At 67.6% G+C, this 56,015-nt stretch carries 55 protein-coding genes; 35 read left to right on the plus strand and 20 right to left on the minus strand.

Going from position 1 to position 56,015, the window contains the following annotated elements; genetic code table 11:
- Positions 1-17 precede the first annotated feature (17 nt).
- From F627_RS0108665 to F627_RS0108700, 8 genes are all read right to left on the minus strand, one after another.
- A protein-coding gene (locus F627_RS0108665; RefSeq protein WP_155987096.1) for an IS3 family transposase occupies positions 18-1,126 on the minus strand; the annotation gives its coding sequence in 2 pieces (ribosomal slippage) (positions 18-874 and positions 874-1,126; 1,110 coding nt in all).
- A gap of 17 nt (positions 1,127-1,143) precedes the next feature.
- Entirely contained in the window at positions 1,144-1,785 is a 642-nt protein-coding gene (locus F627_RS0108675; RefSeq protein WP_019583854.1) for a hypothetical protein, read from the minus strand.
- 201 nt (positions 1,786-1,986) lie between these two features.
- Complete coding sequence (locus F627_RS0108680; protein ID WP_019583855.1) at positions 1,987-2,631, minus strand: class I SAM-dependent methyltransferase; 645 nt, start codon at positions 2,629-2,631, stop codon at positions 1,987-1,989.
- Positions 2,632-2,703: 72 nt separating this feature from the next.
- Entirely contained in the window at positions 2,704-3,501 is a 798-nt protein-coding gene (locus tag F627_RS16445; protein ID WP_081630746.1) for a PDZ domain-containing protein, read from the minus strand.
- A 112-nt stretch (positions 3,502-3,613) separates the two neighbouring features.
- Positions 3,614-4,300: a zinc metallopeptidase gene (locus F627_RS0108685; RefSeq protein ID WP_018867080.1), complete on the minus strand. Its 687-nt coding sequence runs from the start codon at positions 4,298-4,300 to the stop codon at positions 3,614-3,616.
- Positions 4,301-4,407: 107 nt separating this feature from the next.
- On the minus strand, positions 4,408-6,720 hold the full coding sequence (locus F627_RS0108690; RefSeq protein WP_019583856.1) for a mechanosensitive ion channel domain-containing protein: 2,313 nt from the start codon (positions 6,718-6,720) through the stop codon (positions 4,408-4,410).
- 271 nt (positions 6,721-6,991) lie between these two features.
- Entirely contained in the window at positions 6,992-7,714 is a 723-nt protein-coding gene (gene mtgA / locus F627_RS0108695) for a monofunctional biosynthetic peptidoglycan transglycosylase (RefSeq protein ID WP_018867078.1), read from the minus strand.
- Positions 7,714-7,956, minus strand: coding sequence for a hypothetical protein (locus F627_RS0108700; RefSeq protein ID WP_018867077.1), 243 nt, complete (start codon positions 7,954-7,956; stop codon positions 7,714-7,716). The genes mtgA and F627_RS0108700 overlap by 1 nt, the downstream gene beginning before the upstream one ends.
- Between F627_RS0108700 and F627_RS0108705 the strand changes: the two genes are divergently transcribed.
- Genes F627_RS0108705 through F627_RS0108715 form a run of 4 tightly spaced genes read left to right on the plus strand, consistent with a single transcriptional unit; the run spans position 7,955 to position 9,426 of the window.
- Positions 7,955-8,284 carry a hypothetical protein gene (locus F627_RS0108705; RefSeq protein ID WP_018867076.1) on the plus strand — a complete coding sequence of 110 codons (330 nt, stop codon included), beginning with the start codon at positions 7,955-7,957 and terminating at the stop codon, positions 8,282-8,284. The genes F627_RS0108700 and F627_RS0108705 overlap by 2 nt on opposite strands.
- Positions 8,277-8,690, plus strand: coding sequence for a thiol-disulfide oxidoreductase DCC family protein (locus tag F627_RS0108710; RefSeq protein ID WP_038032689.1), 414 nt, complete (start codon positions 8,277-8,279; stop codon positions 8,688-8,690). The genes F627_RS0108705 and F627_RS0108710 overlap by 8 nt, the downstream gene beginning before the upstream one ends.
- Before the next feature lie 50 nt (positions 8,691-8,740).
- Positions 8,741-8,851, plus strand: a complete 111-nt coding sequence (locus F627_RS16450) for a DUF2256 domain-containing protein (protein WP_231366574.1) — start codon at positions 8,741-8,743, stop codon at positions 8,849-8,851.
- On the plus strand, positions 8,848-9,426 hold the full coding sequence (locus tag F627_RS0108715; protein ID WP_018875653.1) for a histidine phosphatase family protein: 579 nt from the start codon (positions 8,848-8,850) through the stop codon (positions 9,424-9,426). The genes F627_RS16450 and F627_RS0108715 overlap by 4 nt, the downstream gene beginning before the upstream one ends.
- Before the next feature lie 42 nt (positions 9,427-9,468).
- Here the strand turns inward: F627_RS0108715 and F627_RS0108720 are convergent, their stop codons facing one another.
- From F627_RS0108720 to F627_RS0108730, 3 genes are read right to left on the minus strand one after another with little or no spacing between them, the layout of a single operon-like run.
- Positions 9,469-11,046: a TolC family protein gene (locus F627_RS0108720; RefSeq protein WP_019583857.1), complete on the minus strand. Its 1,578-nt coding sequence runs from the start codon at positions 11,044-11,046 to the stop codon at positions 9,469-9,471.
- Positions 11,039-14,113, minus strand: coding sequence for an efflux RND transporter permease subunit (locus F627_RS0108725; RefSeq protein ID WP_019583858.1), 3,075 nt, complete (start codon positions 14,111-14,113; stop codon positions 11,039-11,041). The genes F627_RS0108720 and F627_RS0108725 overlap by 8 nt, the downstream gene beginning before the upstream one ends.
- Positions 14,110-15,330 (minus strand): efflux RND transporter periplasmic adaptor subunit, encoded by a 1,221-nt coding sequence (locus tag F627_RS0108730; protein ID WP_019583859.1) that lies wholly within the window; start codon positions 15,328-15,330, stop codon positions 14,110-14,112. Before F627_RS0108730 ends, F627_RS0108725 begins: the two co-directional genes overlap by 4 nt.
- Positions 15,331-15,466: 136 nt before the next feature.
- Here F627_RS0108730 and F627_RS0108735 point away from each other — a divergent pair, with 136 nt between their 5' ends.
- From F627_RS0108735 to F627_RS17335, 5 genes are all read left to right on the plus strand, one after another.
- Positions 15,467-15,982 (plus strand): TspO/MBR family protein, encoded by a 516-nt coding sequence (locus F627_RS0108735; RefSeq protein ID WP_018867070.1) that lies wholly within the window; start codon positions 15,467-15,469, stop codon positions 15,980-15,982.
- 349 nt (positions 15,983-16,331) lie between these two features.
- A complete protein-coding gene (locus tag F627_RS0108745; protein WP_019583860.1) occupies positions 16,332-17,345 on the plus strand; it encodes an ArsJ-associated glyceraldehyde-3-phosphate dehydrogenase in 1,014 nt (337 codons plus the stop codon).
- Positions 17,346-17,350: 5 nt separating this feature from the next.
- Positions 17,351-18,580: an organoarsenical effux MFS transporter ArsJ gene (gene arsJ, locus F627_RS0108750; protein ID WP_019583861.1), complete on the plus strand. Its 1,230-nt coding sequence runs from the start codon at positions 17,351-17,353 to the stop codon at positions 18,578-18,580.
- Between the two features lie 153 nt (positions 18,581-18,733).
- Entirely contained in the window at positions 18,734-19,015 is a 282-nt protein-coding gene (locus tag F627_RS0108755; protein WP_018875646.1) for a type II toxin-antitoxin system ParD family antitoxin, read from the plus strand.
- Positions 19,016-19,018: 3 nt separating this feature from the next.
- Positions 19,019-19,375 (plus strand): type II toxin-antitoxin system RelE/ParE family toxin, encoded by a 357-nt coding sequence (locus F627_RS17335; protein ID WP_081630747.1) that lies wholly within the window; start codon positions 19,019-19,021, stop codon positions 19,373-19,375.
- Here the strand turns inward: F627_RS17335 and F627_RS0108760 are convergent.
- Entirely contained in the window at positions 19,356-20,273 is a 918-nt protein-coding gene (locus F627_RS0108760) for a LysR family transcriptional regulator (RefSeq protein WP_019583862.1), read from the minus strand. The genes F627_RS17335 and F627_RS0108760 overlap by 20 nt on opposite strands.
- Before the next feature lie 282 nt (positions 20,274-20,555).
- Between F627_RS0108760 and leuC the strand changes: the two genes are divergently transcribed.
- From leuC to iscR, 17 genes are all read left to right on the plus strand, one after another.
- Positions 20,556-21,968 carry a 3-isopropylmalate dehydratase large subunit gene (leuC, locus tag F627_RS0108765; RefSeq protein WP_019583863.1) on the plus strand — a complete coding sequence of 471 codons (1,413 nt, stop codon included), beginning with the start codon at positions 20,556-20,558 and terminating at the stop codon, positions 21,966-21,968.
- Positions 21,969-21,971: 3 nt separating this feature from the next.
- A complete protein-coding gene (gene leuD, locus F627_RS0108770) occupies positions 21,972-22,622 on the plus strand; it encodes a 3-isopropylmalate dehydratase small subunit (RefSeq protein WP_019583864.1) in 651 nt (216 codons plus the stop codon).
- Between the two features lie 126 nt (positions 22,623-22,748).
- A complete protein-coding gene (gene leuB / locus F627_RS0108775) occupies positions 22,749-23,822 on the plus strand; it encodes a 3-isopropylmalate dehydrogenase (protein WP_196801163.1) in 1,074 nt (357 codons plus the stop codon).
- Between the two features lie 46 nt (positions 23,823-23,868).
- Positions 23,869-24,894, plus strand: a complete 1,026-nt coding sequence (locus F627_RS0108780; protein ID WP_018867062.1) for an aspartate-semialdehyde dehydrogenase — start codon at positions 23,869-23,871, stop codon at positions 24,892-24,894.
- A gap of 108 nt (positions 24,895-25,002) precedes the next feature.
- Positions 25,003-27,498 carry a FimV/HubP family polar landmark protein gene (locus F627_RS0108785; RefSeq protein WP_019583866.1) on the plus strand — a complete coding sequence of 832 codons (2,496 nt, stop codon included), beginning with the start codon at positions 25,003-25,005 and terminating at the stop codon, positions 27,496-27,498.
- 176 nt (positions 27,499-27,674) lie between these two features.
- Positions 27,675-28,337: a hypothetical protein gene (locus tag F627_RS0108790; RefSeq protein ID WP_019583867.1), complete on the plus strand. Its 663-nt coding sequence runs from the start codon at positions 27,675-27,677 to the stop codon at positions 28,335-28,337.
- 55 nt (positions 28,338-28,392) lie between these two features.
- Positions 28,393-29,202 carry a tRNA pseudouridine(38-40) synthase TruA gene (gene truA / locus F627_RS0108795; protein WP_019583868.1) on the plus strand — a complete coding sequence of 270 codons (810 nt, stop codon included), beginning with the start codon at positions 28,393-28,395 and terminating at the stop codon, positions 29,200-29,202.
- Between the two features lie 68 nt (positions 29,203-29,270).
- Positions 29,271-29,912 (plus strand): phosphoribosylanthranilate isomerase, encoded by a 642-nt coding sequence (locus tag F627_RS0108800; RefSeq protein WP_018880287.1) that lies wholly within the window; start codon positions 29,271-29,273, stop codon positions 29,910-29,912.
- Positions 29,899-31,107 carry a tryptophan synthase subunit beta gene (trpB, locus tag F627_RS0108805; protein WP_018875636.1) on the plus strand — a complete coding sequence of 403 codons (1,209 nt, stop codon included), beginning with the start codon at positions 29,899-29,901 and terminating at the stop codon, positions 31,105-31,107. The genes F627_RS0108800 and trpB overlap by 14 nt, the downstream gene beginning before the upstream one ends.
- Positions 31,104-31,937 carry a tryptophan synthase subunit alpha gene (gene trpA / locus F627_RS0108810; RefSeq protein ID WP_018877511.1) on the plus strand — a complete coding sequence of 278 codons (834 nt, stop codon included), beginning with the start codon at positions 31,104-31,106 and terminating at the stop codon, positions 31,935-31,937. The genes trpB and trpA overlap by 4 nt, the downstream gene beginning before the upstream one ends.
- A 36-nt stretch (positions 31,938-31,973) precedes the next feature.
- Positions 31,974-32,933 (plus strand): acetyl-CoA carboxylase, carboxyltransferase subunit beta, encoded by a 960-nt coding sequence (gene accD / locus F627_RS0108815; protein ID WP_018877510.1) that lies wholly within the window; start codon positions 31,974-31,976, stop codon positions 32,931-32,933.
- An 8-nt stretch (positions 32,934-32,941) separates the two neighbouring features.
- Entirely contained in the window at positions 32,942-34,279 is a 1,338-nt protein-coding gene (gene folC / locus F627_RS0108820) for a bifunctional tetrahydrofolate synthase/dihydrofolate synthase (protein ID WP_019583870.1), read from the plus strand.
- 117 nt (positions 34,280-34,396) lie between these two features.
- Entirely contained in the window at positions 34,397-34,978 is a 582-nt protein-coding gene (locus F627_RS0108825; RefSeq protein ID WP_019583871.1) for an SPOR domain-containing protein, read from the plus strand.
- A gap of 79 nt (positions 34,979-35,057) precedes the next feature.
- Positions 35,058-35,603, plus strand: coding sequence for a CvpA family protein (locus F627_RS0108830; protein ID WP_018880546.1), 546 nt, complete (start codon positions 35,058-35,060; stop codon positions 35,601-35,603).
- 19 nt (positions 35,604-35,622) lie between these two features.
- Positions 35,623-37,131 (plus strand): amidophosphoribosyltransferase, encoded by a 1,509-nt coding sequence (gene purF / locus F627_RS0108835; protein WP_019583872.1) that lies wholly within the window; start codon positions 35,623-35,625, stop codon positions 37,129-37,131.
- 13 nt (positions 37,132-37,144) lie between these two features.
- The gene (locus F627_RS0108840; protein ID WP_018875632.1) at positions 37,145-37,720 is read left to right on the plus strand and encodes a L,D-transpeptidase; all 576 of its coding nucleotides are present in this window, start codon (positions 37,145-37,147) and stop codon (positions 37,718-37,720) included.
- A gap of 340 nt (positions 37,721-38,060) precedes the next feature.
- Entirely contained in the window at positions 38,061-38,540 is a 480-nt protein-coding gene (iscR, locus tag F627_RS0108845; protein ID WP_018145846.1) for a Fe-S cluster assembly transcriptional regulator IscR, read from the plus strand.
- A 117-nt stretch (positions 38,541-38,657) separates the two neighbouring features.
- Here iscR and F627_RS0108850 read toward each other — a convergent pair whose 3' ends face one another.
- The 3 genes from F627_RS0108850 to F627_RS0108860 are packed head-to-tail and all read right to left on the minus strand — an operon-like array spanning position 38,658 to position 42,651.
- Positions 38,658-40,712 (minus strand): DUF3488 and transglutaminase-like domain-containing protein, encoded by a 2,055-nt coding sequence (locus F627_RS0108850; RefSeq protein ID WP_019583873.1) that lies wholly within the window; start codon positions 40,710-40,712, stop codon positions 38,658-38,660.
- Positions 40,709-41,731 (minus strand): DUF58 domain-containing protein, encoded by a 1,023-nt coding sequence (locus F627_RS0108855; protein ID WP_038035057.1) that lies wholly within the window; start codon positions 41,729-41,731, stop codon positions 40,709-40,711. Before F627_RS0108855 ends, F627_RS0108850 begins: the two co-directional genes overlap by 4 nt.
- Positions 41,713-42,651: a MoxR family ATPase gene (locus F627_RS0108860; RefSeq protein ID WP_019583874.1), complete on the minus strand. Its 939-nt coding sequence runs from the start codon at positions 42,649-42,651 to the stop codon at positions 41,713-41,715. The genes F627_RS0108855 and F627_RS0108860 overlap by 19 nt, the downstream gene beginning before the upstream one ends.
- A 113-nt stretch (positions 42,652-42,764) precedes the next feature.
- Between F627_RS0108860 and F627_RS0108865 the strand changes: the two genes are divergently transcribed.
- From F627_RS0108865 to tadA, 6 genes are read left to right on the plus strand one after another with little or no spacing between them, the layout of a single operon-like run.
- The gene (locus tag F627_RS0108865) at positions 42,765-43,916 is read left to right on the plus strand and encodes an MlaE family lipid ABC transporter permease subunit (protein ID WP_018877502.1); all 1,152 of its coding nucleotides are present in this window, start codon (positions 42,765-42,767) and stop codon (positions 43,914-43,916) included.
- An 18-nt stretch (positions 43,917-43,934) separates the two neighbouring features.
- Positions 43,935-44,723 carry an ABC transporter ATP-binding protein gene (locus tag F627_RS0108870; RefSeq protein WP_018882175.1) on the plus strand — a complete coding sequence of 263 codons (789 nt, stop codon included), beginning with the start codon at positions 43,935-43,937 and terminating at the stop codon, positions 44,721-44,723.
- Complete coding sequence (locus F627_RS0108875) at positions 44,720-45,733, plus strand: MlaD family protein (protein WP_019583875.1); 1,014 nt, start codon at positions 44,720-44,722, stop codon at positions 45,731-45,733. The genes F627_RS0108870 and F627_RS0108875 overlap by 4 nt, the downstream gene beginning before the upstream one ends.
- Before the next feature lie 4 nt (positions 45,734-45,737).
- A complete protein-coding gene (locus F627_RS0108880) occupies positions 45,738-46,409 on the plus strand; it encodes a membrane integrity-associated transporter subunit PqiC (protein WP_019583876.1) in 672 nt (223 codons plus the stop codon).
- Positions 46,406-46,915: a glutathione peroxidase gene (locus tag F627_RS0108885; protein ID WP_018880553.1), complete on the plus strand. Its 510-nt coding sequence runs from the start codon at positions 46,406-46,408 to the stop codon at positions 46,913-46,915. Before F627_RS0108880 ends, F627_RS0108885 begins: the two co-directional genes overlap by 4 nt.
- Positions 46,905-47,405, plus strand: coding sequence for a tRNA adenosine(34) deaminase TadA (gene tadA / locus F627_RS0108890; RefSeq protein WP_018875623.1), 501 nt, complete (start codon positions 46,905-46,907; stop codon positions 47,403-47,405). The genes F627_RS0108885 and tadA overlap by 11 nt, the downstream gene beginning before the upstream one ends.
- 66 nt (positions 47,406-47,471) lie before the next feature.
- On the opposite strand, the gene F627_RS0108895 is transcribed toward tadA, so the two are convergent.
- The 4 genes from F627_RS0108895 to F627_RS0108910 form a co-directional block, all read right to left on the minus strand.
- A complete protein-coding gene (locus F627_RS0108895; protein WP_018867031.1) occupies positions 47,472-48,776 on the minus strand; it encodes a citrate synthase in 1,305 nt (434 codons plus the stop codon).
- 204 nt (positions 48,777-48,980) lie between these two features.
- On the minus strand, positions 48,981-49,946 hold the full coding sequence (locus F627_RS0108900) for a sensor domain-containing diguanylate cyclase (protein WP_019583877.1): 966 nt from the start codon (positions 49,944-49,946) through the stop codon (positions 48,981-48,983).
- Between the two features lie 41 nt (positions 49,947-49,987).
- Positions 49,988-50,938, minus strand: a complete 951-nt coding sequence (locus tag F627_RS0108905) for a diguanylate cyclase domain-containing protein (protein WP_018880305.1) — start codon at positions 50,936-50,938, stop codon at positions 49,988-49,990.
- A 37-nt stretch (positions 50,939-50,975) separates the two neighbouring features.
- Complete coding sequence (locus F627_RS0108910) at positions 50,976-52,472, minus strand: FAD-linked oxidase C-terminal domain-containing protein (protein ID WP_018877491.1); 1,497 nt, start codon at positions 52,470-52,472, stop codon at positions 50,976-50,978.
- 224 nt (positions 52,473-52,696) lie between these two features.
- On the opposite strand from F627_RS0108910, the gene serS reads away from it, so the two are divergent.
- From serS to F627_RS0108925, 3 genes are all read left to right on the plus strand, one after another.
- Positions 52,697-53,983 (plus strand): serine--tRNA ligase, encoded by a 1,287-nt coding sequence (serS, locus tag F627_RS0108915; RefSeq protein WP_018880307.1) that lies wholly within the window; start codon positions 52,697-52,699, stop codon positions 53,981-53,983.
- Positions 53,984-54,065: 82 nt separating this feature from the next.
- Positions 54,066-55,079 (plus strand): thioredoxin fold domain-containing protein, encoded by a 1,014-nt coding sequence (locus F627_RS0108920; protein ID WP_026280681.1) that lies wholly within the window; start codon positions 54,066-54,068, stop codon positions 55,077-55,079.
- 28 nt (positions 55,080-55,107) lie between these two features.
- Positions 55,108-55,542, plus strand: coding sequence for a hypothetical protein (locus tag F627_RS0108925; protein ID WP_018867025.1), 435 nt, complete (start codon positions 55,108-55,110; stop codon positions 55,540-55,542).
- Between the two features lie 34 nt (positions 55,543-55,576).
- On the opposite strand, the gene cyaY is transcribed toward F627_RS0108925, so the two are convergent.
- Positions 55,577-55,900 carry an iron donor protein CyaY gene (cyaY, locus tag F627_RS0108930; protein ID WP_018867024.1) on the minus strand — a complete coding sequence of 108 codons (324 nt, stop codon included), beginning with the start codon at positions 55,898-55,900 and terminating at the stop codon, positions 55,577-55,579.
- Positions 55,901-56,015: the final 115 nt, after the last annotated feature.

Genomic DNA, 56,015 nt, shown 5'->3' on the forward strand with positions numbered 1-56,015 from the left:
GTGTCCACTTCCCCGGATTAGGTCCACGCATAACTAGAGGTTTCCGGGTGGTGTAGCTGCCGGTATTCGACCGGCGTCAGGTCCCCCAGCGACTCGTGAGGGATGGTTTCGTTGTAGTCCTGCAGCCACTGCTCGGTGTGTTCCCGGACTTCGGTCAGCGTTCGGAAGACGTAGAGATCCAGGACCCCACGGCGGTAGCTGCCGTTGAACCGTTCGATGAAGCCGTTCTGCATCGGTTTGCCCGGCTGGATGAAGCTCAGTTCCACGCCGCGCTGTTCGGCCCAGTCGGCGATCGCGGCCGAGACGAACTCGGGGCCATTGTCCAGCCGGAGCTGCTGCGGATAGCCCCGCCAGGCGGCAATACGCTCCAGCACCCGGATCACACGGGGTGCGGGCAGGTTCAGATCGATCTCCACGGCCAGCGCTTCCCGGTTGAAGTCATCCACGACGTTGAAGGTGCGGAAGCGCCGTCCGTCCCATAGCGCATCCGACATGAAGTCCGCTGACCATCCCACGTTCGGGGCTTCGGTCGACGCCAGGGGCCGTGGCTCCCGTGGTGGCAAACGGCGCTTGCCCTTGCGCCGCAGGTTCAGCTTCAGGGCGCAGTACACGCGCCAGACCCGCTTGTGGTTCCAGGGCATGCCCCGACGCCGGATCAGCTTGAACAGCTTGCCAAAGCCCCGCTCCGGATAGCGCTCCACCAGCTCCTGCAGAAGCGCGATCACCGCATCGTCCCGGTCCGGTTGCTTGCGATACCGCACCACCGACCGCGCAGCCCCTGCCGCCTGACAGGCCCGGCGCTGACTCAGCCCGTGTTCCTGCGTCAACGCAGTGACCACACGGCGCTTCTCGTCCGGGCTCAGAGCTTTTTTGTGATCACGTCCTTCAGGGCCGTGTTCTCCAGGGCCAGCTCGGCATACATCCGTTTGAGCCGGTTGTTCTCGTCCTCCAGCTCCTTCAACCGTCGGACGTCGGCTGCCTCCATGCCGCCGTATTTCGACTTCCACTGGTAGTAGGTCGCTTCAGAGACCCCGATCTCCCGACACACGTCCTTCACCTTCCGGCCGCCTTCGACCTGCTTCAGCGTCTGAACAATCTGGCTTTCCGTAAACCGACTCTTGCGCATCTCGGCCTCCTTTGGCTCTAGTGTGCCCGGAGACCTCCAGTTTTCAATGGACCGAATTTACGGGAAGGCGACAAGCGCATCATGCCGCCCTGACCACCCTGTTGCTGCTGCATCTGCTGCTGCAGGCTCTGCATGCGCTGGATGACGTCGTCGATATCGGCGTTCTCCTGGCGCATGGCGGCCATCAGGTCGTCACGCAGGGATTGCTGGGCCTCGCGGATCTCCTGATCCTGCGCGACCGCCTGCTGCGCCTCCTGCAGGTTCATCTGCGCCTGCTGAACGTCCTCGGACTGAATGACTTCCTGGCGCTGTTCGGCGCTGAGATCCGGATCCTGCATGCGTTCCTCGGCGGACTCGAGGGTTTCCAGGTCACGACGCGGCTGATAACCGGCGGACTCCATCTTGTCGAGTATCAGATTTTCGATATCTTCAAGTTTTTGTTCTAACTGTGGATTGTTCTCGACGGCCTGCTGCTGGGTCTCGGCGAGCGTCTGCTGTAGCTGCTGCATCTCCATTTGCAGGTTGCCACTCTGACCGCCCTGCATGCCCATGCCGCCCTGGCCCTGCTGGCCCATACCCTGCGCCATGGCGAGCGGGCTGGCCAGCGCAAGGGCGGCCGCGGCGATCAGTCCGGCGACGGACCGGGAACGAATCTTCATAGAATCTCTCCTGCGTAAGTAGTAACGGTAGCCTAGACAAGCGCACTTAACCCCAGCTTAACAAGCGTGGCGACTTCATGCCGGACCGGGGGCGTCCAGCCGGGCGAATGGCACCTGGCGAAGACGATCCGCGGGTGGAGGAGTTCCCCGGGGCCGCGTGGCGGGCGGATCCGTGTGATGCCCGTCGAGGTTTCGGGTTGATCAGGGCGGATCGCTGCGCGTGAACAGCGCTATGTCGCGCGCGGGCAGCGCGAGGGCGCCACCCAGCCGGTCGGCGATCCAGTGCAGGGTGTCGGGACCGTAGAACGCGACGTGGGTGGGGTCGCGGCGATAGTGCCAGCGGCGGAAGCCGTCCGCCTCGGGCGGCCATTCGGTCATTACGGCAAGAACGCCGCCCGGGCGCAGGTGGGTGCGCAGCGTTTGCAGTGCGTGCAGGGGACTGTGCAGGTGCTCCAGCACCTCGGTGCAGGTGATGAAATCCCAGCCGGAGTCGGGTGCGTCGGGCCAGACGGGTGCAAAGGCGGGGTCCCAGGTATCCATGGTGTAGCCGCGTGTCCGCAGCAGGGCCGCGAGAACGGGTTGGGGGCCGCAGCCCCAGTCGAGGCCGCGGGCAGGTGGTGGCAGGGCCTCCAGCAGCGGCTCGATCAGCCGCTGCAGATGCGTCTGGTAACCGGGATCATCCGGCCGATTCTCGTGGGTGCGGTAGTACGCACGTTCCATCTCGCGGTCGGGCCAGACCCCGGGGTCGAGGTGGATCAGGCGGCAGTGGTGGCAGCGGCGATAGTCGCCGGGTGAGGGATCGCCGAGCCCGCGGTGATGGAACGGGCGTGTGGATGAGCCGCACAATAGACAATCATGAAGAACCCTCGAAGACATTTAGAAGTATATAGACGGGCCACCTGCATCTTTTCGGGAAAATTAATCGGTGGATAAATCAACGATTGTGTTTTTCTTTATCCGATCTCTATAAAAAGTTACTTGGACTGGTCCGGATTCTGTCTGATCTATGAATTGAATGTACTCTTCGACGCTGGTTATTTCCCGATCTTCTATGGAAACGAGAATGTCGCCACGCATGAGGTCGGCATGGAATGCAGGAGAATCATTTACGACTGCAAATACGAGAACACCAGTATTGCTTCCGATCATTCTTCGGTGTTCATGATCTAGTTCGTCTACAAGGGCGCCAAAGATCGGTGGCGGCATCTTAACCCAATAAGTCGCGAGATGATTGTATCTCTGAATGGAGTAGGGAATATGCGTTGTCGTAGTGCCATGAGTGGTCGTTGTTCCGGTCCCAGAGAAGGATCCATAACCGCCCGGTCCTTGGATACTCCCATATGTGTGTGTGGTAGATGTCTGGGTATTCGGCAAGGTTATGGGCGTAGACCCAGTTACCGTTTCTAGGTATTCCGAGTAGAGGAGTACTTTCTCTGCCTTCACGGATTGAGCGTGAATTTCTGCTTGTTTAGTAGTTGCGTTCCCCGCAGTGAAGGATGAATACCCCAAGAGGGCATACCCCCGCTCCATCATACGTTGATTGTCGGTGGGCACGTCGGTTCCGCGGATTATTTGTGGACTTTCAGAAGGTTTTTTGGAACCCGCAAGGGCTGGGAGTTCGTCCGGTTCAATGTAGGACTCGTAAAACTCCGAATAGGGGTTAGTGGCGCACCCCGAAAGAAATGTGATCAAAGCTATGGCTAGATAAAGTTTCATTTATGAGCCTATTTTTGGATGCTGGCTAAATGTGCATCTGTATGGTAATTGATGTGAGAAAGCGCATATAGTGTTCGTGTTTGGGCGTGATTGTCAGGTTTGGGAGCGTACATTACCTTCGCAGGTAGCGGAACCACGAGGCGATATTCAGCAGGCTCATCAGGGATTGCGAGAGGTAGGTATAGGCGGCGGCCTTCAGGATGCGCTCCGCATGCGGGTAGTCGGGCGGGTGCAGGTAACGCCCGTCACGCAGCATCGGCATGGCCCGGCGGAAGCTGGCGTCGAACTCCGTGGGGAGGGTGACCAGGTGGGCCAGCGTGGCGAGCCCCATGGAGAGGACTCCGGCCAGCAGGAACAGGAACGCGGGCGCGGGATGCCGGGCGAGCAGGGTGACAAAGGGAATGGCGACCAGCAGCCAGGCACCGATCTGCTGACCGTATCCCGCGACGCAAACCAGGTAGCTGCGCATGCGCAGCGGGGCGTAGCCCTCGGCATGCTGGATGGCGTGTCCGACCTCGTGGGCGGCCACGGTGACCGCCGTGAGGGAGTGTCCCTCGTGGTTTTCGGGCGACAGCCGTACGGTGCGGGCGTTGGGGTCGTAGTGATCTCCGTGCGTGGTGGTCTCCACCCGGACCTTGTGCAGCCCGTGACGGTCCAGCAGATCGCGGGCCAGTTCCGCGCCGGTGCCGTCGTAGCGGTCCCCCGGCTGGTGGTACTTCTTCATGACGTGACGGACCCAGAGGCCCGGGGCCCAGGCGAGGAACAACAGCAACGGCGCGAGCAGGATCAACAGTCGCATGCGGCTATATTGACCCAAATCCCGCCCTGGCGGAAAGGGTAAGCCGGCTCGAGATGACCGCGCGTGGCGGCAGGCCCCTCAGCCGGCCGTTCGCCCCGCTGGTTGCGTCAGTCCTCGGACTCGTCGTAGTCGCCTTTGTGTTTCGGGTTCGGGCGGGCGCGGCGGTCGCGCGAATAGTCCCGGTCGCCGGCGTTGCCCTCCGGCGCGGCCTCGATCATGCGCAGGTTGGCTGCGGGGGCCGACCCGTCCTTCTCCTGACCGAAGTAGATGGTCTGGTGCGGGAACGGGATCTCGATGCCGGCGGCGTCGAAGTGCTTCTTGACCAGGCGGTTGAACGCGCGGCCCAGGCCGAACTGGGTGCCCGGCAGCGTCTTGATGCGGATACGCACGTTGACCGAGCTGTCGGCCAGGGCGGTGACGCCGTGCACCTCCATTTCGTCGAGGATGTTCGGACCCTGGTCGGGGTCTTCCTTGAGTTCCTCGAAGGCCTCGCGCAGGCGCACGATGACCTCGTCGATGTCCTCGCGGTAGGCGACGCCGTACTCGCCCACGTGGTAGGCGAATTCACGCATGTAGTTGGACACCGCGTCGACCGAGGAGAACGGGATCAGGTGGTAGGTCCCGGACAGGTCGCGCAGACCCAGCGAGCGGATGGTCAGGCGTTCGACCACGCCGGTCGTTCCGGCGACGGTGACTACGTCACCGACGTTGATGGCGTTCTCGAGCTGGATGAAGACCCCGGTGATCACGTCCTGGACCAGTTTCTGGGCGCCGAAGCCGACGGCCAGGCCGAGGACGCCCGCGCCGGCCAGCAGCGGCCCAATGTTCACGCCGATCTCGGCCAGCACGATCATGGTGGTCATCACGATCAGCACGATGGCGACCGCATTGCGGAAGATGGTCAGCAGCGTGGCCTCGCGGGCCGTCGGACCGCCGTCGCCGGTGTTGGGGTTCATGCGGTGTTCGATCCAGCTGGCGAATACCAGCCAGATGGCGAGCACGCCCAGCAGGATCAGGGCGACCGAGATCGCGGTGCCCAGTACCGCCATGCCGGTGTCGGAGGCGAGCCAGGTGGTCAGGCTGAAGGCACCCCAGGCATCCGCGATCACCGCCAGCACGATCAGCAGGATCACCAGGCGCATGACCTTCAGCGCCTTCGGGATGTATGAGTTCAGGCGCAGTTCCAGCGACGGGAACTTCTCCCGGGTCTCGTCGGGCACGCGGATCTGCCGGCCGATCAGCTGCGTCAGCAGGTTGGCGACGAACACGCCCACGAAGGCCGCGAGCAAGGTCTGACCGGTGGCCTTGGCCATGAAGGGCAGGGCGTCTTCCGGACGGGTGACGCTGACCACGGCCAGCGCCAGGAAGTAGAGCAGCGCGATCCAGTGCCAGAAATTCGCCAGCAGCGAGATCACGATCCGGGTGAAGGCGAACTCGGCCCGGTTGGCCATCGCGATCAGGCGGTCATGCACCCGGCTGCGGTTCTGCAGGATGATCACGGCGGCGTACAGGAACGCCGTCAGCATCACGATCAGCCCCAGCGAGCGCCCCGCCTCGGAGGAGATCTGGTTGTTGGCGATCGGCACCAGCAGCAGGAGGCCGTAGCCAATGTAGCCCACGATGCGCGCCAGCCAGGCGTTCCAGTAGGCGGCCTCGTCCCCGGCCATCGGCAGCAGGCGCAGACCGTGGTAGCGGGTGGCGAAGATCAGGCGCAGCGCCGCCTTGGTCACCTCGATCAGCAGGAAGGCGTTCAGGAACAGCGAGTGGCGCGTGTTCATCTCGCCCGACTCGCCCAGTACGAACAGCGCGAGGGCATAGCCGGCCAGCCAGGCGAGGATGACGATCAGGAAGTCGATCGCGGCGGCGAGGACGACGGCGGGCAGTGCCCGCATCAGGCGCATGTGCTCCGCGGCATTCAGGGCCCAGCGGTCGATGCTGGTGAACAGCGGGGCGCCCAGGCGGCGCAGGACCAGGAACACCACCACGGTGAATACAATGATGATCGCCAGATCGAGCACGGCCATCCCGAACACCGTTGGCTCGATTGCACGGACCCGTTCGGCGATGTCCGCGGCGATGTCGTTGAGGGCCCGGACCTCGGCGACGGCCCCCTCGGCCAGCGACTGGGTCAGCTGGGCGATCTGGCGCGCGACGGATTCGCTCTCGCCGGTGTCCACCGGGACGGCATCTTCGGCCGTGTCGCTCTCGCTGGACCCGCTGTCGGCCCGCAGGGCCTCCAGCAGGCGCTCGCGGGCCTCCTCGTTTTCCAGCGCGTCGATCAGCGTCTGCCGCAGGTCATTGCCGGAATCCGTCGCGCCGGCATCCTGGGCAGAGACGGCCCCCAGCGGCACGGAGAACAGCAGGGCGGCGAGGACGAGCAGGCGGGAGAAGAAGCGAAACGGCGAGCGCTGGTGGGTCACGGCAAACCTCAATGTTCGGGGGGCATCCATGGGAGCCGCGCTCATGGCGTCCATGTCGATGGACCTATTGAACGGCGGTTCGCCCGTGCGGATAGTGCGAGCAGTCTAAAGGCTGGAAGTTCCCCGCCACAATGCGGGCCGGGGGTGCGTCCGGGGATGGCCGCCGCCCCTGGCGGAGCCTTGCCATGATGGGGGAAAGCACGCTCATCGCGAGCGCCAAAGGCGCGGGGCGATCTCCGTGCCCGACCTCGGCGTCGGCCGGGCACAAGGCTTACTCCAGCAGCATCGGGTCCAGCCAGGCGATCCCGAGCTGGGCCATTTGCTGCTCCACCCAGGCGATACGGCGGTCCAGTTGCGGGCCCGGCTGCACCGGGTTCATGCGCCCGGGGCTGGGCAGGATGGCGGCCAGACGCGCGGACTGGTGGCGGTCCAGTTCGGTGGCGGAGACACCGAAGTAATGCTGGGCGGCGTTCTCGATGCCGTAGATGCCGGGGCCCCATTCCGCCAGGTTCAGGTAGATCTCGAGGATGCGTCGTTTCGGCCACAGGGTCTCCATCCCCAGCGTGAACCCGGCCTCCAGCGACTTGCGCACCCAGGACCGGCCGTGCCACAGGAACAGATTCTTGGCGGTCTGCTGGCTGATGGTGCTGGCGCCGCGCAGTCGCCCGCCGCGCACATGATCGCCCAGCGCCTGGCGCACCGAGCCCCAGTCAAAGCCGCGATGGTTGGGAAAATGCTGGTCCTCCGCGGCGATCACCGCCAGCATCAGGTGGCGGGGCAGGTCATCCAGACGCTGCCAGTCCGGGCGCCGGTTGGAGGCGGTCTGCCAGTCGGTGGCCACCACCATGGCCATGCCGTAGGGCGGGTCGACGCGAGCGAACAGCACCACCAGCGCGAACATAACCCCGATGCCCAGCGCCAGCAGGAATGCGGTCAGCCCGGCCACCCAGAGGAGCAGGCGGCGCAGCGGGCGGCGCTTGCGGCGGGCCGCCATTACCGTACCCCTGCCGCGCGCGGCGCACCGGCGAAGTCGATGTTGCGGATGCGGGTCTCCATGAGGCGCAAGGATAACGCTTGCGCGTGCCGGCCGGGGCGGTTTTCGCGATGCGATCCGGTCGTGTCGGCCCGCTGCCGGTCGAACTGTTTGCCCGTTTCGTGGCCCAATGGCGGAGGGGCTGCCCGACCGACCCCGAAATCCGCCTCGACAACCCGACCGTTCGCGAAGGAGAGAGCCATGGACGTATTGCCCTATCGCTATGTGACCCCGAGCGGCGAGGCCGTGTCCTTCGAGTTTCGTCTGCACCCCGAGACGGGTTCGGCGGTGCGGGTGCAGCAGTTGCTGGACCGGTTGACCGATACCCTGGATAACGAGATCGGGGTGCTGGGGGACACCTGTAACGGGGATGTGCTGCAGGCCCTGGCGATGGCCCTGGCGGTACGTACCGAGATGATCCCGGCCGACCCCGAGATGACCCAGGGACTCGCGCGCGATGTGGTGGAGCGCGCGTTGAAATCGCTGGGCGAGGCGCAGCACCAGCAGACCGGGCCGGTAGGACATGCCTGACCCGGCCGCGAACCGACCGCCAAAGGCCCCCGGACGCCCGATCGTGTTCTTCGATGGCGGCTGCCCGCTGTGCCGTCGCGAGATCGGACACTACCAGCGCCTGGATACCGCTGCCGCGGTCGACTGGCGCGACATTCACGCCGATGCGGCGCCGCTCGCCGCCTGGGGCATCACCTGGGACCAGGCCATGCAGCGCATGCATGCCGTCAGTCCCGAGGGCCGCATTCGCAGTGGCGCGTGGGCCTTCGTGCTGGTCTGGCGGCATCTGCCGTATTACCGCTGGCTCGGCGGCGTGCTGCATCGCCTACCGCCGGTCGTCTGGCTGATGGACCGCGTCTACAACGTGATCGCCCGCTATCGCTGGCGGTCCCGCTGCGACGACGGGGTCTGCCGCCCGGGGGGATAACGGCCGCCGTGGCGCATGCCAAGCCGCATCTGCCGCAAAAGACCTGCGCCGTGTGCGGTCGGCCGTTTGTCTGGCGCAGAAAGTGGGCGCGCTGCTGGGACGAGGTGCGCTACTGTTCCGACGCCTGCCGGCGTCGTCGTACGAGGAAAACGGCGTCATGAAACGCTCTGCATTCCCGGGGATCTGGGCCGTGATCGTGCTGGCACTCGCTGTGCCGCTGGCGGCGGACGATCTGGCCGAAGAACGCGTGATCGTGGCGCAGTTGCAGGAGCCGCAGCGCATCCTGCTGATGCGTCATGCCCTGGCGCCGGGGATTGGCGACCCATCGGGCTTTGATGTCGACGACTGCGCCACGCAGCGCAATCTCTCCGAGGAGGGCCGCGCGCAGGCCCGCGAGACCGGCGAACGCCTGCGGGCCGCTGGGCTGGATGCGATCCGGGTATTCGCGGGTCCCTGGTGTCGCAATTTCGATACCGCGGAGCTGCTGGGCTATGGCGAACCGGTGGTCCTGGAGGCCCTGGGATCGGTGTTTCGCACCAACGCCCCGCACCGTGAGCGGCGCATGCGGGCGTGGCGCGAACACCTGGCGGAGGAATACCGGCAGGCGCAGGGACCTGCGGTCTACGTGACCCACCGGGCCAACATCATGGAGCTCAGCGGGCGCAGCATCGGGGCCGGGGCGATGCTCGTCGTCGAGATCGACGCCGATGGCAGTGCCCGTCCGGTGGGACAATAGGCGGGCGTCCTGAGCGGGGCGCCGGTCCTTCCAGCATTCGGATTACAGGCGAATCTCCACGCGTTCGGCACCCGGGGCGTCGATGCCGCGGTGCAGCAGCAGGGTGCCGCTGGCATTGAGCAGTTCGGTGCTCAGCTGGCGAAAGCGCACCACCGTCTCGGTCAGGTTCAGGCGGCTCTCCAGCAGGTCGCGCTGGGCCTGGGCCACGGCCAGGGCGGTCCCGGCCCCGACCCGAAAGCGGGTCTGTTCCACGCGCAGCAGTTCTTCCTGTAGTTCCACCGTCTCCTTCTGGGCCTGGATCTGTTCGCGCACACGGGCGGCGTCGAACCAGGTGGCGCGCACGTCCTCGATGGCCAGCTGTTCCAGGTTGGCCAGGGTCTCCTGGATCTGCTGGCGGGTCAGGCGCGCGCGGGTGTGCTCGGCCTCGGCCGCGCGATTGCCGATGGGCATCTCGAAGCGCAGGCCGGCGGCCAGGTCGTAGCCGTCGCCCTGGCGGTCGCGCCAGGTGCGGCTGAAGCTGTCGGCGTAGCCGGACTGGCCCAGGGTCACGAAGAAGTCCAGGCGCGGCAGCAGGCCGTTGCGGGTGCGCACGACTTCCAGCTGGTTGCGCTGCACGCGCAGGCGGGTCTCGTTGAGGTCGGCGCGGTGGTCGCGGGCCAGCGCCACGTAGGCATCCAGGGGCTCCAGGGCGTAGCGCTCCAGCTCCGGCTCCGAACGGGCCTCTAGCCGGGTATCCCAGAGCCCGCCGTTGTCGGCCTGCAGCAGGCGGGCCAGCGCGTCCTGGGCGCGGGCACGGTCGGCCCGCGCGTCGATCAGGCCCTGGCGGCGCAGCGCCACCTCGGCGCGCGCGGATACGGCCTCGGTCTCCGGACGGTCGCCGGCCCGGATGCGGCGTTCGGTCTGGTCCAGCTGGGCGCGGGCGACCGCCAGGGCCTCCTCGAAGATGGCGATCTGTGCGTCGGCCAGTACCAGGTCCCAGTAGCGGCCCTCCACGTCCGTGATCAGCTGCTCCACGAAGCCGCGCACCTCGTATTCCGATGCCTCCACGTCCAGGCTGGCCTGGCGCAGGCGCACCAGGTTGGATTCGATACGGCCGCCCCGGAGCAGGGCCTGGGTCAGGCTGAGCCCCGCGCGGGTGGTGAACTGCGAGGTGTCCACGCGGGAACTGGAGGCGCGGGAACTGCGCAGCGAGACCGTCAGGTCGGTGCCGGTGGGAAGCGCCTGGGTGATCCCGGCCTCCCCGAAACGGCGGGTGGTTGTCACCGTGTCGGTCTCGCCGATCTGTTCCAGCTGGCGCACGCTCTGGTCGCGGCTGATCTCCAGCTCGGCGAACAGCTCGGGGTCGAACACCGCGCGCTCCTGGGCCTCGAAGGTGCCCTGGATGGCCGTTTGCAGGCGCTCGGCGCGCAGGCCGCGGTTGTTCTCCAGGGCGCGGGCGACGGCCTCCTCCAGCGACAGCGTCTCCTCCGCCACCGCCTCGCGCTCGAACGGGCGGGTGTCCAGCAGGGCCTCGGCGGGCAGCGACAGGCGCAGGCCCTCGGTGGCGTCCTGGGCGTCGGCGCCCTGGGCCGGGAGGGTCAGGGCGAGCGCGACGAGGAAGGTCAGCGTTTTTCTAGGCATGTTCCGTTGCGACTCGATAGACCGGTTGTGGATGTTCGCCCCGGCGGTGGAACAGCAGGTACAGCGTCGGGATCAGCACCAGGGTGATCAGGGTAGACGACAGCAGCCCGCCGATCACCACCCGCGCCATCGGGGCCTGGGCCTCGCCGCCGTCGCCCATGCCGATCGCCAGCGGCGACAGCGCGAGGATGGTGGTCAGCGTGGTCATCAGGATCGGGCGCAGGCGCTCGCCGGCGGCGGCCACGATCGCCGTGGTCAGTTCCATGCCGTCGTCGCGGTGGCGCCGGGCCATGCGGTCCACCAGCAGGATCGCGTTGTTCACCACGATCCCGACCAGCAGCAGGATGCCGATCAGCGACTGCACGTTGAGCGTGGTGTCAGTGATCAGCAGCGCCGCGGTGACGCCGATCAGGGCCAGCGGGATGGAGAACATCACGATCAGCGGGTCGCGCAGGGATTCGTACAGGCTGGCCATGACCATGTACACCAGCAGCGTGGCCAGCAGGGTGCCCAGCAGCAGCTCGGAGAAGGCGGCCTCCTGTTCCTCGATATCGCCGGTGACCGAGAAGTCGATCTCCTCCGGCAGCGGGATATCCGCCAGGGCGGCACGCACGTCCGCCGCGACCTCGCCCAATGAACGGTCGCCGATATTCACGAACAGGGTGCTGATGCGCGCCTGCTCGCGGCGCTGGATGCTGTCGGGGCCCATCGCGGTATCGAAGGACACGAGGCTGCGCAGGGCGACGCGCTCGCCGTCCTCGCTGCGCACCGTCAGGTTCAGGAGGTCGTCCAGCGAGCTCTGGTCGGCGTCGCGCAGCTGGACCCAGATACGGGTCTCGTCGCCCCCGGCGCGCAGCTGCCCGGCGCTGGAGCCGCCCAGCGCGGTCTCCAGGGTCTGGGCGATGGTGCGCACGTCCACGCCCAGGTCGGCGGCGCGGGCGCGGTCGATGCGGGTGGCGAACTCGGGCTGACCGCCGTCGGAGCCGACGCGGGTATCGGTCACGCCGGGGATGTCGGACAGCGCGGCCTCGAACCGCTCGACCACCGCGTTCATCGTGGGCAGTTCGAAGCCGCGGACCTCGATGGACAGGCTCTCCTCGTCCGCGCCACGGCCGAAGCCACGGAAGAAGATTCCGCTGGAGGCGCGTACGCGGATCTCGACCCCGGGCGGGCTGCCCAGCGCCTCGCGCAGCGCGGCGGCGATGGCATCGGAGGAGCGGCTGCGGCTTGCGCGAGAACCGACCATTACGCGCATGTTGCCGGAGGCCGGCGAGGAGGCCCGGAACGCCGAGGCGCCCGAGCTGGAGACCAGGTTTTCCAGTTCCGGGACCTCGTCGCGGATGATCGCCTCCAGCCCGGCCATGGTGGCGTACAGCTCTTCCAGCGGGGTGCCGGGTTCCATGGATACATGCACGCGCAGCTCGCCCTCGTCGGTGGCGGGCAGGAACTCGGTGCCCACGCCGCGCAGGCCGGCGAGGGCGATCATCATCAGCAGCAGGCTGATGCCGATGACCATCCACGGCTGGGTCAGGGTGCGCTGCAGCAGGCCCTGGTAGCGATGTTCCATGCGCGCGAGGGCGCTGGTGTCGCGCCTGGGCATCGGGGCGCGGGCCATCAGCATCGGCACCAGGGTGAGGGCAACGATCAGCGAGCCGGCCAGGGCAAAGGCGACCACGGCCGCCAGGGGCTTGAACAGCTGGCCGGCGAGTTCCTCGGCGAAGAACAGCGGCAGGAAGATCGCGACCGTGGTCAGGGTGCTGGCGATGATGGCGGGCGCGACCCGTCCGGTGCCGCTGATCGCGGCCTCGGCGGCGGTCTGCTCGGCGTGTTCTTCACGTCGGCGGGCGATGCTCTCGATGACCACGATGGCGTTGTCCACCATCAGCCCCACCCCCAGCGCGATCCCGCCAAGTGTCATCAGGTTCAGCGAGTAGCCGCCGAAGTACACCAGACCAAAGGTCGCGATCACGGCCAGCGGGATCGCGGTGGCCGCCACCAGGGTGTAACGGATATTGCGCAGGAACACGAGCAGCACCAGTACCGCCAGCGCGCTGCCGTAGAGGATGGCCTGGCCGACATTGGTGATGGAGTTGCGGATGAACCCCGCCTCGTCGGTGACCGCGCGGATGTCGATCTGAGGGAAGTCGCGGTTCAGGCGTACCAGTTCGGCGTGCACCGCCTCGGAGACCTCGACCGTGTTGGCGTCGGCCAGCTTGCGCACCGCGAGCTGGACGCCTTCTTCCTCGTTGACCCGGAAGCGGCGGGTGACGCGCTGATGGGTATCGCGTACCTCCGCGACCTGGTGCAGGTGGGTCACGCCATCCTCGCTGCGCTGCACGATGATGTCGCGGACCTCGTCCACCGAGCGGAACTCGGCCGGGGTGCGCAGGCGGTACTCCCGCCGGCCGTCCATGATCGGCCCGCCGGGGGTGATCACGTTGGCGTCACGGATGCGGTTGCGCAGGTCGTCCAGGCCCAGGTCGATGGCCTCGAGACGCTCCGGGTCCACCTCCACGCGGACCTCGCGCTCCAGCCCGCCGAAGGTGTCGACCGCGGCCACACCGGGGATGCGCTCCAGGCGCGGGGCGATGCGGTTGTCGATCAGGGTGCGCAGGTGGATGGCGTCCAGCTGCGAGCCCACCCCCAGGCGCATGATGGGCGAGTCCTGGGTGTCGAACTGGCGCACCAGCGGGCGGTCGGCATCATCCGGCAGGCGGTCCTCGATGCGTGCCAGACGATCGCGCAGGTCGTCCACGGCCTGGCGGATGTCCGTGCCCCAGGCGAAGTTGATGCGGACGTTGCTGTTGCCCTCGGCCGAGGTGGAACGGATCTCCTGGGCACCCGTGATCGCGGCCGCTGCCTGTTCCACCGGCCGTGTGACCAGTTGTTCGACCTCCTCGGCCCCGGCATTGGGGTAGGAGGTCATCACGGTGACCACGGGGTAGGTGATGTCGGGCAGCAGGTCCACCGGCAGGCGCGTCAGCGCGGTCAGCCCGAGGATGACCACGATCAGGGCCACCATACTGGTCAGCACGGGGCGGTGGACGGTCAGGCGCGCGGGATTCACGGGGTCTGTGCCTCGCGCTCGTCATCGCGGTCGGGGATGCGGCCCGGTTCGCTCAGCCGCAGCGGGGTACCGTCCGCAAGCAGGTGCTGGCCGAGGATCACGACCTCGGTGCCCGGCGGCAGATCGGGTTCCAGCAGTTCGACCCAGTTCCCGTCACGGACACCGGTGATGGCCTGATGGCGCCGGGCCGTTGGGCGCTCGCCACTGCGTTCCACGCTGAATACGGTGGGCCCGGCCTCACGCTGGATGATCGCGTCGCGTGGGATGGCCCGCGCGCCGTCGCGCTGGCCCAGGGTGATCGCGGCCTCGACGAACATGCCCGGGCGCAGGCGGACGTCGTCGTTGGGCAGTTCCACCTCGATCCGCGCCTGGCGCGAGCCGGGGCGGAACTCCGGTGCGATCCGCGCGATGGTCCCCGCGAATGCGGTGTCGGGGTAGGCGCCGGTGCGTACCTCAGTGGCCTGACCGGGAGACAGCCGACCGTAGTCGGACTCCGTCACGGCCAGGATCGCCCGGACCGGCTGGAGCCGGACCAGCGCCAGCGCCGGCTCGCTGGCGCTGATGACCGTGCCGGGATCCACATGCCGTTCTGCCACCCAGCGCGTGCTGCTGGATGCATCCGCCTCGATGCGGGTATAGCCGAGCTGGATCTCGCGGGTGCGCAGTGCGGAGCGTCGCTGCCGGATCTGCGATTCGGCGAGGGCCACTCGGGTCTGCGCCAGGGCCAGTTCGGTCTCGGCGGCCTCCAGCTCGGAACGCGAGGCGATCCCCTGATAGCGCAGTTCACGGGTGCGCTGCAGTTCGCGCCGGGACGCGTCGCGGCTGGCGATGGCCTCCGCCAGGCTGGCCTCGGCCACTTCCAGTTCCGCCGCGGCCTGGGCGACGTCCTGCTCGAACTCTTCGGTGTCCAGTTGCAGCAAGGGGTCGCCCGGTTCCACGCGGTCCCCCAGATTGACGAAGATCTCGGCGACCCGGCCGCCGACACGGGGAGTGATCTCGATGCGGTCCGCACCCTCGATGCTCCCGGTGAAGCGCCGGCGCTCGACCAGGTCACGGGTCTCGATGGCGGCAACCGCCACGGCCACCGGTCGCGTCTCGCCACCGCCGGGGCGACTGCTGGGCGCTGCATCGTCATCCGGAGCGAGCAGCATCCAGCCCAGCAGGCCGGCGGCCAGGAGGAAGAGAACCGCGGTGATCAGGGTGGCGGGGCGGGGCATTGCAGCTCGCTTTTGTTCGGGGTGGTCAGGGGGAGTGTGGCGTGGTTCACTGAATCCTGAATGAATTCGGTTCGGAATCCGGGCCTTGTTCGGGGCATCCTGCCATGCGACCGCGAATCTCGAGGAGAATTCTGTAATGACACGCGATACGGCCCGTGCGTCGCGTCCGCGGCGACGCTCTTTCGGTGGGGACATGCTCGGGCTGCTGGCCTGGATGGTACTGGTGTTTGCCGTGGCGGGGCTGGGTGGCTGGGCCACCAGTCTTTCGGTGGCCGACTGGTACCCAACCCTGGCCCGGCCGCCGTTGAATCCGCCGGATGCGGTGTTTGGCCCGGTCTGGAGCGTGCTGTTCGGGCTGATGGGGCTGGCGGCGTGGCATGTGTGGCGCCGCGTGGGCCTGACCGGGGCACCGATCGCGCTGGGTTTGTTCCTGGCGCAACTCGCCCTGAACCTGGGCTGGTCGGTGCTCTTCTTCGGCCTGCAGCGCCCGGATCTGGCGCTCGCCGAGATCCTGATCCTGTGGCCGCTGATCCTGGCGACATTAATCGCCTTCTGGCGCATCGACCGCATCGCCGGCGCGCTGCTGGTGCCCTACCTGCTGTGGGTCGGCTTCGCCATCTACCTCAACGCCGGCATCGTCTGGCTCAACTGATGGCTTGCGGCTGAAACCTGGTTCGACCACGAAGCCCACGAAGGCACGAAGGAGGGCAAGGGCTTGTTACCACAGAGTGCACAGAGGACACAGAGAAACCGAAGCGGCTACGGCGTTTCGGGTGACGAAAGAGGACAGAACCAGCGACCGCGTTTATCGGGCCTTCCCGCTTTTCAGCCTTAGCCCTTCTTCGTGTCCTCCGTGCTCTCCGTGGTGAAATCGCCCTTGACCTCGCCCTTCTTCGTGCCTTCGTGAGCTTCGTGGTGGAACCGGGCTTTGCAGCGGCCGGGTGTCATGCGTTGGTCAGGTGGGCGGAGTATCCTGACGCGGTTTTTCGCGGGAGGGCGTCATGGCCGTACGGGTTGGCATCAATGGCATGGGGCGGATTGGCCGCCTGGCGCTGCGTGCGGCCTGGGATCGGGACGATCTCGAGATCGTGCACCTGAACGAGGTCGCGGCGGATGGTACGGTCACCGGGCACCTGCTGGAGTTCGATTCGGTGCACGGGCGTTGGGATCGCGGCATCCAGGCCGAGCCGGACGCCCTGCAGATCGATGGCCGCAGTCTGCGCCACACGCAGCTGGGCGAGCCGGGGCAGGTGCCCTGGGCCGAGTCCGGTGTGGATATCGTGATCGATGCCAGCGGCGCCTTCCGCACCATGGAGACCCTGCAGCCGCACTTTGATCGCGGGGCTCGGCGCGTGGTCGTCGCGGCACCCGTGAAGGACGAGCGTGCGCTGAACGTAGTGATGGGCGTCAACGATGCCGCCTACGATCCGGCCCGGCACCATGTCGTCACCGCTGCCTCCTGCACCACCAACTGTCTGGCGCCCCTGGTCAAGGTGCTGCACCCGGCCCTGGAGATCCGCCACGGGACGATCCTGACGGTGCATGACATGACCGCCACGCAGTCGCCTGTGGACCTGCCGCGCGACAATCTGCGCCGGGCCCGTGCGGCCGGGCTGAACCTGATCCCGACCACCACCGGCTCGGCGAAGGCGATCGGCGACATCTTCCCGGAACTGAACGGACGGCTGAACGGCCATGCGGTGCGCGTGCCGCTGATGAATGCCTCGCTGACGGACTTCACCTTCGAGGCGGCGCGCGAGACCTCCGCGGAGGAGGTGAACGAACTGCTGCGCTCGGCGGCCGAGGGCGAGCTCGCCGGCATCCTGGGCTTTGAGGAACGCCCGCTGGTCTCCAGCGACTTCCGCACCGACCCGCGCTCGTCCATTGTCGATGCGCAGTCGACGATGGCGGTGGATGGGACGCAGGTGAAGGTGCTGGCCTGGTACGACAACGAATGGGGCTATGCCAACCGGCTGGTCGAACTGGTCGCGCGCGTGGCCGAGCAGGGCGTGTAGGACGAATGGGCAGCCCGGCCGAAACGCCGAACGCACCGCCCACCCTGGGGCTGGGCGCCTACGCGCGCATCACCGCGAACTACTGGGCGTTTACCGTCACCGACGGCGCGATCCGCATGCTGGTCGTGCTGTTCTTCCACCAGCTGGGCTACAGCCCGCTGGAGATCGCGTTCCTGTTCCTGTTCTACGAGCTGTTCGGGGTGATCACCAACCTGACCGGGGGCTGGCTGGCCGCGCGGCTGGGGGTGAACACCACGATGATCGGCGGGACCTTGTTGCAGGTTGCGGCGCTGCTGATGCTCACGGTGCCCGAGGCCTGGCTGGGCGTGGCCTACGTGATGTTCGCGCAGGCGCTGTCGGGCATCGCCAAGGATCTGAACAAGATGAGTGCCAAGTCCGGGGTGAAGCTGGTGGCCGGCGACGGGGAGGGGCGGCTGTTTCGCTGGGTGGCGGTCCTTACCGGATCGAAGAACGCGCTGAAGGGGGTGGGCTTCTTCGTCGGCGGCGCGCTGCTGTACTCGGTCGGGTTCCAGATGGCGCTGGTGATCCTGGCCGGGATGCTGGCGGTGGTGATGCTGTTCTCCATCGTCGGCCTGCCGCGCGGGCTGGGGAAGGTCGGGGGCAAGCCGAGATTCACCCAGATGTTCTCCAACTCCGCCGCGATCAACGTGCTCTCGGCCGCGCGGTTCTTCCTGTTTGGCGCGCGCGATGTCTGGTTCGTGGTCGCCTTGCCGGTATTCCTCAGTGCGACACTGGACTGGAACCACATGCAGGTGGGGGCGTTTCTGGCGCTGTGGGTAATCGGTTACGGGATCGTACAGGCCTCGGTGCCGCGCCTGCTGGGCCGCGGCGGGCTGCATCCGACCGGGCTGACCGCGCGGTTGTGGGCCTTCATCCTGATGCTGCTGCCCATCGGCATCGTAATCGGCCTGGAGACGGGCCTGGACCCGGCCTGGGTGCTGATGGTCGGGCTGGGCGTGTTTGGCGTGGTGTTTGCGATCAACTCCGCCGTGCACTCCTTCCTGATCCTCGACTACGCCGAGGCCGACCGGGTCGCGATGAAGGTCGGCTTCTACTACATGGCCAATGCCGGTGGGCGTCTGGTCGGCACCGTCGCCTCCGGTGCCATCTTCATGGTCTGGGGCCTGGAGGGCGCGCTGATCGCCTCCACCCTGTTCATCTTCGCCACCTGGATGATCTCCTCCCTGCTGCCCCGCGAGGCCGCCCGCGCCTGATGCCGGCAAGGCTCGGTTGCCGTTGTCGAGAATCGTGCAGCGCTCGTTTTGTTGTGTGCACAGCCCGCAGAGAAGGGGCGTGCGGAGGGGCGGCGCCTGGATCGCACGTGGCTCTTGGCATAAAATGCCAATAGTGGTGGACGGAGGTTAACCATGCCGACACGAAACATTGTCCTGACGCCGGAGCAAAGCGGGTTTGTGGAGCAGCTGGTTCGATCCGGTCGCTACCAGAACGCCAGCGAGGTTCTGCGTGACGGGCTCCGCCTCGTAGAGGCTCGTGAGCGGGAGCAGGAGGCGCGTCTGGAAGCCCTGCGGCGGGCGACTGCGGAAGGTATTGCGGACGTCGAGGCAGGCCGCTACACCGAACTCGATACGGAGCGCGTCCTCGAGGCGCATTTGCAGGCACTGACCGAACAGGCCATCGCGAAGAGATAAGCCGTGAACGAATCATCCGGACAATGGACTGTCCGTCTTGCGGCGCGTGCCGAGCAGGATCTCCGGGAGGTTGTTTCGTGGACGGCGGAGCACTTTGGCGAGCAACAGGCCCGTGCCTATGCCGGTACCCTTTCCGCGGCGATCAGGGCATTGCAGGGCGGGCCCGCCATCCCGACTGTGCGCAGCCGCGAGGATATCGGTCCGGGTATCTGCACGCTCCATGTCGCACGAGCAGGTCGGAAAGGCCGACACATGCTCGTTTTCCGGCCCGCATCCGACAACCCCCGTTGTGTGGAGCTATTGCGTGTGCTCCATGATGCAATGGACCTGCCCGGCAGGCTCACACCTGGAGATCGATAAGGCCCGGAGGCTCCTGATCCACCCCGTTATGCAATTCCTCGATGACTGCCTCGAGGGTACGCGAGCGGTAGCGGTCCGCGTGGCGGACCCAGCCGAGCTGGCGGGTGATGGGTGGGGCGGGCCACTTGAGGATGGCCAGCTCGGCGGTGGCCATGGTGCGGGGGAGGAAGCCGATCCCGAGGCCGGCGGCGATCATCATGCGGATGACCTCCAGGTACGGGCTCTCCTGGGCGGCGGCGGGGCGCAGGCCCTGTGCGGCCAGGGCCTGGTCGATCTGGCGGCGGGTGGTGGAGTCCACCGGCGGCAGGATCGCCGGCCAGTCGTGCAGGCGCTGCAGGGTGTCCTGCGGGGCATCCCGGGCGCGGTCGCGGGCGATCATCGGGACCAGGTCGTCGGTCCAGACGGTGTGGGCCTCGGCATCCTTCGGCAGGTCGTCCGGCAGGGTGGCCAGGGCGAGATCGGCTTCGCCGTGCATCACCGCCTCGATGCCGGCCTCGGAATCCATGAACGCGAGTTCCAGCTCCAGCTCGGGGTAGCGGGTGCGCAGGGCGGCCAGTGGCGCGGGCAGGCGGTGCAGGGCAATGTGGTGGGAGGTAGCCATGCGGATGCGGCCACGAACGACCTGGTCGAGGTCGGCCACCTGCTGCTCGATCGCGTGCAGGCGGGCCAGGATCTCGCGGGCCTCGGGCAGCAGGCGCTCGGCGACCTCGGTGGGCCGCACGCGGCGCCCCTGGCGCTCGAACAGGGGGCGTTGGAGTGTCGCTTCCAGCGACTGGATGCGCTTGCTGATCGCCGGTTGGGTCAGGTGCAGCCGGTCGGCCGCGGCGGAGAAGGCGCCGGTATCGACCACCGCCACGAAGGCCTGCAGGGACTCGATGCTGAGCTGTTCCGGGCGCATTTCCGCCGCCTCCGTGGGATAATGACCGGCTGACTGATGCGACTCCGCATCGCCAATCCATAACCATATGGAATGGTAAAGATAATAAATCGGATTTGAAAGAATGGAAGAGCGGCCGCAGACTGGCAATGCGGTGGTACCGCTCGTCTGTAGGAGGCCAGCCCTCTGGCCGATCCGACGTCGGGGCCCATCGGCCAGAGGGCTGGCCTCCTACAGGGGGCTTTGGCGGGCGCTCACCGAAAATATGGCTGGAACATCGCGGCTCGGCCGCGGGAGCAGGTAATGGCAGGCAAGACACTGTACGACAAGCTGTGGGAGGCGCATGTGGTGCGCGAGGAGCCGGATGGCTCGACGCTGCTCTACATTGATCGCCATCTGGTGCATGAGGTGACCAGTCCGCAGGCCTTCGAGGGGCTGCGTCTGGCCGGGCGCAAGCCCTGGCGCGGGGATTCCGTGCTGGCGGTGCCGGACCACAATGTGCCCACCGCCAATCGCGACCGCGGGATCGAGGATCCGGTGTCGCGCACCCAGGTGGAGACGCTGGAGACCAACGTCACGAGTCTGGGGCTGAAGTTCTTCCCGATGGCCGACGTGCGCCAGGGCATCGTGCATGTGATCGGTCCCGAGCAGGGTGCGACCCTGCCGGGCATGACGGTCGTCTGCGGCGACTCGCACACCTCCACCCACGGCGCGCTGGGCGCGCTGGCCTTCGGCATCGGCACCTCCGAGGTCGAGCATGTGCTGGCCACGCAGTGCCTGTGGCAGAAGAAGACCAGGGCCATGCAGATCCGCGTGGAGGGCGAGTTGCGCCCGGGCGTGACCGCCAAGGACGTGGTGCTGGCGATCATCGGCCGTATCGGCACCGCCGGCGGCACCGGCTATGCGATCGAGTTCGCTGGCTCGGCGATCCGCAGTCTGTCGATCGAGGGCCGTATGAGCATCTGCAATATGTCCATCGAGGCCGGGGCCCGCGCGGGCATGGTCGCGGTGGACGAGAAGACGATCGAATACGTGCGCGGCAAGCCGCAGGCGCCGAGCGGCGAGTTGTTTGAACAGGCCGCCGAATACTGGCGCACGCTGGTCTCCGACCCCGACGCCGAGTTCGACGCGGTGGTGGAGATGGATGCCGCCGAGATCGCCCCGCAGGTGAGCTGGGGCACCTCGCCGGAGATGGTCGCGCCGATCGACGGCCGTGTGCCGGACCCGGCGGCCGAGTCCGATCCGGTGCGCGCCGAGGGCATGCAGCGGGCGCTGGCGTACATGGATTTGCAGCCGAACACGCCGATGACCGAGATCCGGCCGGACAAGGTGTTCATCGGCTCCTGCACCAACTCGCGGATCGAGGACCTGCGCGCCGCCGCCGAGGTGGTGAAGGGCCGCAAGAAGGCCGACAACATCAAGCTGGCGATGGTGGTGCCGGGCTCCGGGCTGGTGAAGCAGCAGGCGGAGCAGGAAGGGCTGGACCGGATCTTCCTGGACGCCGGCTTCGAGTGGCGCGAGCCGGGGTGTTCCATGTGCCTGGCGATGAACGCGGACCGGCTGGAGCCGGGCGAGCGCTGCGCCTCGACCTCGAACCGCAACTTCGAGGGGCGTCAGGGGCAGGGCGGACGTACCCATCTGGTGAGTCCGGCGCTGGCCGCCGCGGCCGCCGTGGCCGGGCACTTCGTCGAACCGTCGGCACTGAAGGAGGCGTAAGCGATGCAGGCCTTTACCGTACACCGTGGGATTGTCGCGCCGCTGGATCGCTCCAATGTCGACACCGACGCGATCATCCCGAAGCAGTACCTGAAATCGGTCAAGCGCACCGGCTTTGGCCCCAATGCCTTCGATGACTGGCGCTACCTGGACCCGGGCGAGCCCGGCATGGACAGTTCGCAGCGCCGGATCAACCCGGATTTCGTGCTCAACCAGGCGCCGTTTGACCAGGCAAGCATCCTGCTGGCGCGCAAGAACTTCGGCTGCGGCTCCTCGCGCGAGCACGCGGTGTGGGCCCTGACCGACTTCGGCTTTCGCGCGGTGATCGCGCCGTCGTTCGCGGATATCTTCTTCTCCAACAGCTGCAAGAACGGGCTGCTGCCGGTGGTGCTGGCCGAGGACGAGGTGCAGGCGCTGTTCGAGCAGGTCCAGGCGAACCTGGGCGCGCAGGTCGAGGTGAACCTGGAAGAGATGACCGTAACGGCGCCGGACGGTACGGTGTTTCGTTTCACGCTCGACGAAGACCGGCGCCATCGCCTGCTGAACGGCCTGGACGATATTGCCCTGACGCTGCAGTACGCCGATGACATTCGCGCCTATGAGGAGCGCCAGCGCCGCGAGTGGCCCTGGATGGCGGAGCACACGCAGGGCTGAATGGTGCCCCTTGTAGGAGGCCAGCCCTCTGGCCGATTGGGCCTGTCCTGGCGCCCCATCGGCCAGGGGGCTGGCCTCCTACAGGTAGAGAAGAGATTCGATTGATCTGATGGTTAGGAGAGGTTTGTGAGCCGAATTCTGGTATTGCCCGGGGACGGGATCGGGCCCGAGATCGTGGCCGAGGCGCTGAAGGTGCTGGAGCGTGTAGGCGAGATCGGCGGGCTGGATCTGGAGATCGAGCAGGGCCTGATCGGGGGCGCGGCGCACGATGCGGCAGGTCACCCGTATCCTGAGGCCACCCGCGAGGCGGCGCGTCGCGCCGACGCGATCCTGCTGGGCGCGGTCGGCGGCCCGCAGTACGAATCGCTGGAACGTGATCTCCGCCCCGAGCGCGGGCTGCTGGGTATCCGTTCGGATCTGGGCCTGTTCGCAAACCTGCGCCCGGCGATCCTGTATCCGCAGCTGGCCTCGGCCTCCACGCTGAAGCCGGAGGTGGTCAGCGGGCTGGATATCCTGATCGTGCGTGAACTGACCGGCGGGATCTACTTCGGCCAGCCGCGCGGGATCGAGGAACGTAACGGCGAGCGCTACGGCTTCAATACGGCCGCCTACAGCGAATCGGAGATCGAACGCATCGCGCGGGTCGGGTTCGAGGCGGCGATGAAGCGCGGCAAGCGCCTGTGCTCGGTGGACAAGGCCAATGTGCTCGAGGTCTCCGAGCTGTGGCGCGAGGTGGTCGAGCGCGTCGGCAAGGAATTCCCCGAGGTCGAGCTGTCTCACATGTATGTGGACAACGCGGCCATGCAGCTGGTGCGTGATCCCAAGCAGTTCGATGTGATGGTGACCGGCAACATGTTCGGCGACATCCTGTCCGATGCCGCGGCCATGCTGACCGGGTCCATCGGCATGCTGCCCTCGGCCTCGCTGAACAGCGAGGGGGTCGGTCTGTACGAGCCGATCCACGGCTCCGCGCCGGATATCGCCGGGCAGGGCAAGGCCAATCCGATGGCAACCGTGCTGTCGGTCGCGATGCTGCTGCGCCACAGCCTGAACCGCAATGACCTGGCCGAGCGCATCGAACAGGCCGTGGGTTGGGTGCTGGATCAGGGCCTGCGCACGCCGGACATCTTCGGCGAGGGCATGACGCTGGTCGGCACTCAGGGGATGGGTGATGCCCTGGTGGCCGCGCTGGATGACTAACGAATTATCAGTAGCTTGAAGATTAAAATTAAACCGGGAATGAACGATGAGTGACCGCAAGTTTGACGTGGCCGTGGTGGGCGCAACCGGCGCCGTCGGCGAGACCCTGCTCTCCATCCTGGCCGAGCGCGACCTGCCGCTGGGCCGGGTGCATGCGCTGGCCAGTGCGCGCTCGGTCGGCAAAACGGTCGCCTTCGGCCGCCGCGAGCTGGAGGTGGAGGACCTGGCCACCTTCGATTTCTCCACCGTGCAGATCGGGCTGTTCTCGCCGGGGGCCTCGGTGTCCGCGGAGTACGCGCCGAAGGCGGCCGCGGCCGGCTGCGTGGTGATCGACAACACCTCGCAGTTTCGCTACGACCCGGAGATCCCGCTGGTCGTGCCGGAGGTCAACCCGGATGCGGTGGGGGACTACACCCGCCACGGGATCATCGCGAACCCGAACTGCTCCACCATCCAGATGCTGGTGGCGCTGAAGCCGCTGCACGACGCGGTCGGTATCGAGCGCATCAACGTCGCGACGTACCAGGCCGTCTCCGGGACCGGCAAGGATGCGATCGAGGAACTGGCCCACCAGACGGCGGCACTGCTGAACGGCCGCCCGGTGGAGTGCAACGTCTATCCCAAGCAGATCGCGTTCAACGCGCTGCCGCACATCGATGTCTTCCAGGACAACGGCTACACCAAGGAAGAGATGAAGATGGTCTGGGAGACCCGCAAGATCATGGGCGACGAGTCCATCCTGGTGAACCCGACCGCGGTGCGCATCCCGGTGTTCTACGGCCATTCCGAGGCCCTGCATATCGAGACCCGCGAGAAGATCAGTGCGGAAAAGGCCCGCGAGATCCTGTCCGCCGCGCCGGGGATCACGGTGCTCGACAAGCACGAGGACGGGGGATATCCGACCGCCGTGACCGAGGGTTCCGGCAAGGACGCCGTGTTCGTCGGGCGTATCCGCGAGGACATCTCGCACCCGCGCGGGCTGGACCTGTGGGTGGTGTCGGACAACGTGCGCAAGGGGGCTGCGCTGAACACAATCCAGATCGCGGAGGTTTTGATCCGCGATTACCTGTGATTTAATCCGGGAAAACGCCGGGCATCGGCCCGGCACATTCGTGGCCAGGGGGTCGCCAGCCGTACCGGCGGGGGCGTTTAGGCCACGCGGCACTTTCAGGGGGAATTCGTGCGCAAGTTTCTGGTTGGGTTTTTGTTCTTGCTGCTGGTGGCCCCGGCGTCGTCAAGCTCCGTGGGCTTTGGTGAAGTCAACCTGCAATCCTTCCTGAACCAGCCCTTGCGGGCGGAGATTCCCTTGCGCGGCGCCTCGGGGGTCGCGGACTCCCTCCGCATTCGCCAGGCGTCCGAGGATGCGTACCGCCGTGCCGGTCTCAACCGAGGAAGTGTTCCGGGTGACCTGAACATCCAGCTGGATGGCGATCGCGTGATCCTGACCACCCGCCGGCCGGTGCGCGAACCGTACGTCGGGATTTTGCTGGAGGCGCGCTGGGATGGCGGGCGTGCCATGCGAGAGGTCTCCCTGCTGCTGGACCCGCCCGGGACCATGCCGTCCGGGGCCTCGGCACCTTCTGTGAGCCAGGCCGACGCCGCGGCACCGCGCACGCCCCGCGCCGGTGAAACCCTCCAGGTTCGCAGTGGCGATACGCTCTACGCGATCGTGCGCCGCAGCGGGATCTCCGGTTACAGCGACGAGCAGGCCATGCTCGCGTTCCTGGATGCCAATCCCCAGGCCTTTATCGGGAACAACATCAACACGCTGCGGGCGGACGCCGAGCTGCGCACGCCGTCGCGCGAGCAACTGGAGGCCCGCAGCGCCGCCGCGGCGCGCGCCGAGGTGGCCGACCAGACCCGCTCGTGGCAGGAGTCTGCGCGCGCCGCGCGGGAAGACCCCGAGCCGGCACCGGCCGATGACGCCGTGGCCGCCGCCGAAGATGACGTGTCGCTGGAGGACGACGCGGCCGCCGTCGAGGACGAAGAGACGGTCGCGGCCGAAGAGTCCGAGGCAGCGGCGGAGGATGATGCGGCTGCGGTCGCGGACACCGATACGGCGGCGGCCGAGGATGATCCGGCGGTTGCCGAGGAGTCCGTCGCCGACGAAGGGGTGGAGGACCGCCTGGAGATCGTGGCCGATCTGCTGCCGGAAGACGCTGAAGCCGGTGTGGCGCAGGGAGGTTCCGAGGAACTGCTCCAGGAGGCGCTGTTGTCCCAGCGCGCCGAGATGGAGGGGATGCGCGAGGAGCTCTCCGAACTGCGCGAAGAACTCGGGGAACGCGGTCGTCTGGCCGAGATCTCCAGCGAGAACATGGCCGAACTCGAGGAGCAGCTGAGCCAGCTGCGCGCCGAGCGCGAACAGCTGCGTACCCGCCTGGATCGCGCCGATGCGGAGCGGAACGCACCGCTGCACGAGCGCATTATGAATGACCCGCTGTTGCTGATGATGGCGATCGCACTGGTGGTCCTGCTGCTGCTGGTACTGCTGGCCTTTGCACGCGGCGGCCGCCGCGAGGTGATGGTGGACGAACGGGGTGCCGGCTTGAAGCCGCGCGCCGACAACAGCAAGGTTCAGGCGTCCGGCGTCGAATCGGCCGGCTATGAGGCGAAGGAAGTCGACCACACCGAAGGTTCGCATTCGGCGATGGCCGGTGCGGCGACCGGCGCCGCGGCCGGGACCATCATGGGGGCTGCCGCGGCCCGATCCGACGACGAGACCGAAACCACGCAGGAGGAATCCGCGCATCCGCCGGCCGAACCGGAGGAAGAGGTCGGGGAAGTCGTGGTTGCCAGCACCAGCGAGGGTGCGGCGGGCATGGACGACGTCCTGGCCGAGGTGGATGTATGCCTGGCCTACGGCATGAATGATCAGGCCGTCGAGACGCTGAACGCGGCGCTCGAAACCAGTCCGGACAACAAGCAGTACCGGCTGAAGCTGGTCGAGGCACATGTCGCGCTGGAAGACGAGGCGGGTGCGCGCGAGGCCGCGAATGCCCTGCGCGAGCGTCTGGGGCCGGACGACGACGAGATGCGCGATCGTCTTTCGGAGCTGGAATCCCGTCTCGGGAGTTCCGCGGGTTCGGCGGGAGATGCTGCGGCCGATTCGCTGGACGACGCGGTTGCGGGCGACGACTCGGGCTCCGCCGATGCCGACGCGGACAGCAACGAGATCGACTTTTCAGGCCTGGACCTCCCGGACGTCGAGACGTCGGACACTTCGGAGGCTACCGAAGGCACCCCGGCGGGCGACGATGAGGGCCTGTCGTTCGACATTGACGAGAACCTTGAGGACGACCTGGCCTCGGCGGCAGAGGCCGATCGCGATGAAGCCGCGTCCGGAGACGACCTGAATAACCTGTCGTTCGACCTGGACGACAGTGAACTGCCGGATCTGGATGCGCCGGCCAGCGGCGGGGACAGCGGCGAAACCGAGGACAGCGGTTTGTCGATGGACGAGGATCTGCAGGTTCCGGGTGAACCGTCGGCGGCGGCCGGGGATGAGGCAGGGACCGGAGACGACGAAAACGTGACCCGCCTGAGCCTGGCGCAGGCCTATGCCGATATGGGCGATGCGGAAGGGGCGCAGGAGCTGATCGACGAGGTCCTCGCCTCCGGCACGGACGAGCAGAAGCAGGAGGCCGAGGCGATCCGGAGCCAGATCCAGGGCTCCTGATCCTCGGGGTAGAGCCGGCCCTCCAGCAACGGATTGCATCTACCGGCTTGCAGTGTACGGCCCCGCTCGGAGGCGCTCCGGGCGGGGCCTTTTGGTTTCGAGGAGGCTGGCGTGTGACCCCTGCCGAACGATCCAACATCGTGCGATCTGCTTCCCGGGAGGTTTCAGCCGCCGGGTTGGCGATCCTGGGTGTTGTGGCCGCCTCGGCCGCTCTGGTGCCGGCGGATCCGCTGGTGGTCGTCCTGGTGGCCGGCCTGTGCGCCGGGCTGGGGCTGACGGGTGGCGTGGAGTGGCGGCGCGCGGGTCGACTGATGCTGCGGCTCAAGTGGTTTTATCTGTCGCTTGCCGTGTTTTACGGGTTGTGGCCGGCACAAACGGGAGACGCGTTCCAGGGGCTGCAGGAGGCGGGCTGGCGGATTGTCGCGCTGATGCTCGTGGTCGTGCTGGTCGTGTGGTTGACGGGGCGGTTCTCGCGATCGGCGCTGGTGGGCGCGCTTGGTGCGCTCCTGGGCGGGCCGCGCCAGGTACTGGGGGGCTGGGGCGAGCGTTTCGCTCGGCGGCTGTTCCTGGCACTGGCCTTGTTCGAGGACGAGAAGGCCGCCGTCGAGCAGCGTCGCGCAGGCCTGCGTGGATCCCGCGGCGCGCGGCTGCTGGCGGTCCGGGAGTGGCTGGTTGAGCGGCTGGACCAGGCGCTGGCGGGGGGGGCGGAGCTGCAACCGGAGGCCTGGAAGGCAGACGCGGGAGATGCGGAGGGAGGCGTGCCCTGGTGGGGCCTGGCCTGGCTCTGGGCGGGCGTGATGTTGGTCTGGGCGGCTTTGTTGGGGGGCTGGATTGAATAGCGAGCGAGAACGCGTGCATGGCGGAGTCGCGACGCCCGGGGCCGATGCGGACGCGATGGCACCCCAGCGCTGGGCGCTTGGCGTGGAATACGACGGACGCGGGCTGCTGGGCTGGCAGCGCCAGAAGGATGGCCCCAGTGTCCAGGGGCATCTGGAGGCAGCGCTGGGGTTCGTGGCGAATCATTCGGTGGAACTGGTCTGTGCCGGGCGCACGGATGCGGGGGTGCATGCCACGGCACAGGTGGTGCATTTCGATACGGCGGCCCGGCGGGAGCCCCATGCGTGGATTCTGGGGGCCAACAGCCGCCTCCCGGACGCGATTGCGGTGACCTGGGCGCAGGCGGTGCCCGCGACCTTCCATGCGCGGTTCAGCGCGTTCGGGCGGCGCTATCGGTATGTGATCGCGAACCGCGAGATTCGACCGGCGCTGGAAGCGGGGCGGGTGTCCTGGTGGCGCCGACCACTGGACGCCGAACGGATGCATCAGGCCGGCCAGGCCTTCGTTGGCGAGCAGGACTTCAGCAGCCTTCGGGCGGCGGCGTGCCAGGCGAAATCGCCGGTGCGTTGCGTGCATTCGCTGTCGGTACGCCGCCAGGGGCATTACGTGGTCCTTGATGTTCATGCGAATGCCTTTCTGCACCACATGGTGCGGAACATCGCGGGTGTGCTGCTGGCGGTCGGGGACGGCCGGGCCGATCCGGACTGGCCCCGGGAGGTGCTGGGGGCGCGGGATCGACGGGCTTCTGGTATCACGGCCCCGGCGGGCGGGCTTTATTTCGTGCATGTCGACTACCCTTCGGAGTTTGCGCTGCCGCTGGCCGCCGGACCGGTCGTCGATGGCCTTCCGGGGAATGGGGCGGGGTGATTACGGGAAAGCCGGGCCTGCGCTCGGGTTCTGGTAGGCTTGCGGCTGCGTTTTTCGAGATGGCGGGCATGCGCTACAGGGTCAAGATCTGCGGAATCACCACGGTGGAGCAGGCGCTTTCCGCGGCTCGGGCCGGGGCGGATGCGATCGGGCTTGTGTTTCACGCCCCGAGCCGGCGGGCCGTGGAGCCGGCGCAGGCGGCGGCGATTGCGGCCGCGCTGCCGCCGTTCGTGACCACGGTGGGGTTGTTCGTGGACCCCGAGCCTGCGCGTGTGGAACAGGTCCTGCGGACGGCAGGACTGGACTGCCTGCAGTTTCACGGGCACGAGAGCGCGACGGCCTGCGCGCGTTTCGGGCGGCCCTACCTGAAGGCGATCGCGATGGGGGACGGGGACGATCCGCGCTCGGCAATGGACGCGCATCCAGATGCCCAGGGGTTTCTCCTGGACAGCCACGGTGGCGGGCGCAGCGGCGGCTCGGGGCATCGCTTCGACTGGCAGCGTGTGCCCGATGCCCTGGAGCGGCCGTGGCTGCTGGCCGGGGGACTGGATGCAGACTCGGTGCGGGAGGCGCTGGAACACCTGCGCCCGTACGGGGTCGATGTGAGTTCCGGGGTGGAATCCGCGCCCGGGGTCAAGGATGCACGGCGCATGCGGGCCTTCGTGCGGGCCGTGCGCCAATGCGAGGTGGAGACTGATGAACAAGATTGACTGGGCGGCATTCCCGGATGCCCGCGGGCATTTCGGTCCGTATGGCGGGCGCTTCGTGTCCGAGACGCTGATGGGCGCGCTCGATGAACTGCAGCAGGTGTATGAGCGCTACATCGGGGATCCCGAGTTCATGGCGGAACTGGACCACGACCTGAAGCAGTTCGTCGGACGGCCGAACCCGCTGTATCACGCCGAGCGCCTGTCGCGGGAGCTCGGCGGCGCGCAGATCTACCTGAAGCGCGAGGACCTGAACCACACCGGTGCGCACAAGGTGAACAACACCATCGGGCAGGCGCTGCTGGCGAAGAAGCTGGGCAAGAAGCGGATCATTGCCGAGACTGGCGCCGGTCAGCACGGGGTGGCGACCGCGACCGTGGCCGCGCGTCTGGGGCTGGAATGCGTGATCTACATGGGCGAGGAGGACACCCGGCGGCAGTCCCAGAACGTCTATCGCATGCGCCTGCTGGGCGCTGAGGTGGTGGGGGTCAAATCCGGCACGCGCACGCTGAAGGATGCCCTGAACGAGGCGATGCGGGACTGGGTGACCAACGTCGACGACACCTTCTACATCATCGGTACGGTGGCCGGTCCACACCCCTACCCGGCGATGGTGCGCGACTTTCAGGCGGTGATCGGCCGCGAGGCGCGCGAGCAGCATCTGGCAATGACCGGCAAGCTGCCGGATACCCTGGTGGCCTGCGTGGGCGGGGGATCCAATGCGATCGGGCTGTTCCATCCGTTCCTGGGCGATGAGTCGGTGGCGATGATCGGGGTCGAGGCCGGCGGTGACGGGGTCGAGACGGGCCGGCATTCCGCGCCATTGTGCGCGGGCCAGCCGGGCGTGCTGCATGGCAACCGGACCTATCTGATGGAGGACGAGAACGGCCAGATCATCGGCACGCACTCGGTCTCAGCGGGGCTCGACTACCCGGGCGTGGGGCCGGAGCATGCGTGGCTCAAGGACATCGGCCGGGTCGATTACGTGTCGGTGACCGATGATCAGGCCCTGGCCGGATTCCACCGTCTGACCCGCACCGAGGGGATCATCCCGGCGCTGGAGACCAGTCACGCGATTGCCCATGTGCTGGACCTGGCCCCCGAGATGCGCCCTGACCAGAGCATCATCATCAATCTGTCCGGGCGCGGCGACAAGGACCTGAACACCGTGGCCGAACGCGAGGGGATTACGCTATGAGCCGAATCGAGCAGCGCTTTGCCGAACTGCGCAAACAGAACCGCGCCGCGTTGATCCCCTACGTTACGGCTGGCGATCCGGAGCCGGGCGCGACCGTACCCCTGATGCACGCGCTGGTGGAGGCCGGGGCCGACCTGATCGAGCTGGGGGTGCCGTTCTCGGATCCGATGGCCGATGGCCCGGTGATCCAGAAGGCCTGCGAACGCGCGCTGCGCTTCGGCACCGGCTTGCGCGACGTGCTGGCGATGGTGGCCGAGTTTCGCAAGTCCGACACCACCACGCCCGTGGTGCTGATGGGGTATCTGAACCCGGTGGAACGCATGGGTTACGACGCCTTTGCCGAGACCGCACAGGCGGCCGGCCTCGACGGGCTTCTGACGGTGGACCTGCCGCCGGAGGAAAGCGAGGACGTGGTCGGGTTGCTGGAACAGTCCGGGATCGATCCGATCTTCCTGATCGCGCCGACCACCTCGGAGACGCGTATCGACCATGTGGCGCGGGCCGCCCGCGGCTTCGTGTACTACGTGTCTCTGAAGGGCGTGACCGGCTCGCAGAGCCTGGATGTCTCGGCCCTGTCCGCGCGTCTGGACGGTCTGCGACGGCACACCGGGCTGCCGCTGGGAGTGGGCTTCGGCATCCGCGATGCCGAGACCGCCGCACAGGTGGCGCGGGTCGCCGATGCCGTGGTGGTGGGCAGTGCCATCGTGCGCCTGGCCGAGGAGCACGACGGAGACGGCGATGGTTTCGCCCGGGCGGCGGCGACCGTCGTCCGGGAGATGCGCAGTGCCATGGATGCGGCGCGCTCCCCGGGCGCGGCGGCCACGGTGTAGAATGCGCGGCGCCGATTCGGACTACGGGGAGACGGCATGAGCTGGTTCGAGAAGTTGATGCCTTCGCGCATCCGCACCGACAACGCGACCAAGCGCGGGGTCCCGGAGGGCCTGTGGGTCCGCTGCGAGGGCTGTGACGCGACGCTGTACCGCCCCGAGGTGGAGCGCAATCTCGACGTCTGCCCGAAGTGCGGCCATCACCGCCGGATGAGCGCCCGTCGGCGGCTCGAGACCTTCCTGGATGCCGAGGGCCGCGAGGAGATCGCGGCCGATATCGAATCCTCGGATGTGCTGAAATTCCGCGATTCCAAGAAGTACAAGGATCGCCTGGTGGCCGCCCAGAAGGCCACCGGCGAGCGTGACGCCCTGGTGGTCATGCAGGGGCAGTTGCTGGGCCGCCCGCTGGTGGCCTCCGCCTTCGATTTCCGCTTCATGGGGGGCTCCATGGGCTCCGCGGTGGGCGAGCGCTTCGTGCGCGGGGCCAATCGCTCCCTGGAGCAGGGCATCCCGCTGGTGTGCTTCAGCGCCTCTGGCGGGGCGCGTATGCAGGAGGCGCTGTTCTCGTTGCTGCAGATGGCCAAGACCAGTGCGGTGCTGGCGCGCCTGCAGGAAGAGCGCATCCCGTTCATCTCGGTGATGACGGATCCGACCATGGGCGGCGTCTCGGCCAGCCTGGCGATGCTGGGCGATCTCAACGTGGCCGAGCCGAACGCGCTGATCGGCTTTGCCGGACCGCGCGTGATCCAGCAGACCGTGCGCGAGACCCTGCCGGAAGGTTTTCAGCGATCGGAGTTCCTGTTGGAGCACGGTGCGATCGACATGATCGTGGACCGCCGTGACATGCGCAGCCGTCTGGCGACGGTGCTGGGCATGCTGACGCACGGGCCGGCGCCCGGGTCCGATGCGGGTGAGGAGGATGCCGAGGGGGCCGTCGAGGTGATCAGCCCCGAGAACGGGGCGGATGTGGAACGCGTCGACCCGCCGCGTTCCTCCTGAGGCGGCCGATGCGTTTCGCGACCCTGGCGGAGTGGCTCTCCTTCCAGGAGCAGCTCCACCCCGTGGGTATGGACCTGACACTCGAGCGTATTGCGCTGGTGGCCGACCGCCTCGGCCTGCGGGATGCCGATGGGCCGCGCACGGTGATCGTGGCCGGCACCAATGGCAAGGGCACGGTCGCCACGCGCACCGCGGCCCTGCTGCAGGCCCAGGGGCTGAAGGTCGGCCTGTTCACCTCTCCGCACCTGCTGCGCTACAACGAACGCATCCGCATCGACGGGGAATCCCTCTCCGACACTGCCCTGTGCCGGGCGTTCGAGGCCGTGGACCAGGCCCGTGGCGATGATTCCCTGACCTATTTCGAGTTTGGCGCGCTGGCGGCGGCCTGGCTGTTCCGTGATGCCGGGGTCACCGTGCAGGTGCTGGAGGTCGGACTGGGCGGGCGCCTGGATGCGGTCAATATCTGGGATGCCGATGTCGCCGCGATCACCGCGGTGGACCTGGATCATCAGACCTGGCTGGGTGACAGCCGTGAGGCGATCGGGCGCGAGAAGGCCGGCGTGATGCGCGCCGGACGGCCGGTGGTGCTGGGCGAACCGGAGCCGCCCGCCAGCGTGCTGGCGCATGCCGACCGCCTGGGGGCGCGGGCCGTTCGCAGCGGGCGTGACTTCACCCTGACGCGGTCCGGGGCGGTGCTGCAGTGGGTCTGGCAGGGGCAGTCCCGCGAATGGCGGCTCGCGGGCGTGGGCGCCCGGATCGACGGGGCGGCATTGCTGAACACGGCCACCGCGCTGGCGGTGGTCGAGAGCCTGGGGCGGGGCGCGGGCCTCACCGAAGCCGTGGTCCGCCAGGCGCTGGAGATTTCGGCGCCGGGCCGCCTGCAACGGCTGCGGGGCACGCCGGAATGGCTGCTGGACGTGGCCCACAACCTCCATGCGGTCGGGGAACTGGCGCGCTGGCTGGAGGCACACCCGGTCGATGGGCCGGTGGTCGCGCTCGTGGCGGTGATGGCGGACAAGGAGCGGACGGCCATGTGGCCCCTGCTGGAAGGCCTTGTCGATGCCTGGGTCCCGGTTCCGCTGGATCTGCCGCGGGCGTTGCCGGCTGGCTTGCTCGCCGACGAGCTGGAAGCGGCCGGGCAGGGGCCGGTATGTCGCGTGGACGGCGTCGATGGTGCGCTCAGCGAGGCCGCGCGCCGTGCCGGGCCACGGGGCAGGGTGGTGGTGTTCGGATCCTTCCACACCGTGGCGGCCGTCCTGGAACACGCGCCGGGGCTGGCCCCGGCGGCGTTGTCCGGTCGGGTGGAGCCTGACTGGCCGGATGGCGAGGCCGTGCATGCGGTCTGAAGGCCATGTCGCCATCTGGCATCGGCTTGCGACGGCAGCGCCAGCGGGCGTACTGTCATTGCAACGTGATGCTTCCCGGATCCCCGTGTCTTCCAGCCCCCGCCGTCGGATGAGCGCATGACCCGCGACAATCCCATTCGTTTTCGCCTGGTGGGCGCGGTCATCCTGATCGTGCTGGCGGTGATCTTTCTGCCCTGGCTTTTCGACGGGGCCGGTTACGAGTACATGAGCGGGATCGAGGACCCGGTGCCGCCGGCACCGACGTTTGCCGAACCGGACATCGCCCTGCCGTCGGAGCGGCCGACGCCGCGTCGGGAGGTGGCCCCGGCCGCGCCGACGGGTGAACGCGAGGGACCGGTGGCGGAACTGCACAGCCTGGAGAACGGCGGGGAAGCCCGCGAGGATGCTGCGGAGCCACAACCGTCGGACGCGCGCCGCCTGGCGGAAGCGGACGAGCCGGTGCAGGCGGGCTGGGCGGTCCAGGTCGGGAGTTTCCGCGACGAGGACAACGCGCGCGAGCAGGCCGCCCGCCTGCGCGAGGCCGGCTGGCCGGCGTTTATCGATGACTCCACCGCGGATGGGCGTCCCATTTACCGCGTGAAGGTTGGACCTCTGGCGCAGCGCGAGGATGCGGTCAGCCTGGGGGAACGCCTGCAGGACGAGCTGGAGCTCTCCGGCATCGTGGTGGCCCACCCCTGATGGCCAGTCCAGGACGCCCCTGCGAGGAACGGATGGCTGCGGTAAACTACGCGCCCTTTCAGCACGTGACGCCGGCCCCGTGAACTGGATCGACCTCGTCATCATCGCCCTGATCGTCGTATCCGGGCTGATCAGCCTTTTCCGCGGCTTCGTGCGCGAGTCGTTCTCGCTCGCCACGTGGATCATCGGGGTGTGGCTGGGCATCCGCTATGCGGCGGAGGTCGCGGAGCAATTGCCGCAGGCGGTCTCCGACGCAACGCTGCGCCTGGGCATTGGTTTTGCGCTGATCTTTATCGCCGTCCTGATCGTGGGCGGCATCCTCGGTGTGCTGGCGAATCGGCTGGTCAAGGGTAGCGGCCTGACCGGTACCGACCGCTCGCTGGGCGTGATCTTTGGCCTGCTGCGCGGGGTGCTGCTGGTGGCGGTTCTCGTCTTCCTGGCCTCGTTGACGCTGATGCCGGACGAACCCTGGTGGGAGAACAGCCGCCTGATCCCCGAGTTCGAACGCGTGGTGGACTGGCTGATCGCCCAGTTGCCGGAAGGCTGGCAGGAGCAGATCCATGACCTGCTGGCGAGCGACGAACCTGTCGAAGAAGTGATCCCCGACGGCGACGAATCGCCGTAGACCTGGAGCCTGTAGCCGTATGTGTGGAGTTGTCGGAATCGTCGGGCGCAGCCCGGTGAACCAGCCCCTTTATGATGCCCTTCTGGTGCTGCAGCACCGCGGGCAGGACGCCGCGGGCATCGTGACTTGTGATGATGACGGCCGCCTGCACCTGCGCAAGGACAACGGACTGGTCCGCGACGTCTTCAACAACCAGCACATGCAGAGCCTGACCGGGAATATGGGCATCGGGCACGTGCGGTATCCGACCGCGGGCTCGTCCAGTTCGGCCGAGGCGCAGCCGTTTTATGTGAACTCGCCGTTCGGGATCACGCTGGGGCACAACGGCAACCTGACCAACGCGCGCGAGCTGAAGCAGGCACTGTTTGCGACCGATCGTCGGCACATCAATACGGATTCGGACTCCGAGATCCTGCTGAATGTCTTTGCCCAGGAGCTGCTTCGCTTCCTCGAGAACGGGCTGACCCCGGATGCGGTGTTCGATGCGGTGGAGCGGGTGCACCAGCGCGCGGAGGGGGCCTATGCGGTGGTCGCGATGATCGCCGGGCGTGGCCTGCTGGCGTTTCGCGATCCGCACGGCATCCGGCCCATTGTCTACGGCTCGCGCGAGTCCGAGGAGGGCGGACGCGAATGGATGGTCGCCTCGGAAAGCGCGGCACTGGAGTCCCAGGGCTTCGATCTGGAGCGCGACCTGGCGCCGGGCGAGGCGGTGTTCATCACGCCGGAGGGCGAGGTCAGCACGCGGGTATGCGCCGCCGAGACCCGCCTGAATCCCTGCATCTTCGAGCATGTGTACTTCGCCCGCCCGGACTCGGTGATCGACAATGTGTTCGTGCACCGCGCGCGCATGCGCATGGGCACCGCTCTCGGCGAGAAGATCCGGCGCATCTGGCCGGACCATGACATTGACGTGATCGTGCCGATTCCGGACACGGGCCGCACCGTGGCATTGGAGATGGCGCACGAGCTGAACATCAAGTATCGCGAGGGCTTCATCAAGAATCGCTATATCGGACGCACGTTCATCATGCCGGGCCAGACCAAGCGGCGGAAATCCGTGCGCCAGAAGCTGAACGCGATCTCGCTGGAGTTCCGGGGCAAGAACGTGATGCTGGTGGACGACTCGATCGTGCGTGGCACCACGTCGCGCGAGATCGTGATGATGGCCCGCGAGGCGGGTGCGAAGAAGGTCTATTTCGCCTCGGCCGCGCCACCGGTGCGCTATCCCAATGTGTACGGGATCGACATGCCGGCGGCCGAGGAACTGATCGCCCACGGCCGCGACGAAGAGCAGGTGTGCGAGGCGATCGCGGCCGACCGCCTGATCTACCAGGACCTGGAAGATCTGCAAAAGGCCGTGCGCCGGGGAAACCGGAATATCGAGGCGTTCGATTGTTCGGTGTTTACCGGGGAGTACGTGACCGGGTTGCCCCCGGACTATCTGGAGCACCTGGCGGCCTTGCGCGGCGACGGACTGGTGAACACGCCGGTGGCGGGCGAGGTGCTGGATCTCGCCAACAAGAAGTAGACGCGAGGTGCTTGTGCCGAGTCTCCGCTGGATCGAACCCGTGGTACGGGATGCCCGGGAACGGGCCCCGGATGCCGGCAATGTGCCTGTCGTGGTGGTGCGGGTGGACCAGCAACGCCTCTACGTCTGGGACGGCGACCGGGTCACCGACATCTTCGACGTGTCCACGTCCGCGCGCGGGGTCGGTTTCGAGGAGGGAACCTACACCACACCGCTGGGGCTGCATCGGATCGCCGAGCGCTTCGGCGAGGGCGCACCGCGCGGGACGATCTTCCGGGCCCGGGGCAACACCGGCCAGATCGCCGATATCCTGACCGAGCCGGGTGCCCGCAGCCCGCGCGACAACATCACTTCGCGCATCCTGTGGCTGGAGGGCCTGGAGCCGGGGATCAACCGGGGCGGCAACGTCGATTCGCTGCGCCGATACATCTACATCCATGGCACCGACGAGGAGGGGCGCATTGGCGAGCCGGCCTCGGAAGGCTGTGTGCGCATGCGCAACGACGAAGTGATCGAATTGTTCCCTCGTCTGCCCACGGGGACGCTGGTCATGATCCTGGACGGCCCCGAGGTTCCTCGCCTCGGGTAGAACCTTAGCGGCGCGCCGGTGCGTCCCCGTGCAGGTCTGTCCTGTACTGGCCTGCGGCACCCCTCTGCGCAACCCCGCCGCGTCGGGTTAACCCGTGTATGTTCGTCCCCGGCATCCTCCCCGGGAACTCCCGCGCCCCGGGGGGTTCTGAATACCTACGTTAGCATTCCGTGATCTTTGTTCATTCGCCTGCTAGAATAAGGGAATTATTCCCGACTGTTGCTGTCAGGTAAGACGGGAATTATTCTTGACGAACACGGTCAGGAATTAAGAACGGATGCAAGCCTGCGAACGGATGTCGAGCAGGACACATACTCAAGGTTATTCGGAGGCAGAAATCATGAAACTCTCAACCAAGGGCCGCTACGCGGTGACGGCCATGATGGATCTGGCGATTCACGACCGGATCGGGCCCGTGACGCTTGCCGACATCTCGCAGTGCCAGGGCATTTCGCTGTCCTATCTGGAACAGCTGTTCGCCAAGCTGCGCAAGGCCGACCTGGTGGAAGGTGTGCGTGGCCCGGGCGGTGGGTATCGCCTGGCCAAGCGTGCCGACCAGATCAGCATCGCGAATATCATTACCGCGGTGGACGAATCAGTGGATGTCACCCGCTGCAAGGGTCACAAGGACTGCCAGGACGGCGACCGCTGCCTGACCCACGAGCTGTGGGATGATCTGAGCCAGCAACTGTACGATTTCCTGGACGGGATTACCCTGGCGCAGTTCGCCAATCGTCCGGAGGTGCAGAAGGTGGCACGTCGCCAGGACGAGCGCCGCGGTGCCCGGCACCACTTCATCTTCCGCAACGACGCGGCATAACGCGCCACGCGGAGCGACCCGGTGAAACGGGTCGCGAACGGCCAACGGGGCTGACCGGTCCAACTGCACCGGTCGGCCCCGTTTTTTTGGCGCCCCCCTTGGGAGTGAGCGCGACGGTTATGCGTGCTCCTGGGCTGGCGGCGCGGCGGGCTTTCCGCGTGGAATCTGTCGCAGCAGGTCACGCAGGTGATCAAGTTGGTCCTTGCGCTGCTCCGGGGTCAGCGGCGCGAAGCGCTGGCGGTTGTAGACGCGGGCGAAGGTTGTCAGTGGTTGCGCCAGGTCCGGGCGCGCCCGGCCGACGCGCCGGGTCCACGCATCCACCGGCTCGTGAGCCTGGCGCGCCAGGCTGCGGTCATGCCGTGCGATACGCTCGGATAGCCTTTGCAGCAGGCGATCGGCCGGGGAGCGCCGCTGGCGCGGACGGCGCAGCCAGACCCAGATGATGGCGATCAGCGCCAGGCTGCCGAATCCGACGCCCAGTGCCATCAGGACCGAGCGCCAGTCCCGCGGATCCAGCCCGAGGCGGGCGAAGAGCTCGCGCTGGCGCTCGGGGTCGAAAGCCAGCACCCAGCTCTCCCAGCGAAAGCGCACGAAATCGCCCCAGTCCTCGAGACCGAAGCGTGCCCGCTGCAGCCACGACAGTCCCTCTCCGCGCAGGAGAAAGCCCGGTATTTCCTCCCCGGTATCGCGGGCGAGGCCGGTCAGCCCCTGCTCGATCCGCTCGGGCGCGATGGCGGCGGTGGGGTCCACGCGTACCCAGCCTTCGCCATCCAGCCACACCTCGTTCCAGGCATGCGCGTCGGCATTGCGCAGGCGCAGGTATTCCCCGCGCGTTTGCCAGGTACCCCCCTGATACCCCGTGACGACGCGGGTGGGGATGCCGGCCGCCCGCATCAGCACGGCGAATGCGGAGGCGTAGTGCTCGCAGTAGCCAGCCTGGGTCTCGAACAGGAACTGGTCGGTGGTGTCGTCCTGCAGGCGTGGGGGCTGGAGGGTGTAGCGATAGGGTTCGCCGGCGAAGCGGCGTAGCGCCTCCTGGATGATCGCGCGGTCGTCGTCGCCGTGGGTCGCGCGCCACAGCGCGACCTCGGCACGCGAGCGGGGCGCGGCCGAGGGGGGCAGATGCAGGGCGCGGGCGCGTTCCTGCGGATCCAGTGAAGTCTCGCCGGCACCGGGCGGGGTGACCAGATCGGCCCCGGCGCTGTACTGGATGCGGCTGGTGATACGGCGATCGCGCAGGACCTGGTGGTTCGCGCGCAGTTCGGCGTCCTCCGGCAGGGCGACGGGGTAGTCCAGCACCGGGAGATAGCGGGCGCGGGTCGGCTCGAGGGTGGCGGTATAGCGGGTGACACGGTCGTCGTCATCCGGTGCGGGGGCCTCGATCACGGACCGGTTTTCGTCGGCGGACCAGCGCCGACCGTCGAAATCCGTCATCACCAGGGCGCGCCAGTACTGCGCGCGCGGAGGGGGCACCGCGTCGGTGAATTCGACCCGCAGGGCGGTGGAGTCGTCCTGCAGCAGACTGGCGATGTCACCGGGATTGAGCTCGCCGGACAACCCGGTGCGGGCGCTCTCCTCGCGCTGCGGGTCTCCCCAGAGCGGACCTTCCACGCGCGGGAAGACGAAGAACAGGATCAGCATGAAGGGCAGGGCATGCAGCAGCATGGTCCCGGCCTGTCGCGCCAGTTGCCGGCGCGGGAGCGGACGCCCGGCGTGGACCTGGATCAGCGCGGCGGTGAGCAGGGCGGTCGCCAGGAGCGAGTAGCCGGCGATCAGGATGGACTGATCGAAGAAATAGGTGGTGACGACCACAAAATAGCCGAGGAACAGGGCGATCACGATGTCGCGTCGGTTGCGGGTCTCCAGCAGCTTGAAGGCGATCATGACGAGCAGCAGGGCGGTGCCGGCCTCCTGGCCGAACACGGTGCCGAACTGGGCAAAGGTCAGTCCGCCGGCGATCAGGGCCAGCAGGCTCATGGCGGCCAGCGAGGGGGCAGCGCGTCCGGTGGCCAGCAGCCACGCCCGGGTGGCGATCGCGAGCACCACCAGCGCGGTGATCCACGGGGGCTGATGCCAGACGTGCGGCAGGGCGGCCACCGGCAACGCGACCAGGGCCAGGTCCAGGCCGCGCAGCTCGGCCCGCGGGTCCGCCGGGGTGGGCGCGGGTGTCATGAGCGGGGCTCCGGGTCGAGTTCGATGGGCTCGGTCCGAAACCCGGCAAGCGCCCGGAGGCAGGAATCCCGGTGGCTGACACCCTGTCCCGGTTCCAGGGTCTGGTCGGGCAGGCGCAGGCCGAAGAAACGACCCTCGGCATGGGCCGCCAGCACCTGATGGCACAGCATGGACAGGCGTGTCTCGGTATCCGGGGCGGGCATCGCGTCCCACTCCAGCCACAGGCGATCGCCCTGACCACTGGCGGCCTCGCGCACGTGGAGTTTTCCGCTGCGGGCAAAGGCCTTCCAGATAATGCGTCCGGGCGGGTCCCCGGGTCGGTAGGGGCGAATCTGGTCCGGGGCATCCCCCGCGTGGCCGGTGGAGGCGGGCGCCTCGTCTTCTCCGGTCCCGCCGAGTGTGGCGCCCGGGTCGATGGGGGCCGGATAGACCACGATCTCCGGGGTCAGCGTCAGCCAGGTCCAGGCCTCGAGGATGCCCAGCGGGTAGCGGGTGTCGAGCCGCTGGCGCGGCAGACGGTAGAGCCCTCGCGGCTGACCGGACAGTTCCAGGCGGGCGGTTTCGGCGCCCCGGCCCGGTACCGGAAACGGGCCCGTCGCCCGGTGGCCGACACGCAGCACCAGGGCCTCGCGGGCGCGCCCGTCTGTCTCGCTCAGGCGCAGCGGGATACCGAGTGGCTGGCCGGCAAAGACCGGCGGCACGGGCAGGGTGGCCACCTGCAGGCCGAGCAGGTTGCGGTGGGTGTACCACATGGCGTTGTGGCCGATGCCGACCAGCAGGAAGGTCAGCAGGAACGCCATGTTGTTGGAGTAGTTGATCGAACCCAGGAGCATCACCAGGAGGATCCCGAGCAGGGTGTAGCCGGCCCGCGTGGGCAGGATGTAGATGCGGTCTCGGCCCAGGCGGGCCGCCTGACCGTCGTGCGCGTGGCGGCGGGTGATCCAGCGGATCGCGTCGTCCCGCAGTCGCGCCATGCGGCCTCGCGCGCGGGGGGAACGGGTCATGGAGTCGGGACGCATTCCATCAGGCGTGCGACCGTGCGTTCGGGGCTCTCCGGCTCGCGTGACCGCAGGCGGTGGCCGGCGACCGAGGGCAGTACACGGGCGACGTCGTCGGGCGTGGTGTAGTTGCGGCCGTCGAGAAAGGCATGGGCCCGGGCCGCGCGCAGGAGGCCCAGCCCGGCGCGGGGCGACAGTCCGTGGGCGAAGCGGGCCCGATCGCGGCTTGCACTCAACAGGCCCTGCAGGTAATCGAGGACTGCGGCATCCGCGTGGACGCCGGCCACCTGGTCCTGCCATTCGCGCAGCTGGTGCGGGGCCGCCAGGCTCGGGGGTGTCGGGTGGGTCTCCGCGGCCGGCGCGGCCGTCGGGGCCGGACCGCTGCGCTCCAGCAGGGCCCGTTCGGCTCCGGCATCCGGGTAGCCCAGCTGGATGCGCATCAGGAAGCGGTCGAGCTGGGACTCCGGCAGCGGGTGCGTGCCGACCTGCTCCTCCGGATTCTGGGTGGCGATCACGAAGAACGGTACCGGCAAGGCGCGGGTCGCGCCCTCGACACTGGCCTGGCGCTCCTCCATGGCCTCCAGCAATGCGCTTTGCGTCTTGGGGGGCGCACGGTTGATCTCGTCCGCCAGGAGCACCTGGGTGAAGACGGGGCCGGGATGGAAGCGAAACTCGCCGCTCCCCTGCTCGAAGATGGAGACGCCCAGTACGTCGCCGGGCAGCAGGTCGCTGGTGAACTGTACCCGCTGGTAGTCGAGGGCCATCGCCCGGGCAAGGGCGTGGGCCAGAGTGGTCTTGCCGACACCGGGCTGATCCTCGATCAGCAGGTGCCCGTTGGCCAGCAGACAGGCCAGGGCCAGTCGCACCGGCTCGGGTTTGCCGAGGAGCACTTCGTTGAGTGCGTGTTCAATCTGTTGCAGGGCTTCCTGAGCCGATGGCATGCGAGCCTCGTGATTGGTGATGGCGGACAGGCCTTGGAATGTTCCGGGTGGGCGAATGGTTCCCGGGGCCGTGTTGCGGCTACCATGGCCGCACTTTCTACGCGAGTTGCGCGATGGATTCCACGGCCGCCGGTGGGCGACAGTCGTTTGAATATGATGCCACAGCCGACCCGGCGCCCCGCCTGCGCCTGACCGGGCGGCTGGATGTGCATGCGGTGGAACGTCACTGGGGCACACTGCGGCGGCGTGTGCGCGATCTGGCGCAGCAGGCGGGGGCGCAGGATGTGGTCGTCGACATGGAGGGCGTCGAGTACTGCGATGGCGCGGGGGCCGCACTGCTGCATGCGCTGGAGCAGGACCTCGGGAGGGCAGGGGCCGAGGTCCGGTTCGAAGGGATGGGGTCGATGGTCCGGGACCAGCTGGCACCATACCGCGAGCTGGAGACGGTCGAGCCGGCGCGGGCCGCCCGGGGCCGTGGCTGGTGGCCGGGGTTGCTGGACGGGATCGACCGCGTGGGGCGCGCCGCCCACTCGCAGTTCACCTTCGTGGGCGAGCTGGCCCGGGCCATCGGCAGCTCTCTGCGGCGCCCGCGCCAGGTGCGCTGGGGCGACACCCTGCGCGTGGCGGAGGCCGCGGGCTTTCAGGCATTGCCCATTGTCTCGCTGATTGCGTTCCTGCTGGGGGTGATCCTGGCGTTTCAGTCGGCGATCGCCATGCGCCAGTTCGGCGGCGAGATCTTCGTGGCGAACCTGGTGGCGGTTTCGCTGTTCCGCGAACTCGGGCCGTTGATGATGGCCATCCTGCTCGCCGGCCGTTCCGGGGCGGCATTCGCGGCCGAGATCGGGACCATGAAGGTGAACGAGGAGGTCAATGCCCTGAAGACGATGGGGCTGGATCCGGTGCACTTTCTCGTCTTGCCGAAGGTGCTGGCCGGTTTGCTGGTGGCGCCACTGCTGGCGCTGTACGCCAACATGATCGGGCTGATTGGTGGCGCGGTGGTGATGCAGGGCTTCGGCATCCCCTGGGTGGCGTACTTCAACCAGGTGACATCCGCATTGAGCCCGTCGGATCTGTTTTCCGGGCTGGTCAAGGCCGTGGTATTCGGCCTGGTGGTGGCCGGCGTGGGGTGCCTGCGCGGGCTGCAGACCGGGAGCGGGGCGGCCTCGGTGGGGCTGTCTACCACCAGCGCGGTAGTGACCTCGATCATCCTGATTGTGGTGCTGGACGGCGTGTTTGCCGTGCTGTTCTACCATCTCGGGGTCTGACGCATGAACCAGACGCACATGAACATGGCGGATCCTGACGAGCGCGACGTGGTGATCCGCGTCCGTGGTCTGACCATGGGCTTCGACGACCTGGTGCTGATGCGTGATCTGAACTTCGACGTCCGCCGGGGCGAGATCTTCGTGATCCTGGGCGGTTCCGGCAGTGGCAAGAGCACGCTGCTCAAGCACATGATCGGGCTCTACCAGCCGCTGGCCGGGCATATCTGGGTGGCCGGCGCGGATATCGCCGAGGCCGACGAGGCGCAGCGGGAGGCGATCCTGCGGCGCGTGGGGGTGATGTACCAGATGGGCGCGCTGTTCGGCTCGATGACCTTGCTGGAGAATGTGCGCCTGCCGCTGGAGGTCCATACCGATCTGCCGCGCGAGGCGATGGACGCGATCGCGCGGGCGCGTCTGCAACTGGTGGGGCTGGGCGCGTTTGCCGATTTCATGCCCTCCGAGATCAGCGGGGGGATGCAGAAGCGCGCAGCGATTGCGCGGGCCATGGTGCTGGACCCGGAGGTCCTGTTCCTGGACGAGCCCTCGGCCGGGCTCGATCCGATTACCTCGGCCGATCTGGACCGGCTAATCCAGCGTCTGGCCCGCACCCTGGACATGACGATCGTGATCGTCAGTCACGAACTGGCCAGTATTTTTGCGATCGCGGATCGGGTGATTATGCTCGACAAGGAGAGTCAGGGGATTGCGGCCGAGGGCGACCCGGCCACCCTGCGCGATACATCGAACCACCCGTGGGTACAGCGTTTCCTGCGGCGGACGGATTCCGACGAGGAGAGGCCCGCATGAGTGCCCGACATCATTTCCGGCTGGGGCTGTTCATCCTCGGGGGGCTGGCCGCGCTGGTCGCGGCGCTCCTGATCCTGACGGCGGGCAATCTCCTGCGCCCGTCGATCCAGATCGAGACCTATATGGACGCGTCGGTCCAGGGCCTGGAGGTCGGGGCGCCGGTGAAGTTTCGCGGGGTGACCATCGGCGAGGTAACCGAGATGACGTTTACCTCGGTGGTGTACGAGGCGGATATCCCGCCGCGTGATCGCAAACGCTACGTGATGGTGCGGGCGCGGCTGTACCCGGATCGCTTCGCGGCGAGCGCCCAGGAGGGCGAGTTCCGCGTGGAGGTCTTCGAAAACCTGATCGATGCCGGGCTTCGGGTCCGCATGGCCGCTCAGGGGATCACTGGTATGAACTATCTGGAAGCGGACTTCGCGGACCCCGAGGCCCACCCGCCACTGGCGCATGACTGGGACCCGGCGGGGATCTACATCCCGTCCTCGCCCAGCACCGCCATGCAGTTCCTGGAGTATGCCGAGAACCTCCTCAAGCGTATCGACGAGCTGGACATCGAGGGTGTGGTGGACAACCTGACGAGCCTGCTGGTCACGGTGGAGACCACGATCGCGGAACTCGATACGGCCCGCCTGGCGGACCAGGCGGATCAAATGATCGAGGAGCTCCAGACGACGACCCGCACGGCCACCCGGGTGATGGAGTCGGTCGAGCGCCTGATCGAGCACCCGGATACCCAGGCATTGCCCAGCGAGACGCGGGCCGCGCTGCGGGAACTGCGCGAGACCGCCGAAGCGGCGGATGTCGGGCGGCTGGTCGACCGGATGGATTCGATGGTGGAACGCCTGGATCGCGGCATGGATGTAAGCGAGGCCAAACTGCTGGAGACCCTGGACGAACTGCAGGCCGCGATTGCCGGACTGCGCAGCCTGTCCGATGACGTACGCCGCAACCCGGGGGGCGCGCTGTTCGGGGCCCCGCCGCCCCGCAGCACCATGGACAAGGAGTAGATGGATGACCCGATGGAGCGTTGCCGCACTGCTGCTGATCGCCTGGACACTGGGCGGCTGCACGCTGATCCCCGAACGCGAGGCCGTTGACCGCTCGTGGTTCCTGCTGGAGTTGCCTGCCGAGCCGGCGCCGCGCATGGCCGGAGACGCCGAGCCCCTGGCGGTCGAACTGGGATCGGTGCGCGTGGCGCCGGCCTATTCGGGCAAGGGACTGGTCTACCGCCTGGGGGAACATCGCTACGAGTCGGACTACTACAACGAGTGGTTCCTGCGGCCGGCCGAGCAGTTCGAGCAGCTGCTGCGCGAACGCTGGACCCGCAACGATACCGCCATCGAACTGGTGGATAACGCGGCGGACGCCTGGGCCGAAGGGCGACCGGCGGTGCAGTTGCACATCCTCGTTACGGCGTTGTACGGCGATCTGGATGCCGCCCATCTGGAGGCACTGAGCGCTGTGGACACCGGTGAGGCCGTACAGGGCACGGGCCGAGTCGGACTGCGGGCCCAGCTGCGCACGGACACGCAGGCGCGCCTGGTACACCTGGAGGCGGCCCACACGCTCGACCGGCGATCGGCCTCACGCCTGGTGGCCGCACTGTCGCAAGCCGCCGCCGACGTGCTGGCGGAACTGGAAGACGAAGCGCTGCGCGAGACCGGGCACGGGATGGACGAATGACCGATGTGTTCGATTTTTCCGCCCCGCTGCTCGACGGCGACGAGCAGCCGCTGGCCGCCTGGCGTGGGGATGTCCTGCTGATCGTGAACGTGGCCAGCGAGTGCGGTTTCACGCCGCAGTACGAGGGTCTGCAGGCCCTGGCCGAACGCTATGGCGAACGGGGGTTCCGCGTGCTGGGCTTTCCGTGCAACCAGTTCGGAGGTCAGGAGCCGGGGGATGCCGGGCAGATCCGCGCCTGCGGCACGCGATTCGGGGTGTCGTTCCCGGTGTTCGCCAAGGTCGAGGTGAACGGTACCGAGGCCCATCCGCTGTTTCGACACCTCAAGGAACAGGCACCGGGGGCCCTGGGTACGCAGGGCATCAAGTGGAACTTCACCAAGTTCCTGGTCGGTCGCGACGGCCGGGTGATCCGGCGGTTTGCCCCGCAGAAGAAGCCGTCGGAGCTGGTCCAGGCGATCGAGGCGGCGCTGGACGAGCCGCCCCCGAGGCCCCCCAGTGCCGCGTAGCGTGGCGCCGGGCGAGACCGGCCCGGCGCCCGACGCGCCGGGAGCGGCGGACTACTGGATGGAGCGCGCCCTGTCCCTGGCGGATCGGGCGGCCGCAGTCGGCGAGGTCCCGGTCGGCGCGGTCCTGGTGGACGCCGATGGCACCTGTCTGGCCGCCTGCCACAATGCACCGATCGCGCTCCACGACCCGACGGCGCATGCCGAGATCCGGGCGCTGCGCGAAGCCGGCGAGCGCTTGCAGAACTATCGGCTGCCCGGCACCACCCTCTACGTGACCCTGGAGCCATGCAGCATGTGTGCCGGTGCCATGATCCACGCCCGGGTAGCCCACCTGGTATACGGCGCGCCCGATCCGCGAACCGGCGCCGCAGGGAGCGCGCTGGATCTGATCGAGCATCCGGCGCACAACCATCGGCTCGAGGTGACCGGCGGGATTCTCGGGGAGGAAGCCGCCGAGCAGCTGCGCCGCTTCTTTCGCGCCCGACGCTAGGAGCCTGTCGGCTGGTCTTTGGTCGGTACGGCCGTGCGGGCCGGACCAGTCTTTTTGCTGTCCCGGTCAGCGCTGCTCGATGGCGACGTATTCGCGGGAGGGGTAGCCGGTGTAGAGCTGGCGTGGACGGCCGATGCGGGATTCGGGGTCCATCATCATCTCGTTCCAGTGCGAGATCCAGCCGACGGTGCGGGCCAGCGCAAAGATCACGGTGAACATGTTCAGCGGGATGCCCATCGCGCGCAGGATGATGCCGGAGTAGAAGTCGACATTCGGGTAGAGCTTGCGCTCGATGAAGTAGTCGTCCTCCATCGCGATGCGTTCGAGCTCCATCGCTACGTCGAACAGCGGCTGGTTGTCGGCGCCCATGTCGCCCATCTCTTCCAGTAGCTCGTGGCACATCTTGCGGATGATCTTGGCGCGCGGGTCGTAGTTCTTGTAGACCCGGTGACCGAAGCCCATCAGGCGGAAGGGATCGTTCTTGTCCTTGGCCCGGGCGACGAAGTCCTCGACGCTCTTGTCGGAGTTCACGATCTCCTCGAGCATGCGGATGACCTTCTCGTTCGCGCCGCCGTGGAGCGGGCCCCACAGCGAGGCGATGCCGGCGGAGATGGCCGCGAACGGGTTGGCCTCCGAGGAGCCGGACAGGCGCACGGTGGAGGTCGAGGCGTTCTGCTCGTGGTCGGCGTGCAGGATCAGGATCAGGTCCAGGGCGCGCACGAACACCGGGTTCGGCTGGTAGGGCTCGCTGGGGACCCCGAACATCATCGACAGGAAGTTGGCCGTGTAGGACAGGTTGTTATCCGGGTACATGAACGGCTGGCCGTGGGCGTATTTGTACGACCAGGCGGCGATGGTCGGCATCTTGGAGATCAGCCGGTGCGCGGCGATGCGGCGGTGCTCCGGGTTATGCACGTCGACGTTGTCGTGATAGAAGGCCGACAGGGCGCCGACTACGCCGACCATGATCGCCATCGGGTGCGCATCGTGGCGGAAGCCGTCGAAGAAGCGGCGCACCGCCTCGTGCAGCATCGAGTGTTCCTTGATGATGCGCGAGAAGTCGTGGAGATCGTCGGAGGAGGGAAGTTCGCCGTTCAGCAGCAGGTAGCAGACCTCGAGGTAGGTGCTCTCGGAGGCGAGTTGCTCGATGGGGTAGCCGCGATAGAGCAGGGTGCCTTCGTCGCCGTCGATGAAGGTGACGTCCGAACGACAGCTGGCCGTGGACATGAAGCCCGGGTCGTAGGTGAAGTAGCCAAGCTCCTTGTACAGGGCGCGGATATCGAGGCAGTTGGGGCCGTGCGAGCCCTCCTGGATCGGCAGCTCGATGCTCTTGCCCGTGGTGTTGTCGGTCAGCGTGACGGTTTTGCTCATGAAACGGCCTCGTAGAATTGGGGTCGCCCGGATGCGAAGGCCTCAATGGTAAACCAAAGGCGGGCCTGCGGCAGCGGGTTTCGGGCGGGGCGGAGCGAGACGGGCCGCCGGTTCTGGATACCCGCCGCTCGGCACCTGCGCGACTTCGGGGCGCAGGCGGGCCGCAACGCGCGTAACCATGAGTCAGTGCTTCCCTGGCGGCGATCAGTGGGCCGACGGGCCGCGGCGCTGGCGCTTGTCGGCGTACATGGCGGCGTCGGCGTTGCTCTGGGCGGCGGCCAGCGAGCCGCTGACGGTGCGGCAGGCGTAGCCAATGGAGGCCTCGACACCTGCCGCCAGGAGCGCCGCGCGCAGCCGGTCGGCGATCTCGGGCAGGTAGTCCGCCGGGGTCTCCGGCAGGAGCACGCCGAACTCGTCGCCGCCCAGGCGCGCGACCACATCGTTCTCGCGGCTGGCACTCCGCAGCGCCTGGCCCGCCGCCTGGATCATCCGGTCACCGGCGTCGTGGCCCTCATGGTCGTTGACCGCCTTCAGGTGGTCGAGATCCAGGGCGATGATGCCCGCCGGAAGGCTGTGATCCTCGCAGCGCTGTTCCTCGGCATCGAGCGCGATCTGCCAGCCGCGGCGGTTGCGGGTACCGGTCAGGCTGTCGTTGTAGGCCTCCAGGATCAGCGCTTCGCGTTCGCGTTCGTCGATGTGGCGGCGTTGTCGCAGCAGTGCCTCGATCACCTGAACCGCGGACTCGATCTCCCCCGCGCGCGATTCGATCGCCTGGGAGACGGGCTCGGGATGCATTGCACACAGCACGCCGTACATGCCGTACTCGCGGTCGTGTACCGGAAAGCCGATGTAGCTGCCAATGGCGGGTGGATCCGTCTGCGCGGCAAGTGCATCCTGGTAGGCGGGCACCTGTGTCACGTCCGGAGCGATTCGCGGGCCGCGCTCGGCCAGCATGCGGATGCAGAAGGAGTTGCCCCAGTCAAAGGCGGTGCCCGGTTCAATCCCGTAGCCGTGGTCGTCGGCGCGCACCACGATCTGCTCGTTGTCCTCGATGCGGGTCAGCATCCAGACATCCAGCGGCGCGAGGCGGTGGAGCAGCTTCAGGGTGTGATCGACCCCGAGATTGAACGGCGTGTGCGAAGGGTCGGCTGGGTCGAAGGTCCGGGCCATGGTGTGTCCTGTCGAGCGAGCGCTGGGGCGGGACGGGTGGTTCAGGGAGACGTGGGTTGTGGCGCGTTGCGTTTCCCGCGTGCGGCGTTTTGCAGGGCGCTTGCGAGGCTGCCGGTGCCCGGTTCGCGTGCTGCGTACCCGACACTGGCCGGGATGCCCTGATCCGCCAGATATTGTTGCAGTGATCGGGCGCGTTCCGCGAGCGACGGGTTCTTCATCTCGCTCGCGAGCAGGGCGAAGCGGCCGCCACCCAGGCGTCCGATCCGGTCGGTGGGGTGTGCCCGCTCCTGCAGGGCGAGGATCGCCCGCACCAGTTCGGTGTCGTCGTGGCCTTCGGCCCCGTCGGAGGACAAGCCCTCCGGAAAGAAATCCAGCGCGATGATCCCGGCGGGTTGTCCGAGCCGCTGGCATCGGGTCTCTTCGGCCTCCAGCGCGAGCTCCCATCCGTGCCGATTGAGGACCCCGGTCAGCGGGTCGCTGTGCACGGACAGGGCCGTGTGCTGGCGCAGGCGGTCCAGGACCTCGGCGCGCTGGCTCAGACGCAGCACGTGGCTCAGGGATTCGGCCAGGGCGCGGATGACCGGTTCGTGGCGTTCGATGGCGGGATCCACGGGCTCGGGGTGCAGACCGCACAGGGTGCCGAACAGCTGGCCTTCGGCGTCGTGCAGGGGGAATCCGACGTAGCAGCCGATGGCCGCGATGTCATTGATGGGGGCACTGGCGTAGGCGGGCACGCTGCGCGCATCGGCGGCCACGTTCGGCCCCTCGCCGGCGTGCATGTGGACACAGTAGGAGTGCTGCCAGCTGAACGCGGCACCCGGACGGAAGCGTGGGGCCCGCCCGCGTGTGTGCAGGACGATCCAGTCGTCGGCCTCGACTCGCGTCAGCATCCAGATGTCCAGTGGGACCAGGGCCTGCAGCGCGTTCAGGGTGGCATCGACGGCACCGGAGAACTCGTCGGCCAGCGGGGTGGCCAGCGTCGTGTCGGACATGGTAGCGGTCGCGTGCGGTGGGTTCGGGGCTGGCATCCTACAGACGCGGCAGATCGGGATGCGACACCTGGCCGCCGTGTACATGCTGGCGCCCGAACTCGGCACAGCGTGCCAGGGTGGGGACGGCCTTGCCGGGATTGAGCAGGCCCAGCGGGTCGAACGCACGGCGCAGGTGGTGAAACTGTTCGAGCTCCGGGGCGGCGAACTGCACGCACATCCCGTCCAGCTTTTCCACACCGACGCCGTGTTCCCCGGTGACGGTGCCGCCGACCTCCACGCACAGCTCGAGGATCTGCTGACCGAAGGTCTCCGCGGTCTCCAGTTGTCCGGGCTGATTGGCGTCGTACAGGATCAGCGGGTGCAGGTTGCCGTCGCCGGCGTGGAACACGTTGCACACCCCCAGGCCGTGCTCTTGTGACAGCCCGTTGATGCGTTCCAGCACGGTACCGAGCTGGTGGCGCGGGATGGTGCCGTCCATGCAGTAGTAGTCCGGCGAGATGCGGCCGGCGGCGGGGAACGCCGCCTTGCGCCCGGCCCAGAAGCGCGCACGCTCGGCATCGTCGCGGGCGGTGCGCACCTCGGTGGCGCCCAGGTCCAGCAGTTTCTTGCGCACGACCATGATGTCCTCCGAGACCTCGGCATTGGTCCCGTCGAGTTCGCACAGCAGGATGGCCGCCGCGTCGGTCGGATAGTCGGCATGGACGAAGTCCTCCGCCGCGCGGATGGCGGCGTTGTCCATCATCTCGAGCCCGGCCGGGACCAGCCCGGCAGCAATGATCCCGGCCACGGCACGCCCGGCCGATTCCACGTCGGCAAAGCTGGCGAGCAGGACCTGGGTGCGTTCCGGGCGTGGCAGCAGGCGGACGGTGACCTCGGTGACAACGCCCAGCATGCCCTCGGAACCGACCATGAAGGCGAGGAGGTCCAGGCCGGCGGTATCCAGGGTCTTGCCGCCTAGCCGGATGGTCTCGCCGTCGAGGGTGACGATCTCCAGCCCGATGACATTGTGCACGGTCAGCCCGTACTTGAGGCAATGCACGCCCCCCGCGTTCTCGGCTACGTTGCCGCCGATGGAGCAGGCGATCTGCGAGGAAGGGTCGGGGGCGTAGTATAGGCCCTGGGGTGCGGCGGCTTCGGAGATCGCCAGGTTGCGCACCCCCGGCTGCACCACGGCACAGCGATTGTCCGCGTCGATCTCGAGAATGCGGTTGAAGCGGGCCATGGAGAGCAGCAGTCCGGTCTCGCTCGGGAGTGCGCCGCCGGACAGCCCCGTGCCCGCGCCGCGCGGGATGATCGGCACCCCGTGTTCGCGGCAGACCCGCAGGCAGGTCAGGAGTTCTTCCCGCGTGCGCGGAAGGGCGACCGCCCCGGGGATCTGGCGGTAGGCAGAGAGACCGTCGCACTCGTAGGCGCGGCGTTCCGCGGTCTCGGTGACCAGGGCGTCGGCGGGCAACGCGTTCGCCAGGGTCTCGATGACCGTGGCCAGTGCCTGCGTGGCGGTCTCGGTCGGGTCGATGGACGGATGTGCACTCATGGCTTCGATGGTAGGGACCTGCTGGGTACACGCGATGTGATCGCATAAACTGTAGGCCTTTTCCGCGAACCGGGCATGTGGTGTGGACAGGTCGGGTTTCCGGTCTGGCCGCGGCCGCCGGGTTGTGCGGGGTGGGCGTCTCCGGGCTCGGTGCCCGTGGACGCCACGGGGCCGCGACCGTAGACTTCCCCGTCGTTCCCGCAACCCCGTACTGGAAAGCCGTCATGCTTGATATCCGCAGCCTGCGTCAGGATCTGGATGCGACCGCCACCGCGCTCGAGCGTCGGGGGTACACCCTGGACCGCGAACGTTTCGAGGCCCTGGAGGCGCGGCGCAAGGCCTTGCAGGTGCGCACCCAGGAGCTGCAGGCCGAGCGCAATACCCGCTCCAAGGGCATTGGCCAGGCCAAGGCCCGGGGCGAGGACATCGAACCGCTGAAGGCCGAGGTCGGGCGCCTGGGCGACGAGCTCAAGCAGTGCGAGACCGACCTGCACGGGGTGCAGGAGGAACTGGACGCGCTGTTGATGGGGATCCCCAACCTGCCGCAGGCGGATGTGCCGGACGGCCTGGACGAGAAGTCCAACGTGGAAATCCGGCGCGAGGGTACGCCGGCGGATTTCGACTTCACGCCGCGGGATCACGTGGATCTGGGTCTGCCGGGCGGCTGGCTGGATTTCGAGGCGGCCGTTCGTGTTGCCGGGTCGCGGTTTGTGGTCATGCGCGGGGAGATGGCCCGGCTGCACCGGGCGCTGACCCAGTTCATGCTGGACCTGCACACCGGCTCGCACAGCTACCAGGAGACCTATGTGCCCTACCTGGCGAATCCCGAGTCGCTGGAGGGCACCGGCCAGTTGCCGAAATTCGACGCGGATCTGTTCTCGGTGGACTGTGATCAGCGCTACCGCCTGATCCCCACGGCCGAGGTCACGCTGACCAACCTGGTGCGGGACCAGATCCTGGAGGCCGACGAGCTGCCGTTGCGGATGGTGGCCCATACCCCGTGCTTCCGCTCCGAGGCGGGCAGCTACGGCCGTGACGTGCGCGGCCTGATCCGGCAGCACCAGTTCGAGAAGGTGGAGCTGGTGCAGATCGTTCGGCCCGAAGACTCCGATGCGGCGCTCGAGAGCCTGCTGGGGCACGCCGAGGCCGTGCTGCAGGCACTGGAACTGCCCTATCGCGTCATGCTCTTGAGCACTGGTGACATGGGCTTCGCCGCGGCGCGCACCTATGACCTCGAGGTCTGGTTGCCGGCGCAGGATGCGTACCGCGAGATCTCGTCGTGCTCGAACTTCGAGGCCTTCCAGGCCCGGCGTATGCAGGCGCGCTTCCGGCCGAAGGCCGGCGAGCGTCCCGAGCTGGTTCACACCATCAATGGCTCGGGGGTCGCGGTGGGGCGCGCACTGGTCGCGTTGCTGGAGAATCATCAGCAGGCGGATGGCTCCATCCGGATCCCGGAAAAGCTGCGTCCGTATCTCGGGGGAACCTCGGTGCTGGAGCCGCCGTCCGAGTAGCAGGCCCTTTCGGAAAACCGCCCACGTGAAACGCCCGTCTTGCCGAATTTGCCATCCCGGCCTGCTGGCCGGTCTCGCGCTGATGATGTTGGCGTGGGCGCTTGTGGCGTCGCCCGTGTCGGCGGACGACGGGGCCGGTGCGGACGAAGGACTGGTCTTCGACGACACGCCGCGGCCGATCGGCCTGCATACGCCGGACTGGTTCGAACTGAGTTTCCTGGACCTGCGCGAGGACCTGGACGATGCGGTCGAGCAGGGCAAGATGGGGCTGGCGGTCTACTTCGGCATGGACGACTGTCCCTACTGCGAGGCGCTGTTCGACAAGAATTTCGCGCAGGACGACATCCGCGAGTATCTGTCGGCGCATTTCAATGTCGTCGCGATTGATGCCCTGGGGACGCGGGAAGTTACCGATCTCGATGGCGAGACCTGGATCGAGCGGCGCTACGCGGCCGAACAGCGGCTCAACTTCACCCCTTCGATTGCCTTCTACGACGAGGAGGGCGAGCGCATCCACCAGATGCGTGGCTACTACCCGCCGTATCGTTTTCGCGCGCTGCTGGAGTACGTGATTGACCGCCACGACCGGGAGGGGAGCTTCCGCGACTACCTGGACCGGGCCGACCCGCCGCCGAAATTTGACCTGGACGACATGAACCAGCGCGACTTTTTCGCGAACCCGCCGTATGCGCTGGATCGCAGCCGGATCCCTGCGGATCGGCCGCTGGTGGTGTTCTTCGAGCGCGAGGCTTGCCATGCCTGCGATATCCTGCATTCCGAGCCACTGCAACAGGATGAGGTGCTGGAACGCATCGCGCTGATGGATGCGGTGCAGCTGGATGCCGACGATGCCGATACCCCGGTGCTGACCCCCGGCGGGGAACGCACGAACCCGAAGGAGTGGGCAGCGGCGCTGGATATACACTGGGCGCCGACCCTGATCTTCTTCGACGAACAGGGTGAGGAGATCATCCGCATCGACTCCGTGGTGCACCTGAATCGACTGCGCAACGTGATGGACTACGTGCTGACGCGGGGCTACGAGGAATACGCGACTTTCGAACGCTGGCGGGCGCAGCAGCCGGCGCGTCCCTGACGACACCCCGAACCGAGGAAACTGCCCCTTGCATTTCGAACGTGATTTCGTGATCCGCAACCGCGAGGTGCTGGAAGGCATCGTGGCCCGTTCCCACCGCGTTGCGCTGGGGATCTTCGTGCTGACCTTCGGGGGCTACGGTGTAGCGGTGTGGCTGTGGTTCCAGGACAACATGTGGGGTGCCCTGGTGGTGGCGACCGTCAGCTATCTGGTATTCCGCCAGTTCCGGATGCTGGCGCTGGGGGTGGCACGCATGCCGCTGCGGGGCGACCCGCAGGCGGTGGAGGCGCTGCGGGCGATCGACGTGGCGCTGGAACAGGATAAGCCGCACCCGGTGCTGGCCGAGGTCGAGGCGCATCTGCGCGCGCTGGAAGACGAGCCGCCCGCCGCCGCCGATCGGACCACGGATCGCGCCGCATCCGGGCAGGACGATGCCGACAAGGGGTCTGGCAAGGGCGACTAGGAGCTGTCGAGTTCGGGCGCCCGGCGGCGGCGCCTCAGAGTTCGACCGGCACGCCCAGCTTCTGCTCGATCACGCGCACTAGGGTCGCGTGCAGGTCTTCGCCGTTGCGGTCATCGATCCAGGCACCTTCCTCCTCGGAATAGCCGAAGTGGGCCGGACCCTCGGGGGAGGACAGCCAGATCTGTTCGGCGGCCTCCTGACGGTTCAGGATGAGCTGGGCGCCATCGTCGAACTCGATGGTCATCACGCCGTCGATCAGGTCGATATCCAGGTCGTCCAGCGCGCTCTGGTCGCTCAGGCGGGTCTGGATGTCGTCCAGGGCTTTCTCGGCGAATACGGCGAAGGAGGTCTGGCTCATGGGGCGCTCGGTCCGGTGGTGAAGGTTGGGGTCAGGCAGGGCGCGATTATAGGGAGACGCTGATTGAATCGCACGTCCACGCTCGAGTCGCTTTTGCGTGCGAACAAGGCGCGGT

Source organism: Thioalkalivibrio sp. ALE16, assembly GCF_000381305.1.
Lineage (GTDB): Bacteria > Pseudomonadota > Gammaproteobacteria > Ectothiorhodospirales > Ectothiorhodospiraceae > Thioalkalivibrio.

Bases quoted from the DNA above. Each gene is read 5' to 3' on its own strand.
- F627_RS0108675 (WP_019583854.1), bottom strand. From the start codon at position 1,785: ATGAAGATTCGTTCCCGGTCCGTCGCCGGACTGATCGCCGCGGCCGCC.
- F627_RS16445 (WP_081630746.1), bottom strand. From the start codon at position 3,501: ATGAAACTTTATCTAGCCATAGCTTTGATCACATTTCTTTCGGGGTGC.
- F627_RS0108685 (WP_018867080.1), bottom strand. From the start codon at position 4,300: ATGCGACTGTTGATCCTGCTCGCGCCGTTGCTGTTGTTCCTCGCCTGG.
- mtgA (WP_018867078.1), bottom strand. From the start codon at position 7,714: ATGGCGGCCCGCCGCAAGCGCCGCCCGCTGCGCCGCCTGCTCCTCTGG.
- F627_RS0108705 (WP_018867076.1), top strand. From the start codon at position 7,955: ATGGACGTATTGCCCTATCGCTATGTGACCCCGAGCGGCGAGGCCGTG.
- F627_RS0108700 (WP_018867077.1), bottom strand. From the start codon at position 7,956: ATGGCTCTCTCCTTCGCGAACGGTCGGGTTGTCGAGGCGGATTTCGGG.
- F627_RS0108710 (WP_038032689.1), top strand. From the start codon at position 8,277: ATGCCTGACCCGGCCGCGAACCGACCGCCAAAGGCCCCCGGACGCCCG.
- F627_RS0108715 (WP_018875653.1), top strand. From the start codon at position 8,848: ATGAAACGCTCTGCATTCCCGGGGATCTGGGCCGTGATCGTGCTGGCA.
- F627_RS0108720 (WP_019583857.1), bottom strand. From the start codon at position 11,046: ATGCCTAGAAAAACGCTGACCTTCCTCGTCGCGCTCGCCCTGACCCTC.
- F627_RS0108730 (WP_019583859.1), bottom strand. From the start codon at position 15,330: ATGCCCCGCCCCGCCACCCTGATCACCGCGGTTCTCTTCCTCCTGGCC.
- F627_RS0108735 (WP_018867070.1), top strand. From the start codon at position 15,467: ATGACACGCGATACGGCCCGTGCGTCGCGTCCGCGGCGACGCTCTTTC.
- F627_RS0108745 (WP_019583860.1), top strand. From the start codon at position 16,332: ATGGCCGTACGGGTTGGCATCAATGGCATGGGGCGGATTGGCCGCCTG.
- arsJ (WP_019583861.1), top strand. From the start codon at position 17,351: ATGGGCAGCCCGGCCGAAACGCCGAACGCACCGCCCACCCTGGGGCTG.
- F627_RS0108755 (WP_018875646.1), top strand. From the start codon at position 18,734: ATGCCGACACGAAACATTGTCCTGACGCCGGAGCAAAGCGGGTTTGTG.
- F627_RS0108760 (WP_019583862.1), bottom strand. From the start codon at position 20,273: ATGCGCCCGGAACAGCTCAGCATCGAGTCCCTGCAGGCCTTCGTGGCG.
- leuC (WP_019583863.1), top strand. From the start codon at position 20,556: ATGGCAGGCAAGACACTGTACGACAAGCTGTGGGAGGCGCATGTGGTG.
- leuD (WP_019583864.1), top strand. From the start codon at position 21,972: ATGCAGGCCTTTACCGTACACCGTGGGATTGTCGCGCCGCTGGATCGC.
- F627_RS0108780 (WP_018867062.1), top strand. From the start codon at position 23,869: ATGAGTGACCGCAAGTTTGACGTGGCCGTGGTGGGCGCAACCGGCGCC.
- truA (WP_019583868.1), top strand. From the start codon at position 28,393: ATGGCACCCCAGCGCTGGGCGCTTGGCGTGGAATACGACGGACGCGGG.
- F627_RS0108800 (WP_018880287.1), top strand. From the start codon at position 29,271: ATGCGCTACAGGGTCAAGATCTGCGGAATCACCACGGTGGAGCAGGCG.
- trpB (WP_018875636.1), top strand. From the start codon at position 29,899: ATGAACAAGATTGACTGGGCGGCATTCCCGGATGCCCGCGGGCATTTC.
- trpA (WP_018877511.1), top strand. From the start codon at position 31,104: ATGAGCCGAATCGAGCAGCGCTTTGCCGAACTGCGCAAACAGAACCGC.
- accD (WP_018877510.1), top strand. From the start codon at position 31,974: ATGAGCTGGTTCGAGAAGTTGATGCCTTCGCGCATCCGCACCGACAAC.
- folC (WP_019583870.1), top strand. From the start codon at position 32,942: ATGCGTTTCGCGACCCTGGCGGAGTGGCTCTCCTTCCAGGAGCAGCTC.
- F627_RS0108825 (WP_019583871.1), top strand. From the start codon at position 34,397: ATGACCCGCGACAATCCCATTCGTTTTCGCCTGGTGGGCGCGGTCATC.
- purF (WP_019583872.1), top strand. From the start codon at position 35,623: ATGTGTGGAGTTGTCGGAATCGTCGGGCGCAGCCCGGTGAACCAGCCC.
- iscR (WP_018145846.1), top strand. From the start codon at position 38,061: ATGAAACTCTCAACCAAGGGCCGCTACGCGGTGACGGCCATGATGGAT.
- F627_RS0108850 (WP_019583873.1), bottom strand. From the start codon at position 40,712: ATGACACCCGCGCCCACCCCGGCGGACCCGCGGGCCGAGCTGCGCGGC.
- F627_RS0108855 (WP_038035057.1), bottom strand. From the start codon at position 41,731: ATGCGTCCCGACTCCATGACCCGTTCCCCCCGCGCGCGAGGCCGCATG.
- F627_RS0108860 (WP_019583874.1), bottom strand. From the start codon at position 42,651: ATGCCATCGGCTCAGGAAGCCCTGCAACAGATTGAACACGCACTCAAC.
- F627_RS0108865 (WP_018877502.1), top strand. From the start codon at position 42,765: ATGGATTCCACGGCCGCCGGTGGGCGACAGTCGTTTGAATATGATGCC.
- F627_RS0108870 (WP_018882175.1), top strand. From the start codon at position 43,935: ATGAACATGGCGGATCCTGACGAGCGCGACGTGGTGATCCGCGTCCGT.
- F627_RS0108875 (WP_019583875.1), top strand. From the start codon at position 44,720: ATGAGTGCCCGACATCATTTCCGGCTGGGGCTGTTCATCCTCGGGGGG.
- F627_RS0108880 (WP_019583876.1), top strand. From the start codon at position 45,738: ATGACCCGATGGAGCGTTGCCGCACTGCTGCTGATCGCCTGGACACTG.
- F627_RS0108885 (WP_018880553.1), top strand. From the start codon at position 46,406: ATGACCGATGTGTTCGATTTTTCCGCCCCGCTGCTCGACGGCGACGAG.
- F627_RS0108895 (WP_018867031.1), bottom strand. From the start codon at position 48,776: ATGAGCAAAACCGTCACGCTGACCGACAACACCACGGGCAAGAGCATC.
- F627_RS0108900 (WP_019583877.1), bottom strand. From the start codon at position 49,946: ATGGCCCGGACCTTCGACCCAGCCGACCCTTCGCACACGCCGTTCAAT.
- F627_RS0108905 (WP_018880305.1), bottom strand. From the start codon at position 50,938: ATGTCCGACACGACGCTGGCCACCCCGCTGGCCGACGAGTTCTCCGGT.
- F627_RS0108910 (WP_018877491.1), bottom strand. From the start codon at position 52,472: ATGAGTGCACATCCGTCCATCGACCCGACCGAGACCGCCACGCAGGCA.
- serS (WP_018880307.1), top strand. From the start codon at position 52,697: ATGCTTGATATCCGCAGCCTGCGTCAGGATCTGGATGCGACCGCCACC.
- F627_RS0108920 (WP_026280681.1), top strand. From the start codon at position 54,066: ATGATGTTGGCGTGGGCGCTTGTGGCGTCGCCCGTGTCGGCGGACGAC.
- cyaY (WP_018867024.1), bottom strand. From the start codon at position 55,900: ATGAGCCAGACCTCCTTCGCCGTATTCGCCGAGAAAGCCCTGGACGAC.